This is a genomic window from Pseudaminobacter soli (ex Li et al. 2025), from assembly GCF_029892515.1.
In the GTDB taxonomy this organism is placed as follows: Bacteria; Pseudomonadota; Alphaproteobacteria; order Rhizobiales; family Rhizobiaceae; genus Pseudaminobacter; species Pseudaminobacter soli_A.
The window spans coordinates 115,070-171,119 of the sequence record NZ_JARXVF010000003.1; the positions used below are offsets into that span (position 1 = coordinate 115,070).

Here is a 56,050-nt window from a genome sequence, read left to right on the forward strand (position 1 = left end):
GCTGCAATTTTGGCCCGCGTTGCCACCACTTCGTCGAGGGCGTCTGCAACGCCGCCGAAATCCCCATGGTCGCGGTGGATGGCCGCGAGGGTCATTTCAGCCGCTGCGTGCGCATCAACGAGATCGACTGGGCGGCGGTGCCGGAAGGCGCGAAGACCGACAAGGAGCCGGTCAAGCCCGGCGCGCCGGTGCTAAAGATCGACGAGCTCAAGAAATACTACAATGTCTCCGCCAATGAGGTGTTTGGCGGCGGCGAGGGGCGTGTCGTCAAGGCCAATGAGGCGATCAGCTTCGAGGCGCGCGAGTCGGAAACGGTCGCCATCGTCGGCGAGAGCGGCTGTGGCAAGTCCACGCTGGCCAAGGTGCTGCTGGGGCTCGAGACGGCAAGCTCGGGCAAGATCACGCTCACCAATCGCGATATCCAGTCCACCCCGGTCGAGGAGCGCGACGTCGACACGGTGTCGTCGATCCAGATGGTATTCCAGAACCCGTTCGACACGCTGAACCCCAGCCATTCGGTGGGCTCGCAGATCATCCGCACGCTCGAAAAATTCAAGATCGGCAAGAATGTAGCCGAGCGCCGGCAGAAGATGTTCGATCTGCTCGACCTGGTGAAGCTGCCGCGCGCTTTTGCCGAGCGCATGCCGCGCCAGCTTTCGGGCGGGCAAAAGCAGCGCATCGGCGTGGCGCGCGCCTTTGCCGGCCGCGCCCGCGTGGTGGTGGCCGACGAGCCGGTCTCGGCGCTGGACGTGTCCGTCCAGGCGGCGGTCACCGAGCTTTTGATGGACATCCAGCGCGAGTCCAAGACCACGATGCTGTTCATCAGCCACGACCTTTCGGTGGTGCGCTACATCGCCGACCGCGTCGTGGTGATGTATCTCGGCCATATCGTGGAGCAGGGCACGACCGACCAGATCTTCTCGCCGCCCTATCACCCCTATACCGAGGCGCTGCTTTCGGCGATCCCGATCGCCGATACGAGCGTGGTCAAGAAGCGCATCGTTTTGGACGGCGAAATCCCCTCGGCGATGAACCCGCCCACGGGCTGCCCATTCCAGACCCGCTGCCGCTACAAGCACCTTGTGCCCGACAATCTCTGCGAGACCAAGGTGCCGCCGCTCAAGGATCTCGGCGATGGCCATAAGAGCCTGTGCTGGCTGTCGAATGAAGTGCTGGCGAAGATGGAGCCGGTGATCAGCTTCGACAAGGAGAACTCCGGGAGCAATGCGGCAGGGGGCACTTCGCCGGCGGCAGACAACGAAGGCACTGCCGCCTGACGGTGCGTGGCTATCGGGTACTGGGGCTTGCTTGACCGCGCCGTTCTCGGGGCGTAGGTCTGCCGTGCGTGTCGGTCAAGCATGGCAATTGCCGGCAAGCGCACTATCTAGGTGAGGGGCGTTGCGACGGCCCTTCAGGCAGTATCGGATGCCCAAAGTGTCTATCTCCCGCAACATCAAAAGCCTCTTGCTCGCAGCCCTTGCGGTCGTGGCTATGTCGGGCGCTTCGCAGGCCGTCGAGCTGCGACAGCCGGTCAGAAACAACGGTATTGGCGTCACCAATCAGCAGTTGCTGAACCAGTTGCAGACGCAGCAGAACGAGCAGATGCGGCAGAACTATCAGCAGCAGCAGCAGTTCTATCGGGAATTCGATCGCCCGCGCGTTGCGCCGCAGCAGATGGATATTCCCACCATGCGGCCGAACTGCGTGGTGACCGGCTACCCGCCCGGCTGCCACTAAGCCTGCTAACTTACTCCTGTTTCTGACGCCGTCGGACTGCGCGTCGTCAGGCGCCGATAGTGCGTCGTCTCCGGCGGATCTACAGGCAGTTCCATAGTAAAACATGATATTTATTGTCATGTTTTTATCGTGTCAGTTCAATCGTTTAGTGCGAAAATTGACCAATTGATAAAAAAATAAACTGTGCTAGCCTTCCTCAAATCCACAATAATGGGGAACTGAAATGGCCGAAGGTCAGTTCAAGGAAGGCATAGCCGCCGGAAGGCTTGCCGCCGCACAGTATGCGGAGAATTTTTCCGACCTGCATCCGCCGCTGGACCATCACGAAGCCTTGGTCGAGGCGGATCGCTGCTACTTCTGCTACGACGCGCCCTGCATGCAGGCCTGCCCGACCTCCATCGACATTCCGATGTTCATCCGGCAGATCGCCACGGGCAATCCACTCGGTTCGGCCAAGACGATCTTCGACCAGAACATTTTGGGCGGCATGTGCGCTCGCGTCTGCCCCACAGAGACGCTGTGCGAAGAGGTCTGCGTGCGTGAAACTGCCGAAGGCAAGCCGGTGCAGATCGGCCGCCTGCAGCGCTACTCCACCGACATCGCGATGGAAGAGGGCAAGCAGTTTTACAGCCGCGCCGAGCCGACCGGCCGCAAGATCGCCGTGGTCGGCGCAGGCCCCGCTGGCCTTGCCGCCGCGCACCGCCTGGCGCGCTATGGCCATGAGGTGACCGTGCTCGAGGCCAGGCCCAAGTCGGGCGGCCTCAACGAATACGGCATCGCCGCCTACAAAAGCACCGACGATTTCGCCCAGGCCGAGGTCGACTACGTTACTGCGATTGGCGGCATCACCATCGAGAACGGCAAGGCGATGGGCCGCGATTTCCATCTCGCCGACCTCACCGCGAAATATGACGCCGTGTTCCTGGGACTCGGCCTTGGCGGCATCAATGCGCTGCGTGCCGAAGGCGAGGATGCGGCTGGCGTCGAAAACGCCGTCGAATATATCGCCACGCTGCGCCAGGCGAGCGACCTCGGCGCACTGCCCGTCGGCCGGCGCATCGTCGTCATCGGCGGCGGCATGACGGCCATCGACGTGGCCGTGCAGTCCAAGCTGCTCGGCGCCGAAGAGGTCACCATCTGCTACCGCCGCGGGCAGGAGCACATGAACGCCTCCATATTCGAGCAGGATCTGGCGACCGCCAATGGCGTCATCATCCGCCACTGGATGCAGCCCAAGAGCGTCGTCTCCGAAGGGGGCAAGGTGGTGGGCATCGAGCTCGAATACACCGCGCTGAAGGGCGACAAGCTCACCGGCACCGGTGAGATCGTGCGGTTGGCTGCCGACCAGGTGTTCAAGGCAATCGGCCAGGCCTTTGAGCCGTCGTCGGTGAACGGCTCCGGCGCGAGCCTTGCCATGGAAGGCGGGCGCATTGTCGTGGACGAGCAGGGCCGCACGTCGCTGTCCAAGGTCTGGGCCGGCGGCGACTGCATCCTCGGCGGCGACGACCTCACCGTTTCGGCCGTCGCGCAGGGTCGCGATGCCGCCGAAAGCATTCACAAGTCACTGACCGCGAACGGGAGGGCGTGAGCATGGCTGATATCCGCAACAACTTCATCGGCATCAAGTCGCCCAATCCGTTCTGGCTGGCTTCCGCGCCGCCCACCGACAAGGCCTACAATGTCGAGCGCGCCTTCAAGGCGGGCTGGGGCGGCGTGGTCTGGAAGACGCTGGGCGAGGAGGGCCCGCCGGTCGTCAACGTCAACGGCCCGCGCTACGGCGCGATCTGGGGCGCTGATCGCCGCCTGCTCGGTCTCAACAACATCGAGCTGATCACCGACCGCGACCTGCAGACCAATCTGCGCGAGATGAAGCAGGTGAAGATGAACTGGCCGGATCGGGCGCTCATCGCCTCGATCATGGTGCCCTGCGTGGAGGAGAGCTGGAAGGCGATCCTGCCGCTGGTGGAAGAGACCGGTGCTGACGGCATCGAGCTGAACTTCGGCTGCCCGCACGGCATGAGCGAGCGCGGCATGGGCTCGGCGGTCGGCCAGGTGCCGGAATATATCGAGATGGTTGTGCGCTGGTGCAAGCAGTACACGCGCATGCCGGTCATCACCAAGCTGACGCCCAACATCACCGACATCCGCAAGCCGGCGCGTGCGGCACATGCCGGCGGCACGGACGCGGTGTCGCTGATCAACACGATCAACTCCATCACCGCGGTCGATCTCGACAGCTTCTCGCCCGAGCCTTCCATCGACGGCAAGGGCAGCCATGGCGGCTATTGCGGCCCGGCGGTCAAGCCGATCGCGCTCAACATGGTGGCGGAGATCGCCCGCGATGCTGAAACGCGCGGCTTGCCGATCTCCGGCATTGGTGGCATCACCACCTGGCGCGACGCGGCTGAGTTCATGGCACTCGGCGCCGGCAATGTGCAGGTTTGCACGGCGGCCATGACCTATGGCTTCAAGATCGTGCAGGAGATGATCGCCGGCCTTGAGAACTGGATGGACGAAAAGGGCCACAAGACCCTCGACGACATCATCGGGCGTGCCACGCCTAACGTCACCGACTGGCAGTATCTCAACCTCAACTACATCGCCAAGGCGAATATCGACCAGGACGCCTGCATCAAGTGCGGCCGCTGCCACATCGCCTGCGAGGATACCTCGCACCAGGCGATCACCAGCATGGTCGACGGCGTGCGCCACTTCGAGGTGATCGACGAAGAGTGCGTGGGCTGCAACCTCTGCGTCAATGTCTGCCCGGTTGAAGGCTGCATCACCATGGAGCCGCTGGCTGTGGGTGCGCTCGACAAGCGCACGGGCAAGACCGTGTCGCCCGACTACGCCAACTGGACCACGCATCCGAACAATCCAATGGCCCGACAGGCCGCGGAATAAGGTTCCTCCTGGCCAGGCGGGGTCCCGAAAGGGGCTCTGCTTGGCTGTCTTCTGAAGCTGGCGGGCCTTTGGTCCGCCAGTTTTCTATTTGGAAAATTGACGATGAAAATTATCCAGGATACAAAATATCCACGAATCGAAACGGTGAACCATGAAGCTGAGTGAAGGCGTCGAAGCCGCGATCCATTGTGCTCTTGTCCTGGTTGGCATGAACGAGGGCGCGACCATGCCGGGTGCCGCGCTGGCCGAGCAGTTTGGGGTGTCGTCCAGCTATCTCCTGAAACATCTCAATGCGCTAGTCGCCGCGGGCATTTTCGAGTCAGTGCCGGGCCCGACCGGCGGCTACAGGCTGGCGCGCGCGGCTGAGGATATCTCGCTGCTCGACATCGTGCTCGCCGTCGAAGGGCCGCAGCCGGCATTCCGCTGCGGTGAGATCCGCCAGCGCGGCCCGGCCAAATTGCCGGCTTCCGCCTATGCAAAACCCTGCGGGATCAATGCCGCGATGCTGCGGGCGGAGAGGGCCTACCGTGCCGCGCTCGCCGCCGAGCGCCTGTCTGACATCGTGGCCGAATTCAGGACTGAGGGCGACCCGCGCTCGGTGGCGGCAAGCTGCGTCTTCGTGGCGCGCCACCAGCGTCCGCAAAAATCGATTTCAACCAAGCGATAGAGAGAGGAATGACATGCAGCCGAGATTGAATTTCTTCAATGCCGCGCCGGAGCTGATCAAGGAAGTGCAACGCCTGAACAAGGCCGTGGACGAATGCGGCCTGGAAAAGAGCCTCTTGCACCTCATCAAGCTGCGCGCCTCGCAGATCAATGGATGCTCATATTGCGTCGACATGCACAGCCGCGAGGCGCGCCACGACGGCGAGACCGAGCAGCGGCTCTATCTCGTTGCCGCCTGGAAGGAGTCGCCACTGTTTTCCGAGCGCGAGCGCGCCGCCTTTGCCTGGGTAGAGGCAACCACGCTGATCTCCAAAGACGGCGTTTCCGACGAGCTTTACGCAAAAACGCTCAAGCACTTTTCCGAAACGGATCTGGTCAAACTCACGGTGGCCGTGGGCATGATCAACATCTGGAACCGGCTCTGCGCATCGTTCCATGCAATTCACCCGGTCGAGAAGGCTGAGGCCGCATAGCTGTTCCATCGACTCCGGATCGAAATCACGCCTGCCGACGAGGAAACTGCGTCGGCAGGCATTAGAGCGCGCAGGAAATGCGTCTCGCCCTACGGTTGGAGGCAATCCTCCCCAGCCGTCAAAACGGCCAGACATCGTCGGGCCGTGTTGTTTGTCTGACGTCAGAATGAGACCTTGGCGCCCACAGATATGGTGGTCGAAACAAAGTCCATGCCGGCACTATCCTTGTATTTCGCCCCCCGGGCGCCACTCGGAATGTCGTAGAGCGTCGTATCGCCTGTCTTGCGGAAGTACTTGTCGAAATTGCCCGCCAAGAAGAAGCTGGTGCGCTCGTTCCACTGATATCTGGCGCTGGCACCCACCGACACGAACGGGTTCGTATCGTATTCGTCTTCGAAGCGCAGGTCGCGCATCCAGTGATGGTCGGTGTCGCTGGCGTTCACCGCAAAACCGCCGCGCAGCAGTCCAGACAGAGACCAGTCGTCGATCTGCGTGGTTGCTTCGGCACCGATAAACAAAGTCGGGTATCGCTGTTCGAACGATATACCCCGTTCGCCGTCCGGGAACGTGCCGATGTCATCGCGGAAACCGTTGAAGCTATAGACATAGGAGCCGCCATACGCCGACCATTTGACGTCCGTGTATTTGAAGCCGCCATGCAGATTGACGGTCGTCGTATCGTTGAAAGCGAAGTTGCGGCCCAGCGCGACATCCAGATTGATGTAGCGATTGAGATCGGTGTCCGGATGAATCGAGCGGTCTGACCAATCGTCATCGCCCCTGCCTGGTGAGAAAGGCTCCAGCCAGTCGTAATCCTTCATCTCGCTCTGGCCTGAAAAGCCGATCACGGCATTTGCCGAAACAGTCCAATGATCCGCGAAATCTGCCTTGGCGCCGAGCGTGGCAACCGGGGCCTGTGTCTTCCAAATCAATTGGCTGACGCGATTGGCATTGTCGTCATAGACGACCTCGTTTCCTTTCAGCCACGTGTAGCCGACGCCGCCAAGGATCGTGATGCTCTTGTCTGCGGACTGGAACAGAGTCTCATTGGGTAACTGATCCGCTGCTCGAGCCGTCGTCGCTCCGGCGAGCGAGAACAATGCGAGCACGGCAACGTAAGATCCGACGGTATGCACTAAAAGCCCCCTCGAAGGTCAAATAACCCCTTGCCGGGACTATGTTATTAGCTGTCGCTTGTCTGTCGCCATTGCGCAACACTGCAACATTTGTATCGAAGCCCAATGCAGCCTTCTGGGCGCGGTCCGGGGGGCTGCGCGTTAGCCGTGCGGGCTTTCATTTTTTCATGCGTCTTGCCCGCCGTGCTGCGCAATGCTTTGCTGCGCGGAAAATGGAGGGGGAGAAAATGCGCCTTGCTGTTCTTGGCCTTGCTGCCGCTGCCTGCCTGCAATTTGGAGATGCCTTCGCGCAGCAAGCGGTCTTCGATGAGTTGAAGCCGATAGACGTCGAGGCGGCCGACCCGGATTTCGTTGCCGACATGTTCGGCCCATGGACCATCAGCAATTCGAGCGGCGACAAGAACTGCATCGCCGTTCTGAAGCGCGAGCAGACCATCGGCGGCATGGAGATCGAGCTTGCGCCCGCCTGTGCCGCGACCTTTCCGGTTCTGGGCGACATCACCGCATGGCGGCTGCTGGAGGGCTGGGCCATCGATCTGGTCGATGCCGAGCGCAAGACGCGCGTTCGTTTCGAGACGCCGGACGACATCTATGTCGCCTATCCCGAAACGGACGGCATTTTCACGATCCAGCCGGTTCCCCGCGACTGAGCGGATCGGCTGGATGTATCAGGCCTCCTTGCTGTCGAAGAAAAACAACTCGGCGCCGGCGTCGGCAAAGTTCGGAATGTCGCCCGCTGCCGCCTGACCCTCTGGCGAGGACAGTCCCGTTTGTAGCGCGTCAAGGGAGGGGAAGTGGAGCACTGCGACCAGGTGATAAGGCGCCTGGCCTGCGGGGCTTGCCACGACGCCCTTGCTTACCTCGTACTTCCCAAGGCCGGGAATTTTCCTGGCGAGTGGGACGTGGGTGGAAAAATAATAGCGGTCGAAGGCCTCCGGGTCCTTCGGCGTCCGGTACATCACGATCAGCTTTGCCATCGACGTCTCCTCCGTCGCTCGGCCCGCACGCAAGCGGGGACACGCCGGCAGTTGCGGGGAGGTCCGGTTAGGATGGCCGAAGCTTGGTTTCGTGGATAGCCGGACGATAGTCCTGCGTGGGCGGTTCCGCCACGCTCAGTCCTTGTGCGGCGCCAGTCCGTGGACGAAGAGGTTTTCGAGGAAGCGCGCCGCATCTTCGAAGCGGCCTTCGCCGCCGCGGTCGGGGCCGAGAACGGCGCGCACCTGCACGTCGAAGTCGGCATAGTGCTGGGTCGTCGCCCAGATTGAGAAGATCAGGTGCCAGGGGTCGGTCTGGATGATCTTGCCGGCGCGCATCCAGCTTTTGATGATCTCGGCCTTCTCGTCGACCAGTTCCTTCAACTCGCCCTCCAGCAGCGGCATGATGCGCGGCGCGCCCTGCAGGATCTCGTTGGCGAACAGCCGGCTTTCGCGTGGGAAATCCCGCGCCATCTCCAGCTTGCGGCGGATGTAGCCGCGAATCTCGGCGATCGGGTCGCCGCTGTCGTCCAACTCGCGCAACGGTGCGAGCCAGGTCTTCAGCAGACGCTCCATCAGCGTCTCGTAGATGTCTTCCTTGCGCCGGAAATAGTAAAGCAGGTTGGGCTTGGACATGCCCGCCGCGTCGGCGATCTGATCGATGGTCGAGCCGCGGAAACCGTGGGTGGAAAACACCTCCAGCGCGGCCTCGAGAATGAGCTCCCGCTTTTCTTGCTGAATGCGGGTTCGGCGCGGAGGGACAGTGCTTTGGCTGCTCATGCGAGCCTCCTCGGGCCGAAATATAAAAACAGGCTGTGGACCAATCCGCTGGACCAGTTTCTCTTGGCCGGTGGAACGCGATTTCGCGCGTGCATATGGGCTAGTATTCCCTTGACCGCCCGTATGGCGGTGCTAACGTTTGTCCAATCGGTCAAAAATTGCGTAACACAAAAGTACCGCAAAGACCAAGCGTTGGCCGCAATGAAACAGGGGACCCAAAAGGAAAGCTTGGTTATGTCCAATAGAAAGAACGTCGCGCCGAACGACCTCAGTGCATTCTGGATGCCTTTCACGTCGAACCGCCAATTCAAGCAGGCGCCGCGTATGCTCGTCAGTGCCAAGGACATGCACTATACGGCAAGCGACGGCCGCAAGATCCTTGACGGTACCGCCGGCCTCTGGTGCGTCAACGCCGGCCACTGCCGCCCCAAGATCACCGAGGCGATCCAGAATCAGGCAGCCGAGCTCGACTACGCGCCGGCCTTCCAGATGGGTCACCCGATCGTGTTCGAGCTGGCGAACCGCCTGGTCGACATCGCGCCCGCGGGCATGGACCATGTGTTCTTCACCAATTCCGGTTCGGAATCGGTCGACACCGCGCTGAAGATGGCGCTCGCCTACCATCGCGTGAAGGGCGAGGGCTCGCGCACCCGCCTCATCGGCCGCGAACGCGGCTATCACGGCGTCAATTTCGGCGGCATCTCGGTCGGCGGCATCGTCACCAACCGCAAGATGTTCGGCACGCTGCTCACTGGCGTCGATCATATGCCGCATACGCATCTGCCGGCAAAGAACGCCTTCACCAAGGGCGAGCCGGAGCATGGCGCGGAGCTCGCCGACGAGCTGGAACGCATCGTCGCGCTGCATGACGCCTCGACCATAGCGGCCGTCATCGTCGAGCCGGTCGCCGGTTCCACGGGCGTGCTGATCCCGCCGAAGGGCTATCTCCAGCGACTGCGCCAGATCTGCGACAAGCACGGCATCCTGCTGATCTTCGACGAAGTCATCACCGGTTTCGGCCGTCTCGGCACGCCGTTCGCGGCTGACTATTTCGGCGTCATCCCCGACATCATGACCACCGCCAAGGGCGTCTCCAACGGCGTCATCCCGATGGGCGCGGTGTTCGTGAAGAAGGAAATCCACGACGCCTTCATGAACGGCCCCGAGCATCTGATCGAGTTCTTCCACGGTTACACCTATTCGGGCAACCCGATCGCCTCGGCCGCGGCTCTCGCCACGCTCGACACCTACAAGGAAGAGGGTCTGCTGACGCGCGGTGCGGAACTCGCTACCCACTGGGAAGAGGCGCTTCACTCACTCAAGGGCGAGCCGCATGTCATCGACATCCGCAACATCGGCCTCGTCGGTGCGATCGAGCTGGAATCGATTCCCGGCCAGCCCAGCAAGCGCGCGTTCTCGGCCTTCGTGAAGGCATTCGAGCGCGGTGCGCTGATCCGTACCACCGGCGACATCATCGCGCTGTCGCCGCCGCTGATCGTCACCAAGGGCCAGATCGATGAACTGATCGATCATGTCCGCGAAGTACTGAATATGATCGACTAAGACCAAATGATGCCGGGAGGCCGAGGTGCCTCCCGGCATTTTAATAAGCAAGACCAGGGAAAGAAAAGAATGGCGGCGCCGGGCGAAAATCTGCGAATCAATTCAGACCGTTTGTGGGATTCGCTGATGGAAATGGCGAAGATCGGGCCGGGCATTGCGGGTGGCAACAACCGCCAGACCCTGACCGACGCCGACGGCGAAGGCCGGCACCTCTTCAAGAAGTGGTGCGAGGAAGCGGGCCTTGAGATGGGCGTGGACGAGATGGGCACCATGTTCGCCCGCCGCGAAGGCACCAACCCCGATGCCCTGCCGGTCTATGTCGGCAGCCACCTCGACACTCAGCCCACCGGCGGCAAGTTCGACGGCGTGCTCGGCGTTCTGGGCGGCTTGGAAGTCATCCGCACGCTGAACGATCTCGGCATCAAGACAAAACATCCCATCATCGTCACCAACTGGACGAACGAGGAAGGCACGCGCTTTGCCCCGGCCATGCTGGCCTCGGGCGTGTTCGCCGGCGTGCATGACCAGGATTGGGCCTATGCCCGCAAGGACGCCGAAGGCAAGCTGTTCGGCGACGAACTCGCCCGCATCGGCTGGAAGGGCGACGAGAAGGTCGGCGCGCGCAAGATGCGCGCCTTTTTCGAATTGCATATCGAGCAGGGGCCGATCCTCGAGGACGAGGAAATCGAGATTGGCGTCGTCACGCACGGCCAGGGCCTAAAGTGGCTGCAGGTCACGTTGACCGGCGTGGAAGCGCATACCGGCTCCACGCCGATGCCCAAGCGCCGCAATGCCGGCCTCGGCATGGCGCGCGTGACCGAACTGGTGCACGAAGTGGCGATGGACTACCAGCCCGACGCCGTCGGCGCGATCGGCCACATGGAGGTCTATCCGAACTCGCGCAACATCATCGCCGGCCGCACGGTCTTCACCATCGACATCCGCTCGCCCGACAAGGAAGTGCTGGACGAGATGGACGCCCGCATCCGTGACGGCATCGCCACCATCTGCGAGGCGCTCGATATTTCCTTCGAAATCGAGCAGGTCGGGCACTTCGACCCGGTCACGTTCGACGAGGGTTGCGTCAAGGCGATCCGCGACGCGGCCGACCGGCTGGGCTACATGCACCGCAACATCGTTTCGGGCGCCGGCCACGATGCCTGCTGGATCAACCGCGTTGCGCCCACGGCCATGGTCATGTGCCCGTGCGTCGACGGACTCAGCCACAACGAGGCCGAGGAAATCTATCCGGAATGGGCGGCCGCCGGCTGCGATGTACTTTTCCACGCTGTAGTGGAGACTGCGGAGATCGTGGAGTAACATCACGCAGAACACTACCCGGGCCGACGCGCCACAAAGAGCGCGCGGCCCGCAAGAAGGGGAACATGGGAGAATAATGAGGAACATCTTCACACACGGCACATAGCGACCGGTCGCCTTAGCGCGCCGCAAGGCCGCGCACCTGGCGATCCGGTTGTTTGGTAAGCAGCGGAAAGTTCCGAAAACCGCATTCCACTTTTCGGTCCGATGCCTCAGCGGGGCGGGGAAACGCGCTTCTGCGACCAGATTGCGAAATCGAGTCAGGAGACGGCATCAACCCGTTGTTTTCCGGACCGGTTTTGCGTTCGTGCCCCTGTGCAGCCCCCCGAAATACGCTTTGATCGATCAACGGAAATTGGAAAGCCAGCAGCTTGCAGCCAGCACACAGCAATACCGTCATCGAAGCCAGTAAGCTCGGGCTTACCTTCCAGACCAGCGACGGGCCTGTCAGGGCGCTGTCGGATGTCGACCTTTCGATCGGCAAGGGGGAGTTCGTCTCCTTCATCGGTCCGTCCGGATGTGGCAAGACCACTTTCCTGCGCGTGATCGCCGACCTTGAGCAGCCGACTTCGGGCACCATCTCCATCAACGGCATGACGCCCCAGCAGGCGCGCGAGGCCCGCGCCTATGGCTATGTGTTCCAGGCGGCGGCGCTGTTTCCGTGGCGCACCATCGAGAACAACGTGGCGCTGCCGCTGGAGATCATGGGCATTTCGCGGGGTGAGCAGAAGGCGCGCATCAAGCGCACGATGGATCTCGTCAATCTCTCCGGCTTCGAGAAGAAATATCCCTGGCAGCTTTCCGGCGGCATGCAGCAGCGCGCCTCAATCGCGCGTGCGCTCGCCTTCGACGCCGACCTGCTTTTGATGGACGAGCCCTTCGGCGCGCTCGACGAGATCGTGCGCGATCACCTCAACGAGCAGCTTCTGAAACTCTGGGCTCAGACCAACAAGACGATTTGCTTCGTCACCCACTCCATCCCGGAGGCGGTGTATCTGTCGACGCGCATCGTGGTGATGTCGCCACGCCCCGGCCGCGTGACTGACGTGATCGAGTCGACGCTCCCGCGGGAGCGGCCGCTCGACATCCGCGAGTCGCCTGAATTCCTGGCAATCGCCGCGCGCGTGCGCGACGGCCTGCGGGCCGGCCATTCCTACGACGATTGAGGCCGGAAATGGACCGCTTTCGCGACAAAATTGTCCCCGTCACCACGCTCCTCGCGGGGCTGGTGGTGCTCTGGTACGTCTTCGCCGTAATCCTGAACACGCCGGTCCAGCGAGACATTGACCGCCGCGCCGGCGATGATCCCAGCTTTTCAGAATTCGTCGGCCGGACGCTTGCGCAGGCGAAGCCTACGTTGCCCGCGCCGCACCAGGTGGCCTCGAATTTCTTCGAAAACACTTTTACGCGGAAGATCACCAGCAACCGCAGCCTCGTCTACCACGCCTGGGTAACGCTCTCTTCTACCTTGCTGGGCTTTGCCTTCGGCACCGTGCTCGGCGTGCTGATCGCAGTGGGCATCGTGCATTTCATTGCGCTCGACCGCAGCCTGATGCCCTGGATCATCGCCTCGCAGACCATCCCCATCCTCGCCATCGCGCCGATGGTGGTGGTTGTGTTTGCGGCTATCGGCATCACAGGCCTGCTGCCCAAGGCGCTGATCTCGACCTATCTGTCGTTCTTTCCGGTCGCTGTCGGCATGGTGAAAGGCCTGCGTTCGCCCGAACTTCTCTACCTCGACCTGATGCACACCTATAACGCCAGCGCCTCGCAGACTTTTTGGAAGCTGCGGGTGCCGGCCTCTGTGCCGTATCTCTTTGCGTCGATGAAGGTGGCGGTGGCGGCAAGCCTGGTCGGCGCGATCGTAGCCGAACTGCCCACGGGTGCGGTGGCCGGCATCGGCGCCAAGCTGCTAGCAGGCTCCTACTACAGCCAGACCATCGACATCTGGTCGGCGCTCGTGGCCGGCTCGCTGGTGGCGGTTCTGCTGGTCACGCTAGTGGGTGTCGCAGGGCGCATCGTCGAACGTTCGATGGGCGGGAGGCCGGCATGAGCGCTTTAAAGATCTCATGGCAGGCGGCGCTGGCGCTCGTCCTTTGCGTCATCGCGGCATTCACGTTGCCGGTCGCGGGAGCCGAGGGGAGCAATCCGTTCAGCTCGAGCACGACGCTCGCAATATTCGCGCTCGTCGGCCTTGCTGCCCTGATTTCCATGATGCGGGTCACCGATGCCCTTGCCGCGACGACCCTCTTCGTCGGCGCGCATGGGGCGGCGTGGCTGCTTCTTGCCGGCATCGCCGGGAACGAGGGCGCTGCGCGGGCACCGTTCTTCCTGCTGATCGCCGCCGGCTGGCTCCTGGCATGGCGCTGCGTGACCGTGCTTTCGGCGATGCGCCCGAAGGACCGGGCCGTGAGCACATTCCTGCGGCTGCTCATCCCCACCATCTTCGGCGCCTGGATCCTGATCCTCTGGGAGGCGATTACGCGCGGGGCGGGCATTCCCTTCGTGCTTCTGCCGCCGCCCAGCTCCATCGGCGTCCGGCTGGCCAACTCGGTTCCGGTGCTGTGGGCCGACGTGAACCAGACGATCTTCCATTCGGTGATCGTGGGCTACATCATCGGCTGCGGCGCGGGCTTTGCAACGGCTATCCTGGCCGACCGCGTTCCCTTCCTCCGGCGCGGACTTCTGCCCATCGGCAACATGGTGTCGGCGCTGCCGATCATCGGTGTCGCGCCCATCCTGGTCATGTGGTTCGGCTTCGACTGGCATTCCAAGGCTGCAGTTGTCGTCATCATGACCTTCTTCCCGATGCTGGTGAACACGGTGGCGGGACTAGCCGCCTCCGGCCACATGGAGCGCGACCTGATGCGCACCTACGCTTCGGGCTACTGGACGACGCTGCTCAAGCTCAGGCTGCCGGCAGCGGCGCCCTTCATCTTCAACGCCTTGAAGATCAATTCGACGCTGGCGCTGATCGGCGCCATCGTGGCCGAGTTCTTCGGCACGCCAGTCGTGGGCATGGGCTTCCGTATCTCAACCGAGGTCGGCCGCATGAACATCGACATGGTGTGGGCCGAGATCGCGGTTGCGGCGCTTGCGGGTTCGGTCTTCTATGGCGCGATCGCCCTTGTCGAAAGGGCCGTTACATTTTGGCATCCGTCTGTCCGTGGTGGGTAGGCGCACTTCAGAGGGTGAAAAAATGAAGAAACTGATTGTTTCCATGCTTGCGGGCACAATGTCGCTGGCCGCGGTCCATGCCTGGGCCGCGGATAAGGTGACGCTGCAGCTCAAATGGGTGACGCAGTCGCAGTTTGCCGGTTACTACGTCGCCAAGGAGAAGGGCTTCTACGAAGCCGAAGGCCTTGACGTCGAGATCAAGCCGGGCGGCCCCGATATCGCTCCCGAGCAGGTGATTGCCGGCGGCGGTGCCGACGTCATCGTCGACTGGATGGGTGGTGCGCTGGCCGCGCGCGACAAGGGCGTGATGCTGGTCAACATCGCCCAGCCGTACAAGAAGGCCGGCATGGAACTGGTCTGCCCGAAGGACGGCCCGATCAAGACGGAAAAGGATTTCCCCGGCCACACGCTCGGTGTCTGGTTCTTCGGCAACGAGTATCCATTCTACGCCTGGATGAACAAGCTCGGCTATTCGACCGAAGGCGGCAAGGACGGCGTGACCGTGCTGAAGCAGAGTTTTGACGTGCAGCCGCTGATCCAGAAGCAGGCCGACTGCATCTCGGTCATGACCTATAACGAGTACTGGCAGCTCATCGACGCCGGCTACAAGCCGGAAGACCTGACCGTCTTCAACTACACTGCCATGGGCAACGACCTGCTCGAGGACGGCATCTATGCGCTGGAAGACAAGCTGAAGGACCCAGCTTTCCAGGACAAGATGGTCCGCTTCGTCCGCGCTTCGATGAAGGGCTGGAAATATGCCGTGGACAACAATGACGAAGCGGCCGGGATTGTCATGGACAATGGCGGCCAGGACGACAACCACCAGAAGCGCATGATGAGCGAGGTCGCCAAGCTCATCGACAACGCCGACGGCAAGCTCATCCCGGCGGCCTACGAGCGCACTGCCAAAGCGCTGCTCGACCAGAAGATCATCACCAAGGAGCCGCACGGCGCCTACACCACCGAGATCACCGACAAGGCGATCAAGTAAGCTGCTTCAGCCTAAGGCCGATGAGACAAGAGGGGCGGGAAACCGCCCCTTTTCATTGCTGCAGGGGCAACTTTGGCGGGCGCCATCCGTTCTTAGTCTTTCCGCCGGAAGCGCAGGCTCGTCTTCTGGGCGACGTGCTTCCATGCCAACCGGAGGCAGTGACATGAAACCTTTCAGACTTTCGGTGCTGATTGCCGGTCTCGCCATCCCCGCCGTGCTCATGATTTCGCCCGGCCTGGCGGAGTCGATCAATTTCGCCGCCAAGATGGACGGCACCCATGAAGTCCCGCCCACCGACAGCAAGGGAACAGGGATCGTGACCGTCACCTACGATCCCGACACGAAGACGATGGAATGGACGTTGAAATATTCCGGCCTGACCGGCGAGCCCATGGCTGCGCATTTCCATGGGCCGGCCGAGCCGGGCAAGAATGCGGATATAGCGGTGCCGATCCCCGATACGAAGAGTGGAAGCAAGGGGTCGGCGACATTGACCGATGAACAGGCCAACGACCTGACGGCCGGCAAGTACTATGTCAACGTCCACACCGAGAAGCATCCCGACGGCGAGATTCGCGGCCAGGTGAAGAAGGCAAGCAAATAGCTCGCATTCCGGCGCAGGGCCTAAGTGGCTTTCGGTAGCGCATCAAAGCAGAGAGGGCGCCGTGGGCGCCCTCCTTGGTAGACTTATCAGCGCTTTTCGCGGATGTCAGTTAGCGTGCGGGCCGGCGTGATCGCCTCGGGATCGAGCTTGATCTCGATGATCGCCGGCTTGCCGCTTGCCTTGGCGCGCTCGAAGGCGGGGGCGAAGGCATCGGTGGTTTCCACTGTTTCGCCATGTCCGCCATAGGCGCGGGCGAGGGCTGCGAAGTCGGGATTGCGCAGGTCGGTCGCCTCGACGCGACCCGGATATTCGCGCTCCTGGTGCATGCGGATCGTGCCGTAGATGCCGTTGTTCACCACGACCACGATGATAGGCAGGTCGTACTGCACGGCGGTGGCGAATTCCTGGCCATTCATCATGAAGCAGCCGTCGCCGGCGAAAGCGACCACGGTGCGCTCAGGGAAGGTGGCCTTGGCGGCGACCGCGGCCGGCGTGCCATAGCCCATCGAGCCCGAAGTCGGAGCGCCCTGCGTGGCAAAGCGGCGGAAGCGGTGGAAGCGATGCACCCAGGTGGCGTAGTTACCCGCGCCATTGGTGAGGATGGCGTCCTCGGGCAACACGCTTTCCAGATAGTCCATGATCGGACCCATCTGCACCGCGCCGGGGCCGGTCTTCGGGGTGGTCGACCAGGCGAGGTAGTCGGCGTGCGCTTGCGCCGTCGCATCGGCCCATGCCGGCTTGCTGGCGGGCTTGCGGGCCGCGAAAGCCGCGGCGAAGGCGGCCGGCGAAGCGTTGATGGCGACCGTTGGGCGATAGACGCGGCCGAGTTCGCTCGAATCCGGGTGGACATGCACCAGCTTCTGGTCCGGATAGGGGCTCTTCATCAGCGTGTAGTCGGACGACGGCATTTCGCCGAAGCGACCGCCGACGAGCAGGATGAGGTCGGCGTCCTTGATGCGTGCAGCGAGCTTGGGATTGATGCCGATGCCCACGTCGCCCGCGTAATTCGGATGCAGGTGGTCGAACAGCATCTGGCGGCGGAATGAGCAGCCGACCGGCAGCGACCAGGCCTCGGCCACAGCGCGGATATCAGCCACGGCCTTCTCGTTCCAGCGCGAACCGCCGAGAATGACGAAGGGGCGCTTGGCGCCGGCCAGCAGCTTTTCCAGTTCGGCCAGTTCTGCCTCGCCGGGCTGTGTCTCGACCGGGGTGAAGGGCAGGGCGGCTGGCGCTTCCACTACGCTCGTCAGCATGTCTTCCGGCAGCGAGATGACCACCGGGCCGGGGCGGCCGGACGTGGCCACCGAGAAGGCGCGAGTGACGATCTCGGGAATGCGGGCGGCGTCGTCGATCTCGGTCGCCCATTTGGCGATGGGGCCGAAGAAGGCGCGGTAGTCGACCTCCTGGAACGCTTCGCGCTCTTTGGCATGGCTGGCGACCTGGCCAATGAACATGATGAGCGGGATGGAGTCCTGCCGGGCAATGTGGATGCCGGCCGAGGCGTTGGTCGCGCCGGGGCCGCGGGTGACGAAGCAGATGCCGGGCTTGCCGGTGAGGCGGCCGGCGCAGTCGGCCATCATGGCCGCGCCGCCTTCCTGGCGGCAGACGATGCTCTGGATGGGCGAGTCATGAAGCGCGTCCAGCACGGCAAGGTAGGACTCGCCCGGCACGCAATACATGCGCTCGACGCCATTGGCCTCGAGTGCTTCGACGATCAGTTGGCCGCCGGTTTTCATGATCCCATTTTCTCCAGTTCCGCGAGTATTTCTTCTGTGTGTTCGCCAAGGCGCGGCGAGGGTCGGTCGTAGGTGAGCGGCGTTTCCGACAACAGCATCGGCGCGCGCACCGATGGCAGCTTGTTGCCGTGGCCGTCGTCGAGGTCGAGGCGCATGCCGCGCGCAATCACTTGTGGGTCGGCAAAAGCCTGGCCGATATTGTTGATCGGGCTTGCCGGCACATGGGCAGCCTCCAGCGCATCCAGCAGCGGCGCGCGTTCGAAGGCGGCAAGTGCGGCCACGATCTTCTCGCGAAGCGGGACGCGGTTGGCCACGCGGGCCGCGTTGGTGGCGTAGAGCGCATCGTCGGCCAGTTCTTCGATGCCGATCACGGCGCAGAATTTTCTGAACTGCCCGTCATTGCCGACAGCCAGGATAAAATGTCCGTCCTTCACCGGCAGCACTTCGTAGGGCGCGATGTTGGGGTGGGCATTGCCCATCTGTACCGGCGGCACGCCGGAGACCAGATAGTTGAGGTTCTGGTTGGCGAGCACCGAGACCTGCGCGTCAAACAGCGCCATGTCGATGTGCTGGCCCTGGCCGGTGGCTTCGGCGTGGCGAAGGGCGGCCTGGATGGCGATGACCGAATAGAGGCCGGTGAAGATGTCGGTGACGGCGACGCCCACCTTCTGCGGCTCGCCGCCGGCCGGGCCGGTGATCGACATCAGGCCCGACATGCCCTGGACGATGAAGTCGTAGCCCGCACGCGGTGCATAAGGGCCGGACTGGCCGAAGCCGGTGATCGAGCAATAGACGAGCTTCGGGTTGATCTGGCGCAGGCTTTCATAGTCGAGGCCGTATTTCTTTAGGCCGCCGAGCTTGAAGTTCTCGATCAGCACATCGGAGTTGGCGACAAGCTTGCGGATCGTCTCCGCACCCTCAGGCGTGGAAAAATCGATGGCGATGGAGCGCTTGCCACGATTGCAGGAATGGTAATAGGCGGCCGACAGGTTCTCGCCGTCATGGCCCTCGACGAAGGGCGGACCCCACTTGCGGGTGTCGTCGCCGCCGTTCGGGCTCTCGACCTTGATGACGTCGGCACCCAGATCTGCCAGCAATTGCCCGGCCCAAGGACCGGCGAGGATACGGGCGAGCTCGATGACGCGGATGCCGTGAAGCGGGGGAGTAGCCATGAAACGTCCTGAAGTGAACTGACTGAGGGACGCGAACGCTCTAGCAACAATGTGGCGGTCGTGTCACGACGGATACGCTATACCAGAGGTTGTCAGGTCACTTTGTCACCACCGATTTGGCCCATTCGGCAAATTGCGCCGCGATAATGTGACGGTTCACCTCGTTCAGGCTTTCGTGGCGGGTCTCAGCGTAAACCTTTGCAAACAGATTCGAAAAGCCCATTCGCCCGAGCCGCGCGGCGAGATCGTCGACAGCCTTGCCGCCGCTGGTCGCCGGGTCCTTCTCGCCGCCCACCAGATGGAAGGGAAGCTCACGCGAAAGCTTCGAAAAATTGCGGTCGTCGGCGGCAAAGAAGATCATCTCGAAAACGTCTTGCCACATCGATACCGTCGCATCCCAGCCGCAAAGTGGGTCGGCGACATATTTGGCAACTTCGGCCTCATCGCGCGACAGCCAGTCGAAATCGGTGCGGCGGTCCGGCACCTTCTTCGCCCAGTCCTGGAATGTCAGCCTTGGCAGGATGCGCGAGGGCACGTCCGAGCCCATCCGAAAGCGCTCATAGGCCAGCAGCGTCTGCCCCAGGCGGCCGAGCAGTCCGGCCGAGAAGTTGGCGTTCCAGATTGCAGCTGCGCCCACGCCTTGCGGGTGACGCAGCACATAGTTCAGCGCAACGATCCCGCCCATCGAATGGCCGAAGACGATGACCGGCAGGTTGGGATGTTCCGCGCCGATGAGCGTGTGGACTGCGCCGACATCAGCCATGACGCTTTCGACGCCGTCCTCGGTGGCGAACATGCCGCGCACCGTATGTGGCGCGGCGGTATCGCCATGGCCGCGATGGTCATGGACATAGACGTGAAAACCGTCGGCGGCCATGGTGTCGGCAAAGCGCGCATAGCGGGCGGCGTGCTCCGCAAGCCCGTGATTGACCTGAACGACGCCCAGCGGCTGGCCTTCGGCGCGCCGCGTGTAGAGATTGATCCTGGCGCCGCTCGGCGACTGAAGATGCATCTGCCTGTCGAACGGCATTGCTTTACCCCTTACCCGAGGGCGCAGTGTTGCGGTGGCCGGTTTCCGCGTCAAGGGCAGGGGCGGAGTTGTCCCGATGTCAGGAGTGGCCCGGGCCGCCCTTGTGTGCGGCGCGGCAGCCCATATATTGCGTTCACTTCGCAATCGGGTCTGCCTTGCCGCTCTTTCACGGTCAGCCGTGAAAGCGCTCCCGCCAACCTATCTTGCTCGCCTTGTCATGAAGCCGGTCATTTCCGTTTCCAATCTTTCCAAGACCTACGCGTCCGGTTTCACGGCGCTGAAGAACATCAATCTCGAAATCCGCAAGGGCGAGATTTTTGCGCTGCTCGGCCCTAACGGGGCGGGCAAGACGACGCTGATCAGCATCATTTGCGGCATCGTCAATCCGTCCGAAGGCATGGTCCTGGCGGACGGCTACGATATCCTCAGGGACTATCGCGCAGCGCGTTCGCGCATCGGACTTGTGCCGCAGGAACTGGCGACGGACGCCTTCGAGACGGTGTGGGCGACTGTCAGCTTTAGCCGCGGCCTGTTCGGTAAGCCGGCGAACCCGGCCTATGTCGAGAAGGTGCTGAAAGACCTCTCGCTCTGGGACAAGAAGGACAACAAGATCATCACGCTTTCGGGCGGCATGAAGCGCCGCGTGATGATTGCCAAGGCGCTGGCGCATGAGCCGCAGATCCTCTTCCTCGACGAGCCGACCGCAGGTGTCGACGTCGAGCTGCGCCGCGACATGTGGGAGCTGGTGCGCTCGCTGCGCGACACGGGCGTCACCATCATCCTCACCACCCACTACATCGAGGAGGCCGAGCAGATGGCCGACCGCGTGGGCGTGATCAACCAGGGCGAGATCATCCTGGTCGAGGAGAAGGCCGAACTCATGCGCAAGCTCGGCCGTAAGCAGCTGACGCTGCAGCTGCAGAACCCGCTCGACCATGTGCCCGCCGCGCTCAATGGGCATGGGCTGGAGCTGGTCGAAGACGGGCACGAGCTCGTCTACACCTATGATGCGCAGGGCGAACGCACCGGCATCACCTCGCTTCTCAAGGACCTCAACGACGCCGGCATCCGGTTCAAGGACCTGCAGACCAAGCAGAGTTCGCTGGAAGACATCTTCGTCAATCTGGTGAGGGAACGGCGATGAATTTTTACGCGATCCGCGCGATCTATATGTTCGAGATGTCGCGCACCTTCCGCACCCTGCTGCAGAGCATAGTGTCGCCGGTCATCTCCACCTCGCTCTATTTCGTGGTCTTCGGCGCGGCCATCGGCTCTCGCATCAGCGAGATCAACGGGGTCAGCTACGGCGCCTTCATCGTGCCGGGGTTGATCATGCTGCAACTGCTCACCCAGAGCATCTCCAACGCCTCTTTCGGGATCTATTTTCCGAAATTCGTCGGCACGATCTACGAACTGCTTTCGGCGCCAGTGTCCTATCTGGAGATCGTCATCGCTTATGTCGGGGCGGCGGCGTCCAAATCCATCCTCCTTGGCCTGATCATCCTCGCGACCGCCTCGCTGTTTGTGCCGCTGCACATCGAGCATCCGTTCTGGATGGTTCTGTTCCTGTTTCTGACGGCGGTGACGTTCAGCCTTTTCGGCTTCATCATCGGCATATGGGCCGGCAATTTCGAGCAGCTGCAACTCGTCCCGCTGCTGATCGTGACTCCACTGACCTTCTTGGGCGGTAGCTTCTATTCCATCGATATGCTGCCGCCGTTCTGGCACTCGGTGTCGCTGTTCAATCCGGTGGTCTATCTGGTCAGCGGCTTCCGCTGGAGCTTCTTCGGCATATCGGATGTGAATGTCGGCATAAGCCTTGGCATGACGCTGTTTTTCCTCACTGCGTGCCTGGCCACGGTGTGGTGGATCTTCAGGACCGGCTGGCGGATCAAGGCCTAGCGGGTTCGGCCGCTAGTTATACTCGACCCTCTGGATCGCCGGCGGCTTCCATGTGCCGTCGATCGCTTCCTGGCGCGGCTGATAAAGTCGCAGGATCAGCATCATGCCACCCGCGTCAGGCGTCGGTAGCCAGTTGGCTTCCTTGTCCGGGCCGGGCGATTCTCGTTCGATGAAGATCGTCAGCGAGCCGTCCTTGCCGTAGGTCATCTGGCTGCGGTCGCCGAGGGCATAGCGGTCGATCGGATTGCGCGAGAGGAAGCCGCCGCTGTCGTACATGGTCAGCGACCAGAACGCCTTGACCGGCGGTATCTCGTCCTGCCTGAAATGCAAGACATAGCGGTATGCGGCGTCGAGCGGCAGGTTGTTGGAATCGACGGCGGTTGTCGGATAGATCGCATCTTCGGCGAGGTTGCAGCCGAGATTGAAGAACGTCGAGTATGCGCGGAGGGCGTAGTTCTTGCCGAACCGTCCCATGTCGAGCGCAAACCGCCAGGTATTCACGGGCTTGCCCCGATCCACCGATTGCATTTCCCGCTGTCCATCGAGCATGCCGGAGTAGATGTCCTGCTGCAGGCTCTGATCGAACGATGCGAACTCGAACTTCCTCCCTGGGATGACGCCCACTCGCGTCAGGCGGTCCATGGTGCTCGGATCCGGCGGTTCGGGCGGATTGTAGACCAGCAACCGATTGAGGTTGTTGAAGAATGTGTCGGGCGTCATGCGTAGCGTCTGCTCCTGAACGGTCTTCTTCATGTCGACGGCCTCGTCGATCGGCACGTCGGCAGGCGGCGCATAGGGCTTTCCCCAGGAAGAGAGCGGCACCAGCTGATACTTGTCTTGCAGGGCATGCACCGCGGGAAGATCGGCCTCGTTGGCGACGTAGGTGCGCCCTTTCAGCAGCAGCATGGTCGTCGGCAGGTGCAGATGCGTAAGCCCGGCGGGGATAGACCCGTGCCATCGTGGGCCGACAAGCACGAAATTGCCGCCCTGACCGCCGACGGTGCGCGAACCCGGCGCTGCGGGAACGTTGTTCCATGCATCCACAAGCTGCATGATCCAGTAGCGATTGCCCATTTCGGGTACCGACAGAACGATGGGCTCGGCCCTTAGATCGATACAGGCGAGGGAATAGAGCGTATCGACGTTCATGTTGGCTGCGATCTGGGTATCGACGGTCGGAAAATCTCGGAAATGGGCGAACTGGTTCGGCGGCGCCTGCCGGTCGTTGGGCCGGGACACGTTGCTGGAGAGCAGCCACTGCCGTTCTATGTAGACCGGCGGCATACCCAGCACCCAGGCTTCCCGCGCCAGCCGCCGCGCTTCCCTGCGCGAAAACGGCCGGATGAATTTTTCGGATTTGGCGCCGCGCAGCATGCCGGATGCAACAACCATTCCCGCAAGGCCCGCGATCGTTTGTCTCCGGGTCAGCGCCATGGATTGCCTCCCATGCCGGTGCGGCAGCCGCTGCATTCGGGCAGCACGCAACAAGATAGCGCGGCAGACGCAAAAAGGTTGCCTTTTCGGGCACAGGGTGGAGGTCAGGAGAGGGGGAGGATCGGCCCGGAGACCGAAAGCATTTGCCGTTTCGGGCCGTATCGCCTACATAGCGCGCAACTTCCGAAACAGATTCATGGGATAAGCGCGCGTGGCACGCCAGTTCATCTATCACATGTCCGGGCTCTCAAAGGCTTACGGCACCAAGAAAGTTCTCGAAAACGTCCATCTTTCCTTCTACCCCGACGCCAAGATCGGCATTCTGGGCCCCAACGGCGCCGGTAAGTCGACGATCCTGAAGATCATGGCAGGGCTCGACAAGGAATACACCGGCGAAGCCTGGCTCGCCGAGGGTGCTACCGTCGGCTACCTCGCGCAGGAGCCGCAGCTCGACCCGGCAAAGACCGTGTTCGAAAACGTCATGGACGGCGTTAAGAAGAAGACGGCCATCATCGAGCGCTACAACGAGCTGATGATGAACTACTCCGACGAGACGGCGGAGGAATCGGCGCATCTCCAGGACGAGATGGACCGCCTGAACCTGTGGGATCTCGAACAGCAGGTCGAGATGGCGATGGAGGCACTTGCCTGCCCGCCCAAGGACGCCGACGTGACCAACCTGTCGGGCGGTGAGCGTCGTCGCGTGGCGCTCTGCAAGCTGCTGCTCAGCGAGCCGGACCTGCTGCTGCTTGACGAACCGACCAACCACCTTGACGCCGAGACCACGGCTTGGCTGGAAAAGCACCTGCGCGCCTACAAGGGTTCGGTGCTGCTCATCACCCACGACCGCTACTTCCTCGACAACGTCACCGGCTGGATTCTCGAGCTCGATCGCGGCCGCGGCATTCCCTACGAGGGCAACTACACCGCCTATCTGGAAGCCAAGGCAAAGCGCCTCAAGCAGGAAGGCCGCGAGGACGACGCCCGCCAGCGCGCGATCAGCCGCGAGCGCGAGTGGATCGCTTCCAGCCCGAAGGCCCGCCAGACCAAGTCCAAGGCCCGTATCAAGGCCTTCGAGGAACTTCTGGAGGCCGCAGACAGCCGCCGTCCGACGGACACGCAGATCGTCATTCCGCATAGCGAGCGCCTCGGCAACGTCGTCATCGAGGTCGAGGGCATCAACAAGGGCTTTGGCGAGGAACTGCTGATCGAAGATCTGTCGTTCAAGCTGCCGCCCGGCGGCATCGTCGGTGTCATCGGTCCGAACGGCGCCGGCAAGACCACGCTGTTCAAGATGATTACCGGTCAGGAGACGCCCAATTCCGGCTCCATCCGTGTTGGCGAGACGGTCAGGCTCGGCTATGTCGACCAGAGCCGCGATGCGCTCGACCCGAACAAGACCGTCTGGGAAGAAATCTCGGGCGGCGCCGAAGTGGTCAAGCTCGGCAAGTTCGAAGCCAACACGCGTGCCTACTGCTCGTCCTTCAACTTCCGCGGCGGCGACCAGCAGCAGAAGGTCGGCAACCTCTCCGGCGGTCAGCGCAACCGCGTGCACCTGGCCAAGATGCTGCGCACCGGCGGCAACGTGCTGCTGCTCGACGAACCGACCAACGACCTCGACACCGAGACGCTGGCAGCCCTTGAAGACGCGCTGGAAAACTACGCCGGCTGCGCCGTGATCATCAGCCACGATCGTATGTTCCTCGACCGTCTGGCCACGCACATCCTGGCCTTCGAGGGCGACAGCCATGTCGAGTGGTTCGAGGGCAACTTCGAGGATTACGAGAAGGACAAGGTCCGTCGCCTCGGACCGGATGCGCTCACCCCGCACCGGATGACCTACAAGCGGCTGACCCGCTAAGAATTGCCAACGCCCCGCCCTCAACCGGCGGGGCGTTTTCGTTTGAGGTGCCTGCTGGAGCCCATGCCGATGAAAGACTGGTCCGCTTCGCAATATCTGAAGTTCGAGGACGAGCGGACGCGGCCCGCGCGGGATCTTCTGGCGCAGGTGCTCATCGAGCGTCCACGCCGTGTGGTGGACGTCGGCTGTGGGCCGGGCAATTCGACCGAGCTTCTGGTCGAACGCTGGCCTGAGGCGAAGGTGTCCGGCTTCGACAGCTCGCCAGCCATGGTCGAGGAGGCGAAGAAGCGGCTCCCTTCGGTCGATTTCCGGATCGCGGATGCCGAAAGCTGGACGCCGGACGAGCCGGTGGACGTCATCTTTGCCAATGCGGTGTTTCAGTGGTTGCCCAACCACCAGCAGGTTCTGGCGCGCCTGCTTGGCCTGCTCGCGCCCGGCGACTTCCTCGCCGTGCAGATGCCCGACAATATGGCCGAGCCCTCGCATGTGGGGATGCGCGAGACGGCCGCCGCCATGCCTTTCGCGGCCAAGATCACCGGCGCTGCGCGTGCTCCGCTGCCGTCGGTCGTATCGTATTACGACCTTCTGGCTCCGCAGGCCGCGCGGATCGACATCTGGCACACCATCTACAACCATCCGCTGGCAGATGCCGCCGCGATCGTCGAATGGGTCAAGGGCACGGGACTAAGGCCGTTCATTGATCCGCTCGAAGAGCAGGAGCGGCAGGCTTTCCTTGCCGCCTATGCCGAGCGCATCGCCGCGGCCTATCCGCCTGCGGCGAACGGCAAGGTGCTGCTGCGATTTCCAAGGCTTTTCATCGTGGCGCAACGAAGATAGGAAGCAGCCTGCTTGGCGCGGCCGGTTAAGCTGACGTAAACTGCCGCACTGCAACAATAGACCGGCGATCTTGAAAACGTGCGCGTAGGGATCGTCAAGGGCATGCGCACAGGACAATCAAAAGCATGCATCGCGTCATCATCAGCGGCATCGGCGTCGAAATTCCCGAGGCCTCGATCACCAATGAAGAGCTGGTCGCAAGCTTCAATGCCTGGGTGGATGCCGAAAACCCAAAACGCGCCGGGCAGGGGCTGGAGCCGCTGTCGAAGTCGGACGCCGACTTTATCGTACAGGCCTCTGGCGTAAGGAAGCGCCACGTCATTGAACGCGAAGGCATTCTGGACCACACGCGCATGGCGCCGCGCATTGCCGCCCGCGCCGACGACGACCTGTCGCTGGAAGCGGAGTTCGGCATTGCCTCGGCACGCAAGGCGCTGGCGCATGCCGGCGTGGAGCCGGCGGACGTAGATCTCGTGATCTGCTCGGCTTCGCATCACCAGCGGCCCTATCCGGCGATCGCCATCGAGATGCAGCAGTCCATGGGCACCCGTGGAGCGGGCTTCGACATGGGCCTTGGCTGCTCCTCGGCCGCCGCGGGCCTGCATGTGGCCGCCGGCCTTGTGCGCGCGGGCGTGCAGAAGCGTGTGCTGGTGACGACGCCGGAGATCATCACCGGCCATCTCAATTTCCGCGACCGCCAGACCCATTTCATCTTCGGCGACGCCTCGGCCTCGATGGTGGTTGAGGCGATCGAGGAGGACGAGGTGCGGCCCGGCTGCTTCGAGGTGCTCGATACGCGGCTGTGGACGCAGCTTTCGAACAACATCCGCACCAATCTCGGCTATCTCACCCGCACAGCCCAGGAAGATCCCTACATGATCGAGCTGGAAGGCAACATGATCAAGCAGGTGGGCAATCGGGTGTTCAAGGACGTCACCGTCGCCGGCCACCGCTTCATCGTCGATTTCCTGGCCGAGCATGGCCAGACGCCGGACGACATCCGCCGCTTCTGGTTGCACCAGGCCAATGCGCGCATGAACGCCATGATCCTAAAACTCTCCTTCGGGCACGAGGTGGGACACGACCGCGCGCCAATGGTGCTGGAGCGGCTGGGCAACACTGCCGGCGCGGGCGCGGTGATCGCGCTCGAGGAAAACCACGCCGACATGAAGGCGGGCGATTACGGTCTGCTGTGTGCCTTCGGCGCGGGCTATTCCATCGGTGGCGCGCTGCTGAGGATGATGTAGGGGCGGGCGAACCGTCGCCACCGATCAGTCCCGCTCATCCACCGATCAGGCTTTTTGGCTGGACGTGAAGGCGGCGGATCGGCATCTTCGCGCCGAAACATGAGGAATCCCATGCTCGACCTGCAAAGCCCCGCCGACAACATCGAAATCCTGCCCGCTAGGAAGCTGACCGCCAGCGTTGCGGGTGTCTACATCGCTGAGAACGACGATTTCGAGACGCGGGCGACCGATGCGCTGGAGCTGGATTTCCGGGGCATCCTCGATGACTACCATGCCGGCCACACGCGTCGCTCGGGCGGGCGGGAGCCGTGGTATTCGCGTGGCACCGAAATGCGCAACGAGCGGCAGCTGTCCATCCTCGCGTCGGACGAGCTGGCTAGTGCGGCGCTGGCGATGGGCCTTGCCGAAATCAAGCCGGAATGGATCGGCGCCAATCTCGTCCTCGAGGGCCTGCCGCAGCTTTCCATGCTGCCGTCCGCCACGCTGCTGTTCTTCAAGGGCGGGGTGACGGTGAAGGTCGATGGCCAGAACGCGCCGTGCCGCATCGCCGGCCGTCGCATCGCCGAGCGCGCCGGCATGGCCGATATCGAAGCGGGCGCGCTTCTGTTTCCGAAGGTGGCCAAACGCCTGCGCGGGCTCGTCGCCTGGGTGGAGAAGCCGGGGCGGATCGAGGCGGGCGAAGAGGTTTCCGTGCGCATCCCCGAGCAGTGGATCTACCGGGCGTAACCCGGCACTATCCACTGCCGCGGGCAGTTCAATCCTTCACTAGCGGTTGCCCTTGGGACCCTGCGCCATCAAGGCGATGTTGTCCCATTTCTCCCAAACGGCGATGCGGTTGGCATATTCCTGCTTGATCATCGGCAGGCCGACATCGCCGAAGAACACGCGCAGCGGCGGCTCAGCTGCATCGACCAACGCCAGCATGGCCGGACCGGTCGCCTCGGGGTCGCCGGAAACGGTGGTTTCGCGGCGGTGGCTCATCCTGCCGCGCGCCTCGTTATAAGCGGGTATAGGCGCGGCGAATTTCGCCGAAGGTCCGCCCCAGTCGGTGGAAAAGCCGGCCGGCTCGACCAGCGTGACATGTATGCCGAACTCGGCGACTTCCTGGCTCAGCGCCTGGCTAAAGCCTTCCAGCGCCCATTTCGAGGCGTGGTAGAGGCCGAGCGAGGGGAAGGCGTTCACCCCGCCGATGGACGAGATCTGGATGATGTGGCCCGAACGCTGTGCGCGCATGAAGGGCAGCGCCGCTTTCGTGACCCACAGGGCGCCAAACACATTGGTTTCGATCTGTTCGCGTGCCTCTTCTTCGCTCACTTCCTCAATGGTGCCGAACTGGCCGTAGCCGGCATTGTTGATGACCACGTCCAGCCGGCCGAAACGCTTGTGCGCTTCGGCGACTGCGGCATCGACGGCTTTCTTGTCGTCGACGTCCAGCTTCATCGCGGCGACGTTCTTGCCGTACTTCTCCGTCAGTTCCGCCAGTGTGTCAGGGTTGCGCGCGGTCGCCGCCACGAGGTCGCCGCGGGCGAGCGCCGCTTCCGCCCAGACACGTCCAAAACCCTTCGATGTTCCGGTGATAAACCAAGCCTTCTGCGCCATGATCGCAATCCTTTGCCGTGCAACAGATGCATAAACCAAAGAAAACTCCGCTCAGTGATATGCGAGGCGGGTGCGGAGTTTTCAAATGCGGTCCATCAATCGTGATCGCAGCCAGGAAGGATCATTCGTCCTCGTCGTCGGGGTCGAGCAGGCGGGTTGCGCGCCAGCGGGTCAGCACCTGGTTGACCTGATCGAGAACGAAGAAGCGGGCGGAGTCGCGGTCGTAACCTTCCTCCAGCAGCCTCTCATAGTCGGTGTGCTGGTGGCGCACATGGGCGACGGTTGCCAGCCACACGGCGATCGTTGGCGGCAGTGTCTTGAGGTGCGGCGCACTGGCATCGGTGCGGATGCGCTCGGTGTCGGCATAGGGCGCAATAGGCAGAAGTGCGGTCAGCGCCTTGGCGATGGCGCGTTGCCGGCCCGTCGATGGCCTCATCATTCGGACCGCCCGAACACGGCGTCGGGATAGGCGTCGACGCTGGGGATGTAGGGCTTGAGGTCGATGATCGGGGTGCCGTCGAGGGCGTCGATGGCGTCGAGCGTAAGAATGCCTGTCTCCATGTCGAGCTCGACCAGCCGCGCGATGTGTAGGCCGATGGGGTTCGGCCGGGCAGGGGAACGCAAACCGAAAACGCCTTTGGCGTCAGAGGCATGGCGAGGTTTCTGGATGATCAGATTCCGCGGCGCGTGCTGGAGCCAGGTCAGAATCACCACATGGCTGGCGCGGCCGAGCCCTTCCAGCCCCGGCCTATAGGGCGCGTCGACCTCCACGGTCGCGCCGCCGCCCTGTTCGCGCGCGGCGCGCATGTTCTTGGGGCAATCGTCGCGCGTGGTCCAGGGCGAGCGTATGCGGCCGATGAACACGATATGGCCGTCGCCGGGCATGGCTGCCGGGTCGTCAGCCAGCGGGTGCTCGCCTTCGCGTTGCTCGAACATGCTGCGTCCTGCCATCTTGCTATCCTAACGCCGTCTTCCTGCCTGAGCGCGACATTCGCCGTTGCAAATCGACAAAACATCACATAAAGATATGTTTATGTCTTTTTGCATGAGGTCGCAACATGCGGGTAACTCTCGACTCCCTTGTTGATACATTGAAGGCTGCCGCCGAGACCAGCCGCTTGCGCATTCTGGCGCTTTTGTCGCGTGGCGACCTCACCGTTTCCGATCTCACCGAAATCCTCAGCCAGTCGCAGCCGCGCGTCTCGCGCCACCTCAAGCTTTTGCTCGAGGCTGGGCTGATCGAGCGCTATCAGGAGGGCTCGTGGGCCTTTTTCCGCGTTGCCGACACCGACGCCACGCGCGACTTGGTCATGGGGCTGGTATCGCGCGTGCATGACGGCGACCCGCAGATCGAGCGCGACACGGAGCGGTTGTCGTCGGTTAAGCGCAAGAGGCAGGAGCGCGCCCGCGAATTTTTCGCCGATAACGCCGCAAGCTGGGACGAGATCCGTTCGCTGCACGTGCCCGACAAGGCGGTCGAGACCGCGCTGCTCAAGCTCGTCGGCAAGCGGCCGTTCCAGTCCATGCTCGATCTCGGCACCGGCACAGGCCGGCTTCTGGAGATATTTGCACCGCTCTACCGGCGCGGCGTCGGCATCGACATGTCGCGCGAGATGCTTACGGTGGCGCGCGCCAATCTCGACAAGGCGGGCGTGTCCAACGCGCAGGTGCGGCTTGGCGACATCTATGCGCCGCCGGTCGAGCGCGATTCCTTCGACCTCATCACCATTCATCAGGTGCTGCACTATCTCGACGACCCCGCCGCCGCGATCCGTGAGGCGGCACGGCTGCTGCGCCCTTCCGGCCGGCTGGTGATCGTCGATTTCGCTTCGCACGCGCTGGAGTTCCTGCGCGAGGAGCACGCTCATATCCGTCTCGGCTTCTCCGACCGGCAGATCGCCGACTGGTTCGCCGAAGCGGGCCTCGAACTCGAACAAACACAGGATTTCGAGCCGCGCGGCGCCTCGGAAGCCAAGCTCACCGTCAAACTCTGGCTTGGCCGGGACCGGCGTCTGCTGATTGCGGACCCTGCGGCCATCGCAGCCGCAAGGGAAACTGCCTGATGAACAATTTCGGATTTTCGCGTCGACCAGATATCGGCGGCAAGATCAGCGTATCCTTCGAATTCTTTCCGCCCAAGACCGAGGAGATGGAAGTCCGGCTTTGGGATACGGTGACCCGACTGGAGCCGCTGCAGCCGGAATTCGTCTCGGTGACCTATGGCGCCGGCGGCTCGACGCGCGAGCGCACTGCCCGCACGGTCAAACGGATCCTGACCGAGACGACGCTGACGCCGGCGGCGCACCTGACCTGCGTCGACGCCGTGTGTGGCGAGGTCGACAAGGTGATAGGCGAATTCGTCGACATGGGCGTCACGCGCTTCGTTGCGCTGCGCGGCGATCCGGTCGAAGGCGTCGGCGCGCACTACCGCCCGCATCCGGGCGGCTATGCCAATGGTGCGGAGCTGGTCGGCGCGCTGAAGAAGGCCGGCGATTTCGACATCTCGGTCTCAGCCTATCCGGAAAAGCACCCGGAAAGCCCGGACTTCGCCACCGACATCGACATGCTCAAGCGCAAGGTGGACAATGGCGCCACGCGCGCCATCACCCAGTTCTTCTTCGACAACGATCTCTATGAGCGCTACGTCGAACGGGTGCGCCGCGCCGGCATCTATGTGCCGATCGTGCCCGGCGTGTTGCCGGTGCATAATTTCGCGCAGGTCGCACGCTTCTCGGAGCGTGCCGGCGCGCATGTGCCGGCCTGGCTGGCCGAACGTTTCGACGGGCTGGAGAACGACCCGCAGACCCATGCGCTGGTGGCCGCAGCCGTGGCTGCCGAGCAGGTGCTGGATCTCGTCGAGCGCGGCGTGGACGATTTCCACTTCTACACCATGAACCGCGCCGACCTTTCGGTTGCTATCTGCCACATGATCGGCATCCGTGCGCATGCAGTATCCGCCGGCGGGCCGAGCTCGGCCGCCGCCTGACGGCCTAAACGAAACGGCCGGGCACTTGGCCCGGCCTTTCGAATTTTGCCAGACTGGCTGGCCCCCATCAGCTCCGCGGCTTAAGGAAGAACCCCCGCGATCAGGGCGCCGATAACAGCGAACGCAGCACAAATCATCAATGCGTTGATTGGCCGTGTAAGTCCCATATCTAGCCTCCTGTTAGAGCTAAGGGGTCGAAGGATAGGGGACTTTCGGCAACAGGCAAGCAAAAATCATATTGCAGCGCGACACATATGGCGCAAATGCGACACCGTCATCCCGCTTAGTTTTTGAAATAATTTCCAAAAGCCGGCTTAGGACTTGTGAATAAATTGTGGCGAAGTGCCGCCTTTTTTGCGCCGAAGACCGGCCAGTAGCCGCCCGTCGATCGTCAGCAGACCGAATCCGATCAGCGCCATGCCGAGCATTTCGAGCGCGTCCACTCGTTCGCCGAGGAAGGCGATTCCCAGCAGTGTTGCGCTTGCCGGCACGATCAGCGTCACCAGCGAGGCATTGGTGGCGCCGGCCTTTGCGACCAGATTGAAGAACAGGATGTAGGCGAAGGCGGTGGACATAAGCGCCAGCGCCAGCACTGCCGCCCAAACCGGCAGGCTTGCCGAAAACAGGCCGGACGGCCCGTGCAGCAGGAGGACGACCGGGATCATGATGATGGTCGATGCAGTCAGCTGGCCGGTCGCCACCACAGGCGGCGGCAGCGCCCGGAAGCGCCGAGCCACCATCAGTGCAAAGGCATAGGAAATCGCGGCGCCGATCAGCGCCAGTTTTGCCCAGAGCGGGCCGCCCATGGCGTCAAGCAGGCTGGGGCCGATCATCACTGCAGTGCCGGCGATGCCGAGCAGGATGCCGGCGAGCTTGCTTGGCGTCAGCTTCTCGTCGTCCGTCATCAGGTTGGCGACGATCAACGTCCAGAATGGCGTGGTGGCGTTGAGCACGGAAGCCAGGCCGGCGCCAAGCTCGGTTTGGCCGAGGAAGATCAGCGAGAAGGGGATGACGTTGTTGAGCAGCGCCAGCCCGAAGAAGGCGCCGAAATAGGGCAGGGCGAGGCGGAAAGAGGGGCCGCGGACGGCCAGATAGAGCTGCAACGCAATAGCGGCAATCGCCACCCGGAAAAGCACCAACACGAGCGGCTGGATCTCGGCGACCGCGATGCGCGCGAAGAAGAAGGAGCCGCCCCAGATCGCGCCGAGCAGCAGCAACTGGCCCCATTCCCTGGCGCCCATGGTTTTCTGCGTTGTGCCGGCCACCGTAGTCATCGAACTCTCCAGGGTGCTTTCGTCGGAAAGCGGCGCGCTGGGCTTCAGCCGAAGGACGCCTGCGTTCCGCGCTGACGGAATTTGTAAAGCGCCGGCCTGCATTCCGCCACCCGATTTCAGACGTTTCGGCTGGTTTCGTCGACCAGCGCGAGGAATTCGCGCTGGGCACGGGTGAGATGCCGTTCCTTGTGGCGGATGGCGAGGAACCTGCGCTTCGGCAGGGCAAGCGGCATCTGCACCAGCCGGCCTGCGGCAACCGCAGCCTCGGTGACGAAGCGCGACATGACCGTGCCGCCCGCTCCGGCAATCACGGCCGTGCGCACGGCTTCATTCGAGGCAAGCTCCAGAGCAACGTCCAGTTCGGTGGGAGCGATGCCGAAATCCTCCAGCGCCTCCTCGAACATTGCCCGCGTGCCCGAGCCGGGCTCGCGCAGCACCCAGCGGGTTTGGGTGAGCTCTGTCGGGGCGAGCGAAGTGCGCGTGGCCCAGGGGTGGCTCGCGCCGACCACCAGAACCATCTCGTCCTCTGCGGCGGGGGTGACGGCGAGGGCAGGGTCGTCAATCTCGCCCTCGACGAAGCCGAGGTCGGAAAACCCGTCGCGCACGCTTGCCGCCACCTGCTCGGTGTTGCCGATGGCAAGCTGCATGGAAATGCCGGGATACTGCGTCTGGAAGCGGTGCATGAAGGGCGGCAGCCAGTAATTTGCCACTGTCTGGCTGGCGGCCAGATGCAGCGAGCCGCGCTTCAAGCCCGCAAGATCGGCTAGCACGGCTTCGGCCGAGGCCGCGCGTGCCAGCACGGCGCGCGCCTCGTCGAGAAACAGTCGCCCCGCTTCGGTGAGTTCGATGCGGCGGCCGACGCGGTTGAACAGTTTTGTCGCGTGCCGGGCTTCGAGCGCCGCCACCGCCGCGCTGGTGGCCGACTGGGTGAGGTTGAGGTCGCGCGCGGCGCGGGTGACATGCTCGCGCTCGGCGACGGCCACGAAGATGCGCAGTTGCTCCAAAGTCATGTGCGGGACCTCTCGAAATCGGCCCTGCGCAGAGCGGCGCTGGTTACCCCACCAGCTTGATCAGCGTGAGGCTGAAGCTGGCGATGAACAGGAAGGCAGCGAGGCCGAGCAACAGCGGGCGCAGGCCCTTGGCCTTCAGCTTGCGGATGTCGGTTTCCAGGCCCATGGCGGCGAGCGCAACGCTGAGCATGAAGGTGGTCGCCATCACGATGACGCTCTTGGCCTCCGCAGGGATCGACACCACGCTGTTGACCGCCACCAGCGCGATGAAGCCCAGCACGAACCACGGCACCGGTGCTTTTGCCGCGCTGTGCTCGTGGCCGGATTTCTGGGCGCGGCGCGTCGCCATGAAGCCGAGCGACAGCACGACAGGCGCAAGCAGCATCACGCGGCTTAGTTTTGCCACCGTGCCGAACTCGCCAGCGGCCTGTCCGCCCTGAAAGCTTGCGGCCACCACCTGCGCGATCTCGTGGATCGAAGCGCCGGCCCACAGGCCATAGGCATGCGCGTCGAGCCCCAGCAGGGCCGGCAGCAGCGGATAGGCGAACATGGCGATCGAGCCGAACACCGTCACGCAGGCGACCGCATAGGCCACGTCCTCGTCCTGCGCGCGGGTCACCGTGTTGGTGGCGATCACGGCGGAGGCGCCACAGATCGAGGTGCCGGCGGCGATCAGTTCCGCCAACTTCGGCTCCACGCCCATCGCTCGGCCGAGCCGGACAGTGAAAACGAAGGTCGCGACCAGCGTGGTCACGATGATGGCGATGCCCGCAGCGCCCACTTCCACGACCTGAGCCGCCGTAAGCTGCAGGCCGAGCAGGACGATCGCCAGCCGCAGCAGCCGGCGCATCGAGAATGCCACGCCCGTCTTGGCGCGCGCCGGCGTGCCGATCAGATTGTGGAAGGCGATGCCGATGAGGATGGCGAGGATCATCGGGCTGAACACGGCCACGCCCGGTACCTGCCGAAGCGCAAATCCGGCGATCGCGATCATTGCCGTCAGCGCCAGTCCCGGCAGCACCTCTAGCGTTTGCTCTCGCAGGCCTGGCAGGGGCTGGATCGGAACGAAGTCGGCTGGAGCGGCTATCGACTTGGCATTGGCCGTCCGGGTGTTGGGATGCGCGTTCATGGCTAAATATCCGGTTCGTAACAGCCATTGTTTCGCGCACTCCAATCAATCGATCCAACGCATTGTATCGGAAATTTCGTTCGATTTAAACGAATGATTGTGCTGGCTCGGCCGCAATTCCCTTCGCGCGCCGTCTGTTCTAAGTTTCGCCGGTGTCTGTCTCAGGAGGACGCATGCAGCGATTCGACAATGCGAAAGCCGCCGCGCTTGCCCTGCGTCCCGACGACCCGGTCTATTGCTTCCGGCCGGAAGTGCTGAAAGCCGACGCCCGGCAGTTCATGGGCATGTTTCCCGGCAAGACCGCCTATGCGGTGAAGACCAATGGCGAGCAGCTGGTCCTGAAGACGCTGGTTGAGGCGGGTGTCACCGCCTTCGATGTGGCCTCGCCGGGCGAATTCGCGGCGGTGCGAGCCGTCTCGCCGGATGCCGAGATGCTCTACATGCATCCGGTCAAGGCGCAGTCCGACATTCGGCTTGCGCTGGAAAAATACGGCATCCGCATCATCGCCATCGATCATGAGGACGAGATCACCAAGCTCAGCCGCATCGTGCAGGCGCTCGACATCGATCCGGGCACGATAAGTGTTTTCGTGCGCATCCAGACCAAGGGGCAGGCGGCCTACGAGCTGTCTAAGAAGTTCGGCGCCGGTCCGGCCTATGCGGTCGAACTCGGCCACCGCCTGCACCGCCACGGCTACAAGGTCGGGCTCTGCTTCCATGTCGGCAGCCAGATCGAGGATCCGGACGTCTATGAGCGGGCGCTGGCCTCGGCCGACTGGGTGCGCAACCGGCTGGGCTTCGACATTGCGGGGCTCGACGTCGGTGGCGGCTTCCCGGCCGAATATGGCGAGGATCCCCGTCGCAAGAAGCGCGAGATGCCCTCGCTCGGCCAGATCATGTCGCGACTGCGGGGCGACCTGCGCGAATACGGCTTCGACGAGGTGCCTCTGGTGGCCGAGCCGGGGCGGGTTATCGTGGCGCGCGCCTTCTCGCTCATCGTGCGGGTGCTGCTGCGCAAGGGCCGCCGGCTCTACATCAATGACGGCATATGGGCCTCGCTGTCCGACAGCTGGACCGGCAAGATCACGCTGCCGGCGCGCTTCATCGCCGACCCTGCTATCCGCTCGCGCAGCGGGCTGGAGCAGAACATCGTGCCGTTCAAGGTGTGCGGGGCGACCTGCGATTCCGTCGATATCCTGTCGCGACCGTTCTGGCTGCCGGAGACGATCAATACCGGCGACTGGATCGAGATCGGCCACATTGGCGCCTATTCGTTGTCGCTCCGGACGCGCTTCAATGGCTTTTACCCCGATACTTTCGTGGAGGTGACTACGCCTTTCGAGGAGGGCGAGGCGCCGCAGGGGCTGGCGAGCCTCGAAACCATGGCGGATTAGCCGGTATATGCAGCGCCTCCATCTCCGCAAGGACGCGCCGCTATCTCGCCAAATGCGGCCATTTATGCTGTTGTCGACGCATGGAAGATGATCGACTTACCAGCGGTCGGCGCAAGCTGACCTTTCCGCTCTCGAAGGCCGGCGGCGCGCCGTTTGACCTCGAGATGCATTTGCCGTTCAGGCTGGCGGTGCTGGTGAACCTTTTGCAGGCCCAGCGCGACCCGCAGGTTAAGGGGATGACCGATCTGGGCTTGCGCGAACTGCGGGTGCTGCTCAATGTCGGCGCCTACATGCCGGTGCGCGCGGCCGACATCGGCTACCAGACCCGGCTCGACCCCGGTACGATCAGCCGCGGCGTGGCGACGCTTGTCGAGCGCGGCTATGTCACTGTCTCGAGTGACCCCACCGACCAGCGCAGTTCGCTGGTAGAGCTGACCGACAGCGGGCGCGAGCTTTACGAGCAGGTGGCCGGCGTGCTCGGCCAACGCGCCACCGAGATCGAGCAGGTGCTGGACGCGGGCGAGCGGGAGATGCTGTTCGATTTTCTCGCGCGGCTCGAGGACAAGGCCGAAGAGGTGCTGGCGCGCACCGCGCTTGAGAGGCGCAGGGAGGGCCAGCCGCTTTCAGCCGACCAGCGCGAAATGCTGCGCTGGTATCGCCGGACCACCGGCTCCAAGATGGAGGACGGGTAGGGGGCAAGCGGTCGCGCCGTTGCCCCGCTCAAGCACCCGACCTCAGATAAACGAAGCGATCTGCTCCAGCGTCTTCTTTTTCAGCGCATGCATGGGCACCGTCGCATCCTCGCCCGGATAGCCGACAACCAGAAGCATGAACGGCTTTTCGTGATCGGGCCGGCCGCAGATGGTGTTCAGGAAATCCATGGGCTTGGGCGTATGCGTCAGCGTCACCAGCCCGCAGCTGTGCAGCGCGTTGATGAGGAAGCCGGTGGCGATGCCGACGGACTCGGCGATGTAGTAGTTCTTGCGCTCCTCGCCAACTTCCGCGCCGCCGCGGCGCTGGGCGAAGATGCCGATCAGCCAGGGGGCGATCTCGAGATAGGGTTTTTGCTCGTCGGTGCCGAGCGGCGCCAATGCTTCGAGCCATGCCTCGCCTGCCTTGCGGTCGAGATAGAAGGCGCGCTCCTCGATCTCGGCCTTTTCACGGATCTCACGCTTGGTTTCCGGGTCGCCAATGGCCGAGAAGAACCAGGGCTGGTGGTTGGCTCCGCTCGGCGCGGTGCCGGCGGCCATGATGCAGTGTTCGATGATTTCGCGCGGCACCGGGCGCGGCGAGAAGCTGCGCACCGTGTGGCGGCGCTTGATCTCCTCGTAGAAGGAGGCGGCGCGCGCGATCATTTCGGACTGTTCCAGCTCGCGATAATCCGGCAGCGGCACGCTGTCATGGTCGCGCATGTCATTCTCCTCCAGAGCGGGTTTGGTCGATATTATTATTGTAATTACAATAAATATCCGGCGCAAGCGGTCCTAAAGCCAACCGCCCGAAAAACCGGCCCGGCGCAGACCGTTCAGCAAGGGCTGGCAGCGCCGCATGATGTCCCAGAGCAGCCCTGAGCGATAATTCTCGATCATCAGCACGACCGGGCCCTGATCGATGCCGAAGTGGTGGGGCGACACCCACCACCCCGTCGGGCTGTCCTTCACCGGGAACGTCCGGTTGAAGGAAGGCTTGAACCCGTAGAGGCGCGTTGCCCCCAGATGCAGCTCGACGAAATTCCGCGCCGTCGGGATGACGATTTCCGGCGCGAAGGGCAGCGAGGCCACCACCGCCCATGGCGAAACCGTCCCATCGTCAGGGCCGAATGGGGCGCCGCGAGCGAGATAGTCGAAGAACTTGCGTTTGACCCCGTTGATGGTGCGCGTGTGCCAGCCGGGGCCGTCGCTGGCGGTGAAGCCCCAGCAATATTCGCCGTAGCCGATGAACTCCATCGGGTTACGGATCGCATATTCCTGCTGCACGAATGTGGCTTGCCGGCTGTTCTGGAAATAGTCGCTGTCGCGCTGCCGCATGAACTCGTCCTGGATACCACCGAAGTCGATCCACATATGCGACAGCTGGTGGGTGAAGAGCGGCCCCGAATAGAGCAGCTCGCGACCATAGATCTCCCTCCATTGATAGGTGGAGGTGTAGGCGGCATAGCTTTCCGGCGGCAAGGGGTGGGTGGGAGAGCCGAGGCCAAGGATGTAGAGCAGTAGGCCCTCGTCGTAGCCGCGCCAGCGATAGGGGATGAAGCCGCTTTCCGGGCGCCAGCCGTGCGTCAGCGTTGCCTCGCCGTCGCGGGCCCAGTTCCAGTCGGCGCGTTCGTAGAGCGCATTGGCGAGATGGCGGATTTCCGCTTCGTCGGCCGTGTCTTGGTCGAAATAGGCGGCAACGGTCAGGGCGCCTGCGAACAGGAATGCCGAGTCTATAGTCGACAACTCGCATTCCCAGACGCGGCGGCCGGTTTCCATGTCGAGGAAGTGGTAGAAGAAGCCCTTGTAGCCGGAGGTGTCCGGCTCCGGGCCTTGCGGACACTCCATCAGGTATCGCAGGCGCCGGCGGGTGATCTTCGCGGCGAACGGCCTGTACATGACACCGCGTTCGACGACCACCGGGATCGTCGCCATCGCCATCCCGATTGCCGCGATGCTTGCCGGGGTTGTCGGGTTGGTATTGTCTCGGACCAGGCCGTTGTCCGGGTTGGTGACCTGCAGATAGTAGAGCAAGGTCGTGAACTGCAACCTGGCCAGTTCTTCGTCGCTTACCGGCCGCTCAAGATTGACCTCGGTCTTCGGCATCTCGGTCATGGGTCAACACCTCACAACACATCTAGATAGAGGGGAGATGAAACCCTTCTAGGAGATGCGGTCTGCGAGGGTGCCCGGCCAAAAGGCCGATTGAACCGCTCTAGAGCTTGGTCAGCAGTTCCTGGGTCGGCCAGCCATCCACGGGCAGGCCGAGGCGGATCTGTTCTTGCCGGATCGCCTCACGTGTGTTGGTGCCCAGAACCCCGTCGATGCCGCCGACGTCGTAGCCCTTGTCATGCAGCTTCTGCTGCAACTGCTTCATGGCTTCGCCAGTCAGGCCCTGCTCAGCGTTGCGCTTTTCGAAGGCAGGCTCGCCGGCAAGACGGGCGGCCAGATGCGCGGCGGTGAGCGTATAGGTGATCGACTGGTTCCACTGAAGGTAGATGTCGAAATTGTCGTAGGCGAGGAAGGCCGGACCCTTGCGGCCCATGGGCAGCATAACGGCCGCCTTCACACCGTTGTCCTTGAGCGGGTTGCCGTCGCGGTCGGTCACGCCCCAGGCGATGAGCTGGGAGATCGGCACCTTGTTGGTGCGGCCGGTCTCTTCCCAGGGCATCTGGTCGGGCACGCGCGCTTCCTGCAGCCAGGGCTCGCCGCGCTTCCAGCCGCGCGACTGGATCTTCTTGGCCGTGGTCATGATGACGTCGGGCACGCTGTTGCGCAGGTCGACGATGCCATCCCCGTCGCCGTCGACGCCGTTCTCCAGATAGTCGATGGGCAGGATCTGGGTCTGGCCGATCTCGCCGGCCCAAGCGCCCTTGACGTCGGCGGGCAGGACGCCGCGGTCGATCAGAGTGAGCAGCGGGACGATCTGCTTGCGGAAGAGTTCCGGCCGGCGGCAATCATGCGACAGCGTCACAAGCGCGTTCAGCGTGTGGAAGTCGCCCTGCACGGCGCCGAAATCGGTCTCCAGCGCCCAGAAGGCGGCAATCACCGGGCCGGGCACGCCATATTCCTGCTCCGCGCGGGCAAAGACGTCGGCATATTTCTTGAGGTTGGCCGCGCCATGCTTGAGGCGATAGTCCGAGATCATGCGGGAGGAGAATTCGATGAAGGTCTGGCTGAACACGCCCTGGGCGCGGTCGCGCTGCAGCACCTTGGGGTCGATTTCGGCCTCGTCGAGTGCGGAAAGGCCCTCGTTGCCGACGCCGGCCGCAGCGGCCTCGGCATGCATGGCACTCTTCCAGGCTTCGAAATCGCCGCCGCATTCCTGCGCCATGGCCGGTGAAGCAAAAAATGCGAACAGCGCCGCCGCCAGTGCCTTCTTGCGCACCACCATCTGACCTCTCCAAGCCTGCCTAGAATTCGCGTTATCGTCTGCCCGACCGACATGGCAAAAAACGGGCAGCCGGCCCATACCTCCGGTTGCGCGCCGATGGAAGCGGCTTTTGTTGCTCCACGCCCGTCCTGACGGCGATTTGATCGCAAAAATGAGCTTATGCGGCAAAATGCCGGCGCGGGTCGGTTGAGACGCTGTACAACCAGCTCGTGAACTCACAAATCCGCAAATGGTTTCACACCATTTCGACCAGACTTATGAGTCTACTACTTAGCCGGCGTTTTCCCGCAGCCACTTCTTCCAGGCGGCCTCGTTGCCGTTGAAGACATTGATGTCGGCATCGCCCTTGATGCCGGGGACGACGCCGGTGCCGGTATACTGCCAGAAGGTGAAGGGGTGGCTGCCGTAGCGCTCGCTCGGATGGCCGGCCACCGAGCGCAGCCAGTAGGGGTATTCGCGGAAGCCCGCCAGCTGATTGTCGTCGAAGAAGTCGATCGAGGTATAGATGATCGGCTTCTTGCCGTAGAACTTTTCGACGATCTGGAGGAAGGTCTTCATCTCGCTGCGCACCGTGGCCGCGTCGGGCCTCAGCTTGCAGGTGGGCGACTGCGGGTTCCACTCCATGTCGAGCACCGGCGGCAGCGAATTGCGCTCGCGCGGCACGTTGCGGATGAACCAGGCCGCCTGCTCGGCGGCAGTGCGGCAGAAGTAGTAGAAGTGATAGGCCGCGCGTGGCACGCCGGCCGCCTTGGTGGCCTTCCAGTGCTCGTCGAAATAGTCGTCGATGCGGTCGCCGCCTTCGGTCGCCTTGATGAAGGCAAACGAGATGCCGTTGGACTTGGCCTGGCGCCAGTCGATCGTGCTCTGGTATTTCGAAACGTCGGTGCCGTGGACGGGGTGCTCCCAGGGCTTGCGGCCGGTCCAGTCGTGCGGGTCGCTGTCATCGAAGCGGGGATAGCGCACCATCGCCTCGCCCTGCGTGATCGTCTGCGTGCCCGTCTGCCGGGAACTGACCGGCGCGAGGTCGTCGACAGTGGTGCAGGCGCTGAGCGCGCCAAGCAGGATGAGGGCCGCAAGACGGCGCATCGCTTCTCCCTTGAGCCGGTAGGCCGGCCCGTTATGCCGACAGGCGCGCATCCCCGACACGCGCGCAGATGATGATCTGGTGCCTCTCCCTCACTCTTGATGCCGTGGGGCGGAACCTCTTCCGTCTTCGCTCAGCATGGTTGATTTTTGGTTTATGACGCTCGACAGGCCGGAAAATTTGCGGAACGAATGGCGGGTCCATCGCCGCGGGGAACGGAATGCGCGTGATTCTGAAGATCGTGAAGTGGCTCGTCGGGCTCGTAGTGCTCGCCGCTGTCGGGCTCGGCATCTGGCTCTACGGCGCCCCGCCCGCGCTGATCCGCGTTGCTGCGGGCTACACGGCCAAGATCGTCTGCTCCAATGTCTTCATCGCCGGCCGCGATCCGCAGGAGGTGCTGAAGGTCGACGTGCAGGCCCCCGGCCACCCGATCCTGAAGCTCATGTCGGTCAAGGTCAACAACGAGAAGGGCACGGTCTCGGCCGGGTTGTTCGGCCTGTTCGGCAGGGGGCTGGCGGTCGCGCGCGACAATGGCGGCTGCGCCACCGTGCCGGATGGTGACATCCGGGAAGCAAAGCTCTTCTCGCAGGAGCCGCCTGCCGAAGGCACCAAGCCTGACGAATTGTGGCCGCAGGGCGAGCGCGTTGCGCCGTCGCAGAACCCGATCGTTTCGACGATCCTCGACGACGAGGGCGCGACCGGCCCCGGCATGCGCGCGGTGGTGGTGGTGAAGGACGGCCGCATCATCGGCGAGCGCTATGGCGATGGCTTTACCGCCGCAACGCCTCTGCTTGGCTGGTCGATGACCAAGACCGTCAATGCCGCGCTCATCGGCACACTGGTCAAGGCCGGCAAGATGTCCACCGACGCCACCAGCCTCTTCGAGGCGTGGAAGGGCGACCGGCGCGAAAAGATCAGTCTGGCCGACCTGATGGCGATGTCCTCGGGCCTCGAATTCAACGAGGACTATGGTGACGTCACCGACGTCACACGCATGCTCTACCTGCGGTCCGACATGGCGGACTTTGCCGTGGATAAGCCGCTCGTGGCGGAGATCGGCAAGGAGTGGAGCTATTCCAGTGGCACGGCGGTGATGCTGTCACGCCTCTGGCAGAACGCCATCGGCAACAAGGCGCTTGCGCTCGGTTGGCCGCGCAAGGCGCTGTTCGATCCGCTGGGCATGACCAGCGCCGTCATGGAAACCGACGCGAGCGGCACCTTCGTCGGCTCGTCCTATCTCTACGCCACCGCCCATGACTGGGCGCGCCTTGGCCAGTTCCTGGCCGACGACGGTGTCTGGAACGGCACGCCGCTGCTGCCGGCCGGCTTCGTGTCGTGGATGCGTGAGGCCGCACCTGCCTCGAAAGGCAAATATGGGCGCGGCCAGCTCTGGCTCGAAGGTCCGGATGGTGGGGATGAGGCCGACAACGCCAACGAGAAAGGCCTCGATCTGCCCGCCGACACCTTCTGGCTGCTCGGCCATGACGGCCAGTCCATCGCCGTCATCCCATCACAGAAGCTGGTCGTGGTGCGCCTCGGCCTCACGCCGTCCAAGTTTGGCTATCGGCCGCAGGCCATGGTGGCCGCGCTGGCCAAGGCGCTGGAGTAGGGATCTACATGCCCACCACTGCCTTCACCGCATAGCCGCGATAGAGCGTCTCGAAAAAGACGCTCGAGGCGCGCTTGCCAGCTTCGGCTTCCAGTTCTTGGCGCAGCGTCGCGCGCGGCTCGACATGGAATTTTGCCAGCCAGGCCCGCAGCATAGAGCGGAACCATCGGGGCAGCCGCTCCTGCTGGCCGAAGTCGACCACATGCAGCGAGCCCTCGGGCTTCAGCACGGTGAGTGCTGCGCTGACGGTTTTTTCCCAGCCGGGGATCATCGACAGCGAATAGGAAACAAAGACGCGGTCGAATTTTTCGATCCCAAACAGGTTTTGGGCGTCGAAGTCGGTGGCGTCGCCGCGCGCCAGCGTCACGCGGCCGGAAATGCCTTCACGTGCGATCGCGGCTTTCGCCGTCTCCAGCATTTCGGTGGAAATATCGAGGCCATAGAAGCGCGCATCCGGATAGCGCCGGGCCGCCAGCACGATGTTGCGCCCCGTTCCGCAGCCCAGTTCCAGCACGCTGCCGCCGGCCGGCACGTTGAGCCCGTCGATCATGCGATCACGGCCGAGAAGGTAATATTTGCGCGTAAAATCGTAGATGTGGCGCTGGTGCCGGTAGATGCTGTCCATCAGCCCGGAGTGATCCGTCCCGCTCATGGAAAGCCCCCTCAGTTCTTCACATAGAGGTGGAAGCCGCCATAGATGGCCGAGCGGTCACGGGCCGAGAATTCTCGCGATTGCTCGGCCTCGTAGCGCCACTGGTCGAGCAAGGCTGGTGACAGGCGACCGGGCAGCAGGCTCGCCTCGGCAGCGGTGCGGAAGATCACGCGCGCGCCGGGGGCGGCGGTGCGGCTGATCTCGCCCCACAGCGCGTTGAGCTGCTCGTCGCTCATCCAGTCCTGCGCGTCGAGCAGGATGAAGCGGTCGACCGAGCCGGCCGGCTTGCCCGCCAGAAGCTCGGTGAAGTTGGCGTGATGCAGGCTCACGCGGTCGAGATTGTCGCGGATCGTGGCGTAGTTGTCCGCTTCGAGATAGGCGGGCAGGGCCGCCTCACCGGGCTGGGGGTAGCGGCGCGCCAGCGCCTGCCAGGCGAAGTAGTTGTCCTTCAGCGCAAAATGACAGGTCAGCTTTTCGAGCCGCGCCGAGAGCACGCTCGCCATGGTGCCGTCGCCCGAGGTGATCAGCTTGTCGTACTGTGCGGGCGGGATGCCGAGGCCGAACAGCGAGGATTTGCGCGAGGTTGCCCAGCGCACCAGCTTGCGGCGGAAGATCGGCTCGAGCCGTTCCTTGAAGAAGCGGCGCTGCTCGGCAATCGTGGTCGCCGACATCATCTCCGACACGTCCACGCCATAGAGACGCGCAGTGCGGTGCCCGGCGGCGATGAACAGTCCGAGCAGCCCCTTGCGGTAGAAATTGTTGTCGAAGGCGGCGATGCGGCGCTTACCGTGCCAGCCGCGCTTTTCCCAATAGGCACGCGTCGTGCGGTCGAGATGCGGGGCGACGAAGCGGTCGTAGGCGGCGGAATTGTGCGGATTGCCGGGGCTGCCGAAGAAGCGGAACAGATCGGTCTGCGAGGGCAGGTGGGCAACTGCCGCGAGCTTCATGCGGTTCAGCGCGATATGGGCGGTGTTGAGGTCGACTGCGTCGATGTGGGCCGGGGACCGGGTGAGATAGGCCAGCACGTTGCAGCCGCCCGAGGCGATGGTGACGACGCGGTGGCCTTCGCCGAGCTCCATGGCCTCGATGTCGACGTCAGGGTCTTCCCAGATCTGCGGATAGACGAGGCCGGAAAACAGCAGGGTGAACAGGCGCTCCGAAAACCCTTCCTTCGAGAGAGCGCGGTTGCGGTAGACGGCTTTTCCAAGGCGCTTGTTGCGGGCGAAACCGATTTCCGAGGACAGGTCGGCCATGGCAAGGAGATTCCCCGTTTGCGTTGGAGCAAGCGGGTAACGCAGCGGCATGACAGGCCGGTGACAGTTTCGTGGCGAAGCACAGGCGCTTCGCCAAACACCTCACGCCTTTCCAAACCCTCCCGGCGTCGGCGTCGTTACGATCACGGCCTCGCCGGGCTCCAGCACGGTCTGGTCGCAGGCCTTGAGCATCTCGACGCGCCCGTCGCTGCGGCGCACCTTGGTCGAGCCGACCTGGCCGTCGCCGCCGCCTTCCAGACCGCGCGGCGGGTGCGAGCGGTGCGACGAGAGGATTGCGCATTCCATCTTCTCCAGGAAGCGGATGGAGCGGCGCGTGCCGTCGCCTGCATCCCACTTGCCCTTGCCGCCCGAGCCCTCGCGGATATGAAAATCTTCGAGCAGCACCGGGAAGCGCAGTTCGAGGATTTCCGGGTCAGTCAGGCGCGAATTGGTCATGTGCGTGTGCACGCCCGACGTGCCGTCAAAACCCCGTCCATTGTTCATCCGGCCGGCCGGCGAGCCGGAACAGATCGTCTCGTAGTACTGGTACTTCTTGTTGCCGAAGGTGAGGTTGTTCATCGTGCCCTGGGCATTGGCCAGCGCACCCATGGCGCCGAACAGGGCGTTCGTCACATGCTGTGACGTCTCGACATTGCCCGCCACTACCGCGGCCGGATAGCGTGGCTTGAGCATGCAGCCTTCGGGGATGACGATGTTGACCGGCCGCAGGCAGCCGGCATTCATCGGGATCTGGTCCTCAACCATGACGCGGAAGGCATAGAGCACAGCCGCGCGCGTCACGGGCTCGGGCGCATTGAAATTGTTCTTCATCACCGGCGATGTGCCGGTGAAGTCGACGGTCGCCTCGCGCCTTTGGCGGTCGACGGTGATCTTCACCTTGATCATCTGGCCGGTGTCGGTCGGGTATTCGTACCCGGCGCTGTCGGGCAGGCGGTCGAGCACGCGCCGCACGCTTTCGGCGGCGTTGTCCTGCACATGGCCCATATAGGCCTCGACCACGTCGAGCCCGAAATGCGCCACCATCTTGCGCAGCTCGGCCACACCTTTTTCGTTGGCGGCGATCTGCGCCTTCAGATCGGCGACGTTCTGATGCGGGTTGCGGGCTGGGTAGGGATGGTTGGTCAAGAGCCGCAGCAATTCGGCTTCGCGGAACCGTCCACGCTCTACGAGGCGGAAATTGTCGAACAGCACACCTTCTTCGTCGACCGTGGTGGCCAGCGGAGTCATCGAGCCGGGCGCCGTGCCGCCGACATCGGCATGATGACCGCGCGAGGCCGCGTAGAACAAAATCTCCTTCCCCGTGTCGTCAAACACCGGTGTCACCACCGTGATGTCGGGCAAATGGGTGCCGCCATTATAAGGAGCGTTGAGCGCAAACACGTCGCCCGGATGTATGTCGCCCTCGTTGAGGCGGATGATCGTCTCCACCGAGCGGTCCATGGAGCCCAGATGCACCGGCATGTGCGGGGCGTTGGCGACCAACGCGCCGGTGCGGTCGAAGACCGCGCAGGAGAAATCCAGCCGCTCCTTGATGTTGACCGAGTAGGCGGTGTTTTGCAGCGTCACGCCCATCTGCTCGGCAATCGACATGAAGAGGTTGTTGAACACCTCCAGCATCACCGGATCGGCCTCGGTGCCAAGCGCGGCCTTGCGGCGTTTTTTCTCCACGCGGCGCATCAGGACGTGGTCCTTGGTGGTGATCTCGGCCTGCCAGCCCGTCTCGACCACGATGGTCTGGTGGCTCTCGATGATCAGCGCCGGCCCGGCAACCTTGTTTCCCGGCGACAGCGCCTCGCGGCGGAAGACGCCGGCATCGTGCCAGGCGCCTTCGCTGAAAAGCCAGCGCGTTTCGCCCGGCTTGGGTGCGCGGTCGGCGAGGGGGCGGTCGCGCTCGTCACGCCCGCGCCCGCTGGTGTCGGTTCCCTCGACGCCGACGGCTTCGACGATCATCGGCTTGTTCTCGTAGACGAAGCCGAACTGCGCCTTGTGCGCGGCCTCGAAGTCGCGGATCGCCTGCGTCACTGAGCCGGTTTCGAAATTGACGGGCAGGGCGGTGTCGGTGCCGTCGTAGCGCACCTGCAGCACCGGACGCGAGGCGACATCGGCTTCGGCGATGCCCTGGCTGGCGAGTTCGGCCAGCACATCCTTGCGCAGCGCGGCGATCAGATCGTCGATTTCATCGAGCGAGGTTTCCGCCAGCGGCTTCAAGAGCGCCTGCTGGCGCGAGGCGAAGACCGCCGAGAGCCCGATGCCATAGGCCGAAAGCAGACCAGAGAAGGGATGGATCAGCACCGCCTCCATGCCCAGCGCATCGGCCACCAGGCAGGCGTGCTGGCCACCGGCGCCGCCGAAGCAGTTGAGCAGATATTCGGTGACGTCGTAGCCGCGCTGGACGGAGATCTTCTTGATGGCGTTGGCCATGTTCTCCACCGCGATGGTGACAAAACCCTCGGCCACGGCTTCGGGGCTGCGGCCATCGCCGATCTCGGCGGCCAGCGCCTCGAATTTTTCGCGCACCACATCGGTGTCGAGCGGTTGGTTCTGGTTGGGGCCGAAGATCGCCGGGAAGAAATCGGGCTGCAGCTTGCCGAGCATGACATTGGCGTCGGTAACGGCGAGCGGCCCGCCGCGGCGATAGCAGGCGGGCCCGGGATTGGCGCCGGCCGAATCCGGCCCGGCGCGAAAACGCCCGGCCTCGAAATGCAGGATCGAGCCGCCACCGGCGGCCACCGTGTGGATGCCCATCATCGGCGCGCGCACGCGCACGCCAGCTACCTCGGTGTCGAAGGCGCGCTCATATTCGCCGTCATAATGGGCAACGTCGGTGGAGGTGCCGCCCATGTCGAAGCCGACCACCTTGTCGAAGCCGGCGAGCTTCGCGGTCTCGACCATGCCGACCACGCCGCCGGCCGGGCCGGACAGCAGCGCATCCTTGCCCTGGAACATGTCGGCGGCGGTGAGCCCGCCCGACGACATCATGAACATGAGGCGCGGAGAATTGCCGTCCCCGGAATTGTCCATGCCCAGCTCACCCGCCACCTGACCCACATAGCGCGACAGGATCGGCGAGAGATATGCGTCTACCACCGTGGTGTCGCCGCGGCCGACCAGCTTGACCAGCGGCGAGACCTCGTGGCTGACCGAGACCTGGCCGAACCCCAGACCACGGCAGAGTTTTGCCATCGCCTGTTCGTGCTCGGGGAATTTCCATGCATGCATGAAGACGATAGCGACGGCATCGATGCCGTCCTGCATTGCCTGCACGATCTCGGGCTGGATCGAGGCCATGTCGAGCAGCCGCTCGACGCAGCCACTGGCGCGCACCCGTTCGTCGACTTCGATGACGCGCTCGTAGAGCTGTTCGGGAAGGATGATTTCCTTGGCGAAGATGTCCGGCCGCGCCTGGTAGGCTATGCGCAGCGCATCGCGAAATCCCTTGGTGATGAGCAGAAGCACCCGGTCGCCCTTGCGCTCCAGCAGCGCATTGGTGGCGACGGTGGTGCCCATCTTGATGTCGCCGATGCGATCCGAAGGGATCGGATCGCCGGCCTTGACGCCCAGCAGATCGCGGATGCCCTGGATGGCGGCATCGCGATAGGCTTCCGGGTTTTCGGAGAGAAGCTTGCGCGGATGCAAGCCACCGTCGGGATCACGGCCGATGATATCGGTGAAGGTGCCGCCGCGATCGATCCAGAAATCCCATTTCGTCGTGCTCATCATTCCCTCGGGCCGGTTGGTGCAAGGGTTATTGCAGCGATGTCGCCAGAACATCAATGCTCGATACGAAAGTGATGATCTTACCCTTCGGGCGGCCTGGCAAAAGCTGTTCTGACGAAATGTTTCCGCGTGTCAGTGTAAGTGACGCAACCGTTTCCGGCCTTGCCCGTTCTTGCGATGACTTGCCCGGTTCGCCGGGCACTGGCTGTGAAGGAGATATGTAAATGAGGAAGGTTATTCTGGCGTCCGTTTCCGCTGTCGCTCTGTTCGGCATTGCCGCATGCAGCGAGAGCAGCGACAAGACGACGACACAGAGCACCAAGCCGGCAACTACAGAAACGACGAAGCCTCCGGCAGCCGCACCGAGCACGACAACGCCCGATACCGGAACGCAGCAGCCCAAGCCTGCCGCGCCGGCGCAGTGAGTTAGTGCCAGTCGAGTACGTGTAATCTGAGTGCGCGTGATCTGAGTAAAACCATGCCACGGGAAAAGGCCGGTCGCGGCTGGCCTTTTCCCGCGCGCTGTCAAAGCATGATCCTGCCAGCAATGGGCCTCGCATAACGTCTGATTTCCGCTTAAAGAAGTTGCCATGTCGATTTGGGATCGCATAGGCGACTTCGTCATCCGCATTTCCAATTCCGCCAAGGCCGGTGTCGCCGACCTCGTGGAAGCCTTGCGCACGGTGTTCGAAGGCGACGCCGAGCTTCGCCGGCGCGTTGCCTTCTCGGTGGCGATGATCGCGCTTTCGGCGAAGATGGCCAAGGCCGACGGCATCGTGACCGAGGACGAGATCCGCGCCTTTCGCGAGATCTTTTCGGTCCCACCGGAAGAAGCGCGCAACGTGGCGCGGCTCTATGACATCGCCAAGCAGGACGTTGCCGGTTTCGAAATCTATGCCGAGCGCATGGCTCGGCTCTGCGGCACTGGGCACAAGAACTGTGCGATGCTGGAGGATATTCTCGACGGTCTGTTCCACATCGCCAAGGCGGACGGCCTTGTGCATGAGCGCGAAAGCGACTTCCTCAAGCGCGTGTCCGAGATCTTCCAGATCGAGGACGAGCACTACCAGACCATTCTCGCGCGGCATCTCGATCTGGGCGAATCCGATCCGTACCGTGTGCTCGGCATCGAGCGGGGGCGTCCCTTCGCCGATGTCCGCGCCCACTATCGCCGCCTCATCGCGCATCATCATCCCGACCGCCTGATCGCACGCGGCCTGCCGGAAGAGTTTGTCCGGATTGCCACGACGCGCGTTGCCGCGATCAATGCCGCCTATGAGCTGATCGAAAAGTCGGCGCGCGCGGCATGAGCGGCTTTTCGCCCGACTTCGCCGGCGCCGAGGTCCGCGTCTCCCCGAATTTTACGCAGCGCCGGGGCACCGACAAGCCCGACATGGTCATTCTTCATTACACGGGGATGCCGACGGGTGCGGAAGCGGAAGCCTGGCTGTGCGACCCCGCCAGCGAGGTGTCGTCGCATTACATCGTCCACGAGGACGGCCGCATCGTGCAGATGGTGCGCGAGAGCGATCGCGCATGGCATGCGGGCAAGAGCTCCTGGCGGGGCGTTACCGACGTGAACTCTTGGTCGGTGGGGATCGAAGTCGTCAATCCGGGCCACATATTGGGCTACACGGCCTTCCCGAGGTGCCAGATTGAGGCCGTAATTGCGCTCTGCGGTAACATAACCGTGCGTCACGGCATCGTCCCGGAGAGAATTTTAGCACATTCTGATGTGTCACCCGGTCGCAAGGTTGATCCCGGTGAAAAGTTCCCCTGGCGAGTTTTGGCGAAGGCTGGCGTCGGCCATTTCGTCGAGCCGGCGCGTGCGAAAAACGGGCCGGTTTTGCGGCCCGGCGACCAGGGCGCGGAAGTCGAGAAACTGCAGTCGATGCTTTCGCTTTATGGCTATGGCATTGAAATAACGGGAAGTTTCGATCAGGAGACGGAAACCGTCGTCGCCGCGTTCCAGCGCCACTTCCGTCCGCGCCAGGTGGACGGCGTAGCCGATCCCTCGACGATTGAGACACTCCGTCGTCTTCTTTCGACGCTTCCCCGCGGGGCGGCTTGAGCGCGGCGAATCGCGGTATCAAATTACATACTGTTACTTAATGTGATTTAAGTGGCCTTCTTTGCCGCCCATTCGGTGGGCAAATCCCTCCTCGTGTGACGGCAAGCTATCCAATAGATGGCCGGCTGTTGAGTAAGGGTAGCTGCATGAAGACACTTCATGCGGCCAATAAAAGACAAGGTACACATGAAACGAATGACCGCGATGGCGGCAGCCATTGCTGCCGCGTTCACCAGCTTTGCCGCAAACGCGCAGCCCCTCGTATCGAAGAGCTCCGATTCAGCTGACAATGCTTCTGTCGTATCTGCGGTTGACGGAAACAATTCGCTGCCAGGAGTGTGGGGATCCAACAATTCGCTCGACCTGACCGCTGCCCATGGAATGAAGGCCAAGCGGGGCAAGGCGAAGCACTCGAAGCATCGCCATCACGCCAGCCTCGGTGGCAAGCACCGCGTCAAGGTGGCCCTGAACACCCGCCGCGGCGGTGGTCTCCCGGGCGTCGATCCCGTCCATACCGGTTCGATCGCTCAGAACGCGGCCGCTGCCACTCCGCAGCTCGCCAAGGCGCAGTACAGCTCCATCGTTTCCCGCTATGCCGCTGCCTACGGCGTTCCGGCGGAACTCGCTCATGCCGTCATCAAGGTCGAGAGCAACTACCGCGCCAATGTTCGCGGCGGCGCCGGTGAAATCGGCCTGATGCAGATCAAGCCCTCGACCGCCCGCATGATGGGCTACAGCGGCAACGCGAACGGCCTGTTCAACCCCGAGACCAACATCAAGTACGGCATGAAGTATCTGGCCCAGGCCCACTCGCTCAGCGGTGGCACCACCTGCGGCACGATCCTGAAGTACAATGCCGGCCACGGCGCCAAGCGCATGAACCCGGTTTCGGCGGCTTACTGCAGCAAGGTGAAGCAGCAGCTCGCGATGAACTAATTGCGAGCTTGGGGGACAAATCCATCAAGCTCGGTCCAGCCGGCAGTTTTCGTTTGCGTTTTGGCGCACGAATGACTTTATACGCATGCCAGCTGGCCGGGCGGCCGCACTCGCAAGCGCCGAAAGGCCGCGAGTGAGGAAAGTCCGGGCTCCATGGAAACACGGTGCCGGATAATGACCGGCGGGGGTGACCCCAGGGATAGTGCCACAGAAAGCAAACCGCCGCGGATTCCGCGGTAAGGGTGAAAGGGTGGGGTAAGAGCCCACCGCGCGACTGGCGACAGGAGCGGCACGGTAAACCCCACCGGGAGCAAAACCGAATAGGGATGACACGAGGGGCGACCCTCAGAGCTGTTTCTGGCTTGGTCATCCGGGTAGGTTGCGTGAGGCGCATGGCAACATGCGTCCAAGATGAATGGCCGCCACGTTCTTGTGCCGCAAGGCGCAAGGGCCATACAGAACCCGGCTTATAGGCCGGCTGGCACACCTTTTTCTGCAGATCCCCGGCCTTTGCCGGGTGGGTCGGACTGGAGCGGCGGGCATCCCGAGGGATGCCCTTGATCCGCTCTATTTCATTGTTTTAGGCGCATTTGTGCGACGCCAAGTTATTTCGCTCGGTCGCAAAATGTTCTAGCTGCCGACCCGATCGAGCGATGCCGCGATCGCCGCCCACAGTTCCTCGACCGGCTCGCAGCCCACCGCGATGCGCACGAAGCCAGGTGCCACGGCATCGCCGCGCTTGTTGCGCCGCTCGGCGGATGTGTGGACGCTGCCGAAGGAGGTGGCGGCCTGCATCAGCGGACAGCCATTGATGAAATCCTCCGCCTTGTCCGCCGTCGCCAGCACGAGGCTGACCAGGAAGCCGAAGCGCTCCATCTGGGCGCGGGCGAGATTGTGCGAGGGGTCGTCCTCAAGGCCCGGATACCGAACCAACTGAACAGCCGGGTGCTGCTTTAGCCGCCGGGCGATGGTCTCCGCCGACGAGCACATGCGATCAAACCGCACCTCGAGCGTTTCAAGGCCGCGATGCACGAGCCATGCGTCGAACGGGCTCGGAATGCTGCCCGACATGGTGCGCCAGTCGTGCACGGCGGCCATGATTTCCTCGTTGCGGCTGGCGACATGACCGAAGAGCGCATCGGAATGGCCGTTGGGCGCTTTGGTGTCGGCGGCGACGACGATGTCTGCGCCGAGTTCCAGAGGGCGCTGGCCGTAGGGCGTCATGGTGGTGTTGTCGACAACCACGATTGCGCCGGCCGCATGTGCGGCTTCAGCCACCGCCGCGATGTCGCAGATGTCCAGATTCGGGTTCGATGGGCTTTCGACGAAAACCAGCCGGTAGCCCTCGAAGCCGCCATCAAGGAAAGTCGCGGTCGGCCGCGTATCGACGCTGATGCCGAGCTTGGTAAGGAAGCGATCCGCCAGGATGCGCGTGGTGTGATAGCCGTCCGCCGGCAGCAGCACGCGGTCGCCCGTCTTGAGCAGCGCGAACATCACCGCGGCAATCGCCGCCATGCCGGAGGGAAATGTTAGGCTTTTGGCGCTTTCGAGATGCGTCAGCATCTCTTCGACCGCGTCCCAGGTCGGGTTCGAAAACCGCCCGTACTGATGAACTCCCGTCGATTCGCCGGGCGTGTGGAAGGTCGCGGCCTGGACGAGGGGCAGGGGAACGGGATCGCCGGTTTCGAGGCTCCTGCCGCGGAGGTGGATGAGCGAGGCTGCGCGCGACTGCATGGATTGAGTCATGGTTTGCTGGGCTTTCGGCGGTTTGTGCGACTGCCGAAAAGCTATTCCGGCCGGGCGCGCGGCACAAGGACAGACACCTTGGTTAGCCACTTCTAAACGTTTCGTTAGTCTTAATGGAGGATAAAGACGGCAATGCCGCCAATGTTGCCGCAAGCGACGGTTAGGCGGGAGTTGTGCAGCCCGTTCCCGTTGACGCCCATATTGGCCCATGTTATCCCGTTCGGACAATCAAGACTTCGTTTCGGTCCTGGGTGAAGCGTCCCCCAAGCAAGCAGCCAATCCGGCTGCGCTGGGCGGCATTTTTGCATTCGAAAACAAGGGATTCGTGGCGAAGGCGCAGCCTGGTTGCCCCATTGTGGGCATGGTGGCTGGTGGCGCGACGGAGGCGGCAAAACCTAGCGATGGACCGGTTTCTGTCAAATGCGGTGAACAGGATCGACGCCAAGGGACGCGTCTCGGTTCCCGCACATTTCCGCTCGGTTTTGCAGAAGCGCGGCTACGGCGATCTCTATGCGCTTCGGGCGCTCGACAGCGCGGCGCTGGACGTGGGTGGTCTCGACCTTCTCGATCGCTACGAACAACGGATTGCGCAGGAGGACCCGTTCCTGCGCACGGCGGACGACATGTCCTTCTTCTGTCATGGGGACGGAATGTTCCTGAAGATGGATCAGGATGGCCGCATCACCGTTACAGATTTCATGCGCGAGCACACAGGCATCTCCCTGGAGGTGGCTTTCGTGGGGCGCGGCACCTTTTTCCAGATGTGGGAGCCGGACCGGTTGCGCATTCATGGAGCAGAGGTGAGGGCAAGACTTTTGAGGCTTCGGCAGGCGACTGGCACGAAGCAAGCAGGAGAAACGGAATGATGGCGGGCAGCGGCGAAGACGATCATGCCGTTGGCGGACCGGTCCGCCACATTCCGGTTCTTTTGGAAGAGGTGATTGCGGCCTTGGCCCTCAAGCAGGGCGAGACCATCGTGGACGGCACCTTCGGCGCCGGCGGCTACACGCGCGCCATATTGGCGGCGGGCGCCAATGTCATTGCCATAGACCGTGACCCCGACGCCATTTCGGCCGGCCGTGAACTCGAAAGCCAGTCGGGCGGCCGTCTTCGGCTTGTGCAGGCGCCGTTCTCCGGCCTCGACGCCCATGCCGAACAGGTCGATGGCGTGGTGCTCGACATCGGTGTTTCGTCCATGCAGCTCGACCAGGCCGAGCGCGGCTTTTCCTTTCGCTCCGACGGGCCGCTCGACATGCGCATGGCGCAGCAGGGCGTCAGCGCGGCTGATGTGGTCAACCGCTTCAAGGCGGGCGATCTCGCCCGCATCTTCGGCTTCCTGGGCGAGGAGCGCCATGCCGGCCGCATAGCGCGCATGATCGAAAGACGCCGCGCTTCGCAGCCCTTCGAACGCACGCGCGACCTGGCCGAAGCCATCGCCGACACCGTGGGGCGCAATCCCAAGGACAAGATCCATCCGGCGACGCGCGTCTTCCAGGCGCTGCGCATCTACGTAAACGATGAGCTCGGGGAACTGGCGCGGGCGCTGTTTGCGGCCGAGCGGGCATTGAAGCCCGGCGGCCGGCTGGTCGTGGTGACGTTCCATTCGCTCGAGGACCGCATCGTCAAGCGCTTCATCGCCGACCGCTCGGGTACGGCCGCCGGTTCGCGCTATCTGCCTGAAACGCAAGTGAAATCGGCGACGTTCGAGAAGTCGGGCGGCGCAGTGGGGCCGACCGAAGGCGAGATCGAGGCCAATCCGCGCGCCCGCTCGGCCAAGCTTCGTGCCGCGATCCGCACCGAGGCGCCCGTCCGTGCGCCCGATCTGTCGATATTCGGCCTGCCGAAGCTTCCTGAAGTCCGGTCAGCCGGGGAAAGGTAGGAACATGTTCCGCACCAGCGATATCGTTCTCATCGCCGTGATGGTTTCGGCCGCCGCCTT

53 protein-coding genes and 1 other RNA gene (2 of these 54 cut by a window edge) are annotated in these 56,050 nt (G+C 63.2%); 33 read left to right on the forward strand and 21 right to left on the reverse strand.

The window, feature by feature from the left end; translation table 11 throughout:
* From M2281_RS14945 to M2281_RS14970, 6 genes are all read left to right on the forward strand, one after another.
* Positions 1–1,277, forward strand: partial view of an ABC transporter ATP-binding protein gene (locus M2281_RS14945; protein ID WP_280821966.1) — the 3' portion only. 880 nt of this gene lie to the left of the window's left edge; 1,277 of the gene's 2,157 nt are visible here — the last part of the coding sequence; its start codon lies off the left edge, out of view; the stop codon is at positions 1,275–1,277.
* Positions 1,278–1,425: 148 nt separating this feature from the next.
* Entirely contained in the window at positions 1,426–1,737 is a 312-nt protein-coding gene (locus M2281_RS14950; protein ID WP_280821967.1) for a hypothetical protein, read from the forward strand.
* Between the two features lie 223 nt (positions 1,738–1,960).
* Positions 1,961–3,325 carry an NAD(P)-dependent oxidoreductase gene (locus tag M2281_RS14955; protein ID WP_280821968.1) on the forward strand — a complete coding sequence of 455 codons (1,365 nt, stop codon included), beginning with the start codon at positions 1,961–1,963 and terminating at the stop codon, positions 3,323–3,325.
* Positions 3,326–3,327: 2 nt separating this feature from the next.
* A complete protein-coding gene (gene preA / locus M2281_RS14960; protein ID WP_280821969.1) occupies positions 3,328–4,641 on the forward strand; it encodes an NAD-dependent dihydropyrimidine dehydrogenase subunit PreA in 1,314 nt (437 codons plus the stop codon).
* 151 nt (positions 4,642–4,792) lie between these two features.
* The gene (locus tag M2281_RS14965; RefSeq protein ID WP_280821970.1) at positions 4,793–5,308 is read left to right on the forward strand and encodes an RrF2 family transcriptional regulator; all 516 of its coding nucleotides are present in this window, start codon (positions 4,793–4,795) and stop codon (positions 5,306–5,308) included.
* Between the two features lie 13 nt (positions 5,309–5,321).
* On the forward strand, positions 5,322–5,780 hold the full coding sequence (locus M2281_RS14970; RefSeq protein WP_280821971.1) for a carboxymuconolactone decarboxylase family protein: 459 nt from the start codon (positions 5,322–5,324) through the stop codon (positions 5,778–5,780).
* 161 nt (positions 5,781–5,941) lie between these two features.
* Here the strand turns inward: M2281_RS14970 and M2281_RS14975 are convergent, their stop codons facing one another.
* Complete coding sequence (locus M2281_RS14975) at positions 5,942–6,889, reverse strand: omptin family outer membrane protease (RefSeq protein ID WP_280822491.1); 948 nt, start codon at positions 6,887–6,889, stop codon at positions 5,942–5,944.
* A 254-nt stretch (positions 6,890–7,143) separates the two neighbouring features.
* Here M2281_RS14975 and M2281_RS14980 point away from each other — a divergent pair, with 254 nt between their 5' ends.
* On the forward strand, positions 7,144–7,566 hold the full coding sequence (locus M2281_RS14980; protein WP_280821972.1) for an AprI/Inh family metalloprotease inhibitor: 423 nt from the start codon (positions 7,144–7,146) through the stop codon (positions 7,564–7,566).
* Positions 7,567–7,584: 18 nt separating this feature from the next.
* On the opposite strand, the gene M2281_RS14985 is transcribed toward M2281_RS14980, so the two are convergent.
* Together M2281_RS14985 and M2281_RS14990 are read right to left on the reverse strand one after the other, a co-directional pair.
* The gene (locus M2281_RS14985) at positions 7,585–7,893 is read right to left on the reverse strand and encodes an EthD family reductase (protein WP_280821973.1); all 309 of its coding nucleotides are present in this window, start codon (positions 7,891–7,893) and stop codon (positions 7,585–7,587) included.
* A gap of 135 nt (positions 7,894–8,028) precedes the next feature.
* Positions 8,029–8,670 carry a TetR family transcriptional regulator C-terminal domain-containing protein gene (locus M2281_RS14990; RefSeq protein WP_280821974.1) on the reverse strand — a complete coding sequence of 214 codons (642 nt, stop codon included), beginning with the start codon at positions 8,668–8,670 and terminating at the stop codon, positions 8,029–8,031.
* A gap of 234 nt (positions 8,671–8,904) precedes the next feature.
* On the opposite strand from M2281_RS14990, the gene M2281_RS14995 reads away from it, so the two are divergent.
* The 7 genes from M2281_RS14995 (at position 8,905) to M2281_RS15025 (ending at position 16,328) form a co-directional block, all read left to right on the forward strand.
* Positions 8,905–10,233 (forward strand): aspartate aminotransferase family protein, encoded by a 1,329-nt coding sequence (locus M2281_RS14995; RefSeq protein WP_280821975.1) that lies wholly within the window; start codon positions 8,905–8,907, stop codon positions 10,231–10,233.
* Positions 10,234–10,302: 69 nt separating this feature from the next.
* Positions 10,303–11,553, forward strand: a complete 1,251-nt coding sequence (locus tag M2281_RS15000) for a Zn-dependent hydrolase (protein ID WP_280821976.1) — start codon at positions 10,303–10,305, stop codon at positions 11,551–11,553.
* A gap of 371 nt (positions 11,554–11,924) precedes the next feature.
* Complete coding sequence (locus M2281_RS15005) at positions 11,925–12,719, forward strand: ABC transporter ATP-binding protein (RefSeq protein ID WP_280821977.1); 795 nt, start codon at positions 11,925–11,927, stop codon at positions 12,717–12,719.
* An 8-nt stretch (positions 12,720–12,727) separates the two neighbouring features.
* Positions 12,728–13,606 carry an ABC transporter permease gene (locus M2281_RS15010; protein WP_280821978.1) on the forward strand — a complete coding sequence of 293 codons (879 nt, stop codon included), beginning with the start codon at positions 12,728–12,730 and terminating at the stop codon, positions 13,604–13,606.
* Positions 13,603–14,730, forward strand: coding sequence for an ABC transporter permease (locus tag M2281_RS15015; RefSeq protein WP_280821979.1), 1,128 nt, complete (start codon positions 13,603–13,605; stop codon positions 14,728–14,730). Before M2281_RS15010 ends, M2281_RS15015 begins: the two co-directional genes overlap by 4 nt.
* 22 nt (positions 14,731–14,752) lie before the next feature.
* Positions 14,753–15,724, forward strand: a complete 972-nt coding sequence (locus M2281_RS15020) for an ABC transporter substrate-binding protein (protein ID WP_280821980.1) — start codon at positions 14,753–14,755, stop codon at positions 15,722–15,724.
* A 163-nt stretch (positions 15,725–15,887) separates the two neighbouring features.
* On the forward strand, positions 15,888–16,328 hold the full coding sequence (locus M2281_RS15025; RefSeq protein ID WP_280821981.1) for a CHRD domain-containing protein: 441 nt from the start codon (positions 15,888–15,890) through the stop codon (positions 16,326–16,328).
* 86 nt (positions 16,329–16,414) lie between these two features.
* On the opposite strand, the gene M2281_RS15030 is transcribed toward M2281_RS15025, so the two are convergent.
* The 3 genes from M2281_RS15030 to M2281_RS15040 all read right to left on the reverse strand — a co-directional run bounded on the left by M2281_RS15030 (position 16,415) and on the right by M2281_RS15040 (position 20,266).
* Positions 16,415–18,064, reverse strand: a complete 1,650-nt coding sequence (locus M2281_RS15030; RefSeq protein ID WP_280821982.1) for a thiamine pyrophosphate-binding protein — start codon at positions 18,062–18,064, stop codon at positions 16,415–16,417.
* Positions 18,061–19,236: a CaiB/BaiF CoA transferase family protein gene (locus M2281_RS15035; RefSeq protein WP_280821983.1), complete on the reverse strand. Its 1,176-nt coding sequence runs from the start codon at positions 19,234–19,236 to the stop codon at positions 18,061–18,063. The genes M2281_RS15030 and M2281_RS15035 overlap by 4 nt, the downstream gene beginning before the upstream one ends.
* Before the next feature lie 97 nt (positions 19,237–19,333).
* Positions 19,334–20,266, reverse strand: coding sequence for an alpha/beta hydrolase (locus tag M2281_RS15040; protein ID WP_280821984.1), 933 nt, complete (start codon positions 20,264–20,266; stop codon positions 19,334–19,336).
* Positions 20,267–20,483: 217 nt separating this feature from the next.
* Between M2281_RS15040 and M2281_RS15045 the strand changes: the two genes are divergently transcribed.
* Both M2281_RS15045 and M2281_RS15050 read left to right on the forward strand, forming a co-directional pair.
* On the forward strand, positions 20,484–21,410 hold the full coding sequence (locus M2281_RS15045) for an ABC transporter ATP-binding protein (RefSeq protein ID WP_280822492.1): 927 nt from the start codon (positions 20,484–20,486) through the stop codon (positions 21,408–21,410).
* Complete coding sequence (locus tag M2281_RS15050; protein ID WP_280821985.1) at positions 21,407–22,168, forward strand: ABC transporter permease; 762 nt, start codon at positions 21,407–21,409, stop codon at positions 22,166–22,168. The genes M2281_RS15045 and M2281_RS15050 overlap by 4 nt, the downstream gene beginning before the upstream one ends.
* Before the next feature lie 12 nt (positions 22,169–22,180).
* On the opposite strand, the gene M2281_RS15055 is transcribed toward M2281_RS15050, so the two are convergent.
* Entirely contained in the window at positions 22,181–23,602 is a 1,422-nt protein-coding gene (locus M2281_RS15055; protein ID WP_280821986.1) for a DUF1254 domain-containing protein, read from the reverse strand.
* A 211-nt stretch (positions 23,603–23,813) separates the two neighbouring features.
* Here M2281_RS15055 and ettA point away from each other — a divergent pair, with 211 nt between their 5' ends.
* The 4 genes from ettA to M2281_RS15075 all read left to right on the forward strand — a co-directional run bounded on the left by ettA (position 23,814) and on the right by M2281_RS15075 (position 28,273).
* On the forward strand, positions 23,814–25,463 hold the full coding sequence (ettA, locus tag M2281_RS15060) for an energy-dependent translational throttle protein EttA (protein ID WP_280821987.1): 1,650 nt from the start codon (positions 23,814–23,816) through the stop codon (positions 25,461–25,463).
* A 69-nt stretch (positions 25,464–25,532) separates the two neighbouring features.
* Positions 25,533–26,300, forward strand: a complete 768-nt coding sequence (gene tam / locus M2281_RS15065) for a trans-aconitate 2-methyltransferase (RefSeq protein ID WP_280821988.1) — start codon at positions 25,533–25,535, stop codon at positions 26,298–26,300.
* Between the two features lie 125 nt (positions 26,301–26,425).
* Entirely contained in the window at positions 26,426–27,547 is a 1,122-nt protein-coding gene (locus M2281_RS15070) for a beta-ketoacyl-ACP synthase III (protein ID WP_280821989.1), read from the forward strand.
* A 111-nt stretch (positions 27,548–27,658) separates the two neighbouring features.
* Positions 27,659–28,273, forward strand: coding sequence for an MOSC domain-containing protein (locus M2281_RS15075; protein ID WP_280821990.1), 615 nt, complete (start codon positions 27,659–27,661; stop codon positions 28,271–28,273).
* 39 nt (positions 28,274–28,312) lie between these two features.
* Here the strand turns inward: M2281_RS15075 and M2281_RS15080 are convergent, their stop codons facing one another.
* From M2281_RS15080 to tsaA, 3 genes are all read right to left on the reverse strand, one after another.
* Complete coding sequence (locus M2281_RS15080) at positions 28,313–29,146, reverse strand: SDR family oxidoreductase (protein WP_280821991.1); 834 nt, start codon at positions 29,144–29,146, stop codon at positions 28,313–28,315.
* A gap of 121 nt (positions 29,147–29,267) precedes the next feature.
* Positions 29,268–29,582 carry a DUF2293 domain-containing protein gene (locus tag M2281_RS15085; protein WP_280822493.1) on the reverse strand — a complete coding sequence of 105 codons (315 nt, stop codon included), beginning with the start codon at positions 29,580–29,582 and terminating at the stop codon, positions 29,268–29,270.
* Complete coding sequence (gene tsaA, locus M2281_RS15090) at positions 29,582–30,082, reverse strand: tRNA (N6-threonylcarbamoyladenosine(37)-N6)-methyltransferase TrmO (RefSeq protein ID WP_425537743.1); 501 nt, start codon at positions 30,080–30,082, stop codon at positions 29,582–29,584. The genes M2281_RS15085 and tsaA overlap by 1 nt, the downstream gene beginning before the upstream one ends.
* Positions 30,083–30,204: 122 nt before the next feature.
* Between tsaA and M2281_RS15095 the strand changes: the two genes are divergently transcribed.
* Positions 30,205–31,209, forward strand: a complete 1,005-nt coding sequence (locus M2281_RS15095) for an ArsR/SmtB family transcription factor (RefSeq protein WP_280821993.1) — start codon at positions 30,205–30,207, stop codon at positions 31,207–31,209.
* Positions 31,209–32,132: a methylenetetrahydrofolate reductase [NAD(P)H] gene (gene metF / locus M2281_RS15100; protein ID WP_280821994.1), complete on the forward strand. Its 924-nt coding sequence runs from the start codon at positions 31,209–31,211 to the stop codon at positions 32,130–32,132. The genes M2281_RS15095 and metF overlap by 1 nt, the downstream gene beginning before the upstream one ends.
* A 314-nt stretch (positions 32,133–32,446) precedes the next feature.
* Here the strand turns inward: metF and M2281_RS15105 are convergent, their stop codons facing one another.
* From M2281_RS15105 to M2281_RS15115, 3 genes are all read right to left on the reverse strand, one after another.
* A complete protein-coding gene (locus tag M2281_RS15105) occupies positions 32,447–33,406 on the reverse strand; it encodes a DMT family transporter (protein ID WP_280821995.1) in 960 nt (319 codons plus the stop codon).
* A 116-nt stretch (positions 33,407–33,522) separates the two neighbouring features.
* Entirely contained in the window at positions 33,523–34,416 is an 894-nt protein-coding gene (locus tag M2281_RS15110; protein WP_280821996.1) for a LysR family transcriptional regulator, read from the reverse strand.
* Between the two features lie 43 nt (positions 34,417–34,459).
* Complete coding sequence (locus M2281_RS15115; protein WP_425537744.1) at positions 34,460–35,434, reverse strand: YeiH family protein; 975 nt, start codon at positions 35,432–35,434, stop codon at positions 34,460–34,462.
* 284 nt (positions 35,435–35,718) lie between these two features.
* On the opposite strand from M2281_RS15115, the gene M2281_RS15120 reads away from it, so the two are divergent.
* Positions 35,719–36,939: an alanine racemase gene (locus M2281_RS15120; RefSeq protein ID WP_280821998.1), complete on the forward strand. Its 1,221-nt coding sequence runs from the start codon at positions 35,719–35,721 to the stop codon at positions 36,937–36,939.
* 80 nt (positions 36,940–37,019) lie between these two features.
* Entirely contained in the window at positions 37,020–37,631 is a 612-nt protein-coding gene (locus M2281_RS15125) for a MarR family winged helix-turn-helix transcriptional regulator (protein ID WP_280821999.1), read from the forward strand.
* A 42-nt stretch (positions 37,632–37,673) separates the two neighbouring features.
* Here the strand turns inward: M2281_RS15125 and M2281_RS15130 are convergent, their stop codons facing one another.
* The 4 genes from M2281_RS15130 to M2281_RS15145 all read right to left on the reverse strand — a co-directional run bounded on the left by M2281_RS15130 (position 37,674) and on the right by M2281_RS15145 (position 42,108).
* The gene (locus tag M2281_RS15130; RefSeq protein WP_280822000.1) at positions 37,674–38,351 is read right to left on the reverse strand and encodes a nitroreductase family protein; all 678 of its coding nucleotides are present in this window, start codon (positions 38,349–38,351) and stop codon (positions 37,674–37,676) included.
* A 72-nt stretch (positions 38,352–38,423) separates the two neighbouring features.
* The gene (locus tag M2281_RS15135) at positions 38,424–39,743 is read right to left on the reverse strand and encodes a glucoamylase family protein (RefSeq protein ID WP_280822001.1); all 1,320 of its coding nucleotides are present in this window, start codon (positions 39,741–39,743) and stop codon (positions 38,424–38,426) included.
* Between the two features lie 100 nt (positions 39,744–39,843).
* Positions 39,844–41,022 carry a lytic murein transglycosylase gene (locus M2281_RS15140; RefSeq protein WP_280822002.1) on the reverse strand — a complete coding sequence of 393 codons (1,179 nt, stop codon included), beginning with the start codon at positions 41,020–41,022 and terminating at the stop codon, positions 39,844–39,846.
* A gap of 270 nt (positions 41,023–41,292) precedes the next feature.
* Positions 41,293–42,108, reverse strand: coding sequence for a glycoside hydrolase family 25 protein (locus tag M2281_RS15145; protein WP_280822003.1), 816 nt, complete (start codon positions 42,106–42,108; stop codon positions 41,293–41,295).
* Positions 42,109–42,326: 218 nt separating this feature from the next.
* Here M2281_RS15145 and M2281_RS15150 point away from each other — a divergent pair, with 218 nt between their 5' ends.
* The gene (locus tag M2281_RS15150) at positions 42,327–43,715 is read left to right on the forward strand and encodes a serine hydrolase domain-containing protein (protein ID WP_280822004.1); all 1,389 of its coding nucleotides are present in this window, start codon (positions 42,327–42,329) and stop codon (positions 43,713–43,715) included.
* Between the two features lie 4 nt (positions 43,716–43,719).
* On the opposite strand, the gene M2281_RS15155 is transcribed toward M2281_RS15150, so the two are convergent.
* The 3 genes from M2281_RS15155 to M2281_RS15165 are packed head-to-tail and all read right to left on the reverse strand — an operon-like array spanning position 43,720 to position 49,358.
* Positions 43,720–44,367 (reverse strand): class I SAM-dependent methyltransferase, encoded by a 648-nt coding sequence (locus tag M2281_RS15155; RefSeq protein WP_280822005.1) that lies wholly within the window; start codon positions 44,365–44,367, stop codon positions 43,720–43,722.
* Between the two features lie 11 nt (positions 44,368–44,378).
* Positions 44,379–45,671 carry a DUF3419 family protein gene (locus tag M2281_RS15160; protein WP_425537735.1) on the reverse strand — a complete coding sequence of 431 codons (1,293 nt, stop codon included), beginning with the start codon at positions 45,669–45,671 and terminating at the stop codon, positions 44,379–44,381.
* A gap of 51 nt (positions 45,672–45,722) precedes the next feature.
* Positions 45,723–49,358: a hydantoinase B/oxoprolinase family protein gene (locus M2281_RS15165; protein ID WP_280822007.1), complete on the reverse strand. Its 3,636-nt coding sequence runs from the start codon at positions 49,356–49,358 to the stop codon at positions 45,723–45,725.
* A gap of 224 nt (positions 49,359–49,582) precedes the next feature.
* Between M2281_RS15165 and M2281_RS15170 the strand changes: the two genes are divergently transcribed.
* From M2281_RS15170 to rnpB, 5 genes are all read left to right on the forward strand, one after another.
* Complete coding sequence (locus M2281_RS15170) at positions 49,583–49,783, forward strand: hypothetical protein (protein WP_280822008.1); 201 nt, start codon at positions 49,583–49,585, stop codon at positions 49,781–49,783.
* 165 nt (positions 49,784–49,948) lie between these two features.
* Positions 49,949–50,668: a DnaJ family molecular chaperone gene (locus M2281_RS15175; protein ID WP_280822009.1), complete on the forward strand. Its 720-nt coding sequence runs from the start codon at positions 49,949–49,951 to the stop codon at positions 50,666–50,668.
* Positions 50,665–51,429, forward strand: a complete 765-nt coding sequence (locus M2281_RS15180) for an N-acetylmuramoyl-L-alanine amidase (RefSeq protein WP_280822010.1) — start codon at positions 50,665–50,667, stop codon at positions 51,427–51,429. Before M2281_RS15175 ends, M2281_RS15180 begins: the two co-directional genes overlap by 4 nt.
* A gap of 186 nt (positions 51,430–51,615) precedes the next feature.
* Positions 51,616–52,365, forward strand: a complete 750-nt coding sequence (locus M2281_RS15185) for a lytic transglycosylase domain-containing protein (RefSeq protein WP_280822011.1) — start codon at positions 51,616–51,618, stop codon at positions 52,363–52,365.
* A gap of 88 nt (positions 52,366–52,453) precedes the next feature.
* Positions 52,454–52,851, forward strand: an RNA gene (gene rnpB, locus M2281_RS15190) — RNase P RNA component class A.
* A gap of 144 nt (positions 52,852–52,995) precedes the next feature.
* Here rnpB and M2281_RS15195 read toward each other — a convergent pair.
* Entirely contained in the window at positions 52,996–54,099 is a 1,104-nt protein-coding gene (locus M2281_RS15195; RefSeq protein ID WP_425537736.1) for a cystathionine gamma-lyase, read from the reverse strand.
* Between the two features lie 413 nt (positions 54,100–54,512).
* Here M2281_RS15195 and mraZ point away from each other — a divergent pair, with 413 nt between their 5' ends.
* The 3 genes in view from mraZ to ftsL are tightly spaced (at most 4 nt apart) and all read left to right on the forward strand, a layout consistent with a single transcriptional unit that may run on beyond the window.
* Positions 54,513–54,977 carry a division/cell wall cluster transcriptional repressor MraZ gene (gene mraZ, locus M2281_RS15200; RefSeq protein ID WP_280822013.1) on the forward strand — a complete coding sequence of 155 codons (465 nt, stop codon included), beginning with the start codon at positions 54,513–54,515 and terminating at the stop codon, positions 54,975–54,977.
* Positions 54,974–55,990 carry a 16S rRNA (cytosine(1402)-N(4))-methyltransferase RsmH gene (gene rsmH, locus M2281_RS15205; protein ID WP_280822014.1) on the forward strand — a complete coding sequence of 339 codons (1,017 nt, stop codon included), beginning with the start codon at positions 54,974–54,976 and terminating at the stop codon, positions 55,988–55,990. The genes mraZ and rsmH overlap by 4 nt, the downstream gene beginning before the upstream one ends.
* A 4-nt stretch (positions 55,991–55,994) precedes the next feature.
* Positions 55,995–56,050, forward strand: the start of a protein-coding gene (gene ftsL / locus M2281_RS15210; RefSeq protein ID WP_280822015.1) for a cell division protein FtsL. 322 nt of this gene lie beyond the right edge of the window; 56 of the gene's 378 nt are visible here — the first part of the coding sequence; the start codon lies at positions 55,995–55,997; its stop codon lies off the right edge, out of view.

Bases quoted from the DNA above. Each gene is read 5' to 3' on its own strand.
- M2281_RS14950 (WP_280821967.1), top strand. From the start codon at position 1,426: ATGCCCAAAGTGTCTATCTCCCGCAACATCAAAAGCCTCTTGCTCGCA.
- M2281_RS14955 (WP_280821968.1), top strand. From the start codon at position 1,961: ATGGCCGAAGGTCAGTTCAAGGAAGGCATAGCCGCCGGAAGGCTTGCC.
- preA (WP_280821969.1), top strand. From the start codon at position 3,328: ATGGCTGATATCCGCAACAACTTCATCGGCATCAAGTCGCCCAATCCG.
- M2281_RS14965 (WP_280821970.1), top strand. From the start codon at position 4,793: ATGAAGCTGAGTGAAGGCGTCGAAGCCGCGATCCATTGTGCTCTTGTC.
- M2281_RS14970 (WP_280821971.1), top strand. From the start codon at position 5,322: ATGCAGCCGAGATTGAATTTCTTCAATGCCGCGCCGGAGCTGATCAAG.
- M2281_RS14980 (WP_280821972.1), top strand. From the start codon at position 7,144: ATGCGCCTTGCTGTTCTTGGCCTTGCTGCCGCTGCCTGCCTGCAATTT.
- M2281_RS14985 (WP_280821973.1), bottom strand. From the start codon at position 7,893: ATGGCAAAGCTGATCGTGATGTACCGGACGCCGAAGGACCCGGAGGCC.
- M2281_RS14990 (WP_280821974.1), bottom strand. From the start codon at position 8,670: ATGAGCAGCCAAAGCACTGTCCCTCCGCGCCGAACCCGCATTCAGCAA.
- M2281_RS14995 (WP_280821975.1), top strand. From the start codon at position 8,905: ATGTCCAATAGAAAGAACGTCGCGCCGAACGACCTCAGTGCATTCTGG.
- M2281_RS15000 (WP_280821976.1), top strand. From the start codon at position 10,303: ATGGCGGCGCCGGGCGAAAATCTGCGAATCAATTCAGACCGTTTGTGG.
- M2281_RS15010 (WP_280821978.1), top strand. From the start codon at position 12,728: ATGGACCGCTTTCGCGACAAAATTGTCCCCGTCACCACGCTCCTCGCG.
- M2281_RS15015 (WP_280821979.1), top strand. From the start codon at position 13,603: ATGAGCGCTTTAAAGATCTCATGGCAGGCGGCGCTGGCGCTCGTCCTT.
- M2281_RS15020 (WP_280821980.1), top strand. From the start codon at position 14,753: ATGAAGAAACTGATTGTTTCCATGCTTGCGGGCACAATGTCGCTGGCC.
- M2281_RS15025 (WP_280821981.1), top strand. From the start codon at position 15,888: ATGAAACCTTTCAGACTTTCGGTGCTGATTGCCGGTCTCGCCATCCCC.
- M2281_RS15030 (WP_280821982.1), bottom strand. From the start codon at position 18,064: ATGAAAACCGGCGGCCAACTGATCGTCGAAGCACTCGAGGCCAATGGC.
- M2281_RS15035 (WP_280821983.1), bottom strand. From the start codon at position 19,236: ATGGCTACTCCCCCGCTTCACGGCATCCGCGTCATCGAGCTCGCCCGT.
- M2281_RS15040 (WP_280821984.1), bottom strand. From the start codon at position 20,266: ATGCCGTTCGACAGGCAGATGCATCTTCAGTCGCCGAGCGGCGCCAGG.
- M2281_RS15045 (WP_280822492.1), top strand. From the start codon at position 20,484: ATGAAGCCGGTCATTTCCGTTTCCAATCTTTCCAAGACCTACGCGTCC.
- M2281_RS15050 (WP_280821985.1), top strand. From the start codon at position 21,407: ATGAATTTTTACGCGATCCGCGCGATCTATATGTTCGAGATGTCGCGC.
- M2281_RS15055 (WP_280821986.1), bottom strand. From the start codon at position 23,602: ATGGCGCTGACCCGGAGACAAACGATCGCGGGCCTTGCGGGAATGGTT.
- tam (WP_280821988.1), top strand. From the start codon at position 25,533: ATGAAAGACTGGTCCGCTTCGCAATATCTGAAGTTCGAGGACGAGCGG.
- M2281_RS15070 (WP_280821989.1), top strand. From the start codon at position 26,426: ATGCATCGCGTCATCATCAGCGGCATCGGCGTCGAAATTCCCGAGGCC.
- M2281_RS15075 (WP_280821990.1), top strand. From the start codon at position 27,659: ATGCTCGACCTGCAAAGCCCCGCCGACAACATCGAAATCCTGCCCGCT.
- M2281_RS15080 (WP_280821991.1), bottom strand. From the start codon at position 29,146: ATGGCGCAGAAGGCTTGGTTTATCACCGGAACATCGAAGGGTTTTGGA.
- M2281_RS15085 (WP_280822493.1), bottom strand. From the start codon at position 29,582: ATGAGGCCATCGACGGGCCGGCAACGCGCCATCGCCAAGGCGCTGACC.
- tsaA (WP_425537743.1), bottom strand. From the start codon at position 30,082: ATGTTCGAGCAACGCGAAGGCGAGCACCCGCTGGCTGACGACCCGGCA.
- M2281_RS15095 (WP_280821993.1), top strand. From the start codon at position 30,205: ATGCGGGTAACTCTCGACTCCCTTGTTGATACATTGAAGGCTGCCGCC.
- metF (WP_280821994.1), top strand. From the start codon at position 31,209: ATGAACAATTTCGGATTTTCGCGTCGACCAGATATCGGCGGCAAGATC.
- M2281_RS15105 (WP_280821995.1), bottom strand. From the start codon at position 33,406: ATGACTACGGTGGCCGGCACAACGCAGAAAACCATGGGCGCCAGGGAA.
- M2281_RS15110 (WP_280821996.1), bottom strand. From the start codon at position 34,416: ATGACTTTGGAGCAACTGCGCATCTTCGTGGCCGTCGCCGAGCGCGAG.
- M2281_RS15120 (WP_280821998.1), top strand. From the start codon at position 35,719: ATGCAGCGATTCGACAATGCGAAAGCCGCCGCGCTTGCCCTGCGTCCC.
- M2281_RS15125 (WP_280821999.1), top strand. From the start codon at position 37,020: ATGGAAGATGATCGACTTACCAGCGGTCGGCGCAAGCTGACCTTTCCG.
- M2281_RS15130 (WP_280822000.1), bottom strand. From the start codon at position 38,351: ATGCGCGACCATGACAGCGTGCCGCTGCCGGATTATCGCGAGCTGGAA.
- M2281_RS15135 (WP_280822001.1), bottom strand. From the start codon at position 39,743: ATGACCGAGATGCCGAAGACCGAGGTCAATCTTGAGCGGCCGGTAAGC.
- M2281_RS15140 (WP_280822002.1), bottom strand. From the start codon at position 41,022: ATGGTGGTGCGCAAGAAGGCACTGGCGGCGGCGCTGTTCGCATTTTTT.
- M2281_RS15145 (WP_280822003.1), bottom strand. From the start codon at position 42,108: ATGCGCCGTCTTGCGGCCCTCATCCTGCTTGGCGCGCTCAGCGCCTGC.
- M2281_RS15150 (WP_280822004.1), top strand. From the start codon at position 42,327: ATGCGCGTGATTCTGAAGATCGTGAAGTGGCTCGTCGGGCTCGTAGTG.
- M2281_RS15155 (WP_280822005.1), bottom strand. From the start codon at position 44,367: ATGAGCGGGACGGATCACTCCGGGCTGATGGACAGCATCTACCGGCAC.
- M2281_RS15160 (WP_425537735.1), bottom strand. From the start codon at position 45,671: ATGCCGCTGCGTTACCCGCTTGCTCCAACGCAAACGGGGAATCTCCTT.
- M2281_RS15165 (WP_280822007.1), bottom strand. From the start codon at position 49,358: ATGAGCACGACGAAATGGGATTTCTGGATCGATCGCGGCGGCACCTTC.
- M2281_RS15170 (WP_280822008.1), top strand. From the start codon at position 49,583: ATGAGGAAGGTTATTCTGGCGTCCGTTTCCGCTGTCGCTCTGTTCGGC.
- M2281_RS15175 (WP_280822009.1), top strand. From the start codon at position 49,949: ATGTCGATTTGGGATCGCATAGGCGACTTCGTCATCCGCATTTCCAAT.
- M2281_RS15180 (WP_280822010.1), top strand. From the start codon at position 50,665: ATGAGCGGCTTTTCGCCCGACTTCGCCGGCGCCGAGGTCCGCGTCTCC.
- M2281_RS15185 (WP_280822011.1), top strand. From the start codon at position 51,616: ATGAAACGAATGACCGCGATGGCGGCAGCCATTGCTGCCGCGTTCACC.
- M2281_RS15195 (WP_425537736.1), bottom strand. From the start codon at position 54,099: ATGCAGTCGCGCGCAGCCTCGCTCATCCACCTCCGCGGCAGGAGCCTC.
- mraZ (WP_280822013.1), top strand. From the start codon at position 54,513: ATGGACCGGTTTCTGTCAAATGCGGTGAACAGGATCGACGCCAAGGGA.
- rsmH (WP_280822014.1), top strand. From the start codon at position 54,974: ATGATGGCGGGCAGCGGCGAAGACGATCATGCCGTTGGCGGACCGGTC.